Origin of the sequence: Halorubrum depositum (assembly GCF_007671725.1) — an archaeon.
Classification (GTDB): Archaea; Halobacteriota; Halobacteria; order Halobacteriales; family Haloferacaceae; genus Halorubrum; species Halorubrum depositum.
Genome location: NZ_VCNM01000002.1, coordinates 1,220,295 through 1,277,965, shown reverse-complemented (window position 1 = coordinate 1,277,965; position 57,671 = coordinate 1,220,295). Strand labels below are relative to the sequence as shown.

Below are 57,671 nucleotides of genomic sequence, written 5' to 3'. Positions count from 1 at the left end.
GTCCGCGCCCGGCAGCGAGAGGCTGTCCTCCGCGGGGAGCCCGGGGTCGTCGTGCGGGACGACGCCGACGATCGGGACGCCCGTGCGCTCCTCGATCTCGGCGATGCCGGGCTCCAGCAGGGTCGGGTCCCCGCGGAACTTCGTGATGACCGCGCCGGCGACGCGGTCGCGGACGTCCTCGGGGAGTAGTTCGAGGGTGCCGTAGAGGCTCGCGAAGGCGCCGCCGCGCTCGATGTCGACCGCGATCAGGATCCGAGCGTCGGCGAACCGCGCGCTCTCGATATTGGCGAGGTCGCGGTCGTGGAGGTTGATCTCGGCGATGCTGCCCGCCCCCTCCGCGACGATCACGTCGTGATCGACCGCGAGGCGGCGGTGCGCCGCGACCGCGGCCTCGCGGGCGGCCTCCCAGTGCGATTCGTAGTAGTCGCCGGCCGCGAAGTGCCCGACCGCCTCCCCGTCGACGATCAGCTGGCTCTCGCCGTCGCCGCGGGGCTTGAGCAGCACGGGGTTCACGTCGGTCGTCGCCGGGACGCCGGCGGCCCGGGCCTGCACGTACTGGGAGACGCCGATCTCGCCCCACTCGCCGTCCGGCGCGAGCGCGACCCGGGCGTTGTTGCTCATGTTCTGGGCCTTGAACGGGGCGACCGCGACCCCGTTCCGGGCGAGGTGCCGGCAGAGCCCGGCCGCCAGCGTGCTCTTGCCGGCGTGGCTCGCCGTGCCGGCGATCAGGACGGTGTCCGCCATCTCGCTCACGGCCTCAGTACTCCGTCCCCCGCCGCGCCCGGTGGCCCGCGTCGAAGGGGTGCGCCACCTTCCGGACGTTCGTGATCAGGTCGGCGACCCCCTCCAGATACTCGGGCTCCGCGTGGCTCCCGGTGAGGACGAGTTCGAGGCCGTCCGGCTTCGACTCCGCGAGCGCGACGACCTCGTCGGGGTCGACGAGCCCGCGGTCGGCCGCGTACAGAAGCTCGTCTAAGATCAGCATGTGGACCCCGTTGTCAGGGTCGCCGTCGAGCGGGAGCGGTTCGGTCAGGTCCGTTTCGGCGGCGCCCGCGACGAGCGCCTCGGCGCGCTCGAAGGCGGCCGCGGCCTTCGCGTCGTGCTCGTCGTCCGCCGAGCCGTCGAGGAGGCCGTGCCAGCCGTAGTGGCCGGCGTTCTCGTAGCTGAAGCCCGGCATCGCGGCGATGGCGTTGTACTCGCCGCGGACGCCCTCGACGCTGTCGGCGCCCCCCTTCATGAACTGGAGCATGTGGACGCGGTAGCCGTGCCCCGCGGCCCGGAATCCCATCCCCATCGCCGCCGTCGTCTTCCCCTTCCCGTCGCCCCACCAGGCTTGGACGAGCCCGAACTCCTCGGGCGCGGCCGGCTCGATGGGCTCCGGCTCGGGGGCCGCGCCGCCGCCGGGAGTCCGGACGGCCGGGTCGTCGTCCCCCGGTTCGCCGTCGTCGCTCGGGTCGGTCTCGGTCGATGCGTCGCCGTCGGTGTCGTCGGTGTCGTGTGTCATGGATCGAAGACCTCCGCCCGCTCGTCGGCGACGACGCCGTGCTCGGCGTCGGCGGCCGGACCGGGCAGGTCGCCGTCCGGATACCGCGACCGCAGGCTGGCGCGCACCGCGTCCCGGACGCAGACGCGGGCCGCCGCGCCGACCGGCGTGGCGCTCCCCGAGAACGCCGCCGGCTCCCCGTCGGGGTCGTCGGCGATCACGACCGCGTCGCTCGTGGTCCCCGGCACGCCCGCGGTCGCGAGCAGCGTCGCCGCCTTCGCCTCCGCCGCGACGGCGACGAGGTTCGCCGCGGCGCCGTCGGCGAGCCGCCGGGTCGTGCCGAGGATCAGGTTGACCGTGCCGGGTCGCCGGGGCGGTCCCTCCGTCGTCGCCTCGGACTCGCCCTCCGGATCGCGGGCGTCGCCAGCCGCCCTCTCCGGATCCATCGGGAGCATCGCCGGGTTCGAGAGCCCGGCGGTCGCGTACGCGACGACGGGCCCGCGGCGCGCGCCCCGCGCGTGCTCCATCGCGACGCCGGTGAACAGGGTCGGCGGGTCGCTCTCGTTTTTAAATCTCGCCCGCGTCAGCCGCTCGTCGCGGTACGCGCCGAGGTCGGTGCGGTCGAATCCCTCGGGGACGGTGACGTTGTACGCGGCGGCCGCCCGCGAGCGCCCGCCGTTCCACCCGGTCGAGAGCCAACGTGTTTCCGGGTGTCGGAGGCGGAGGACGCCGTCGCGCACGGTCGCCTCAAACATCGTCGCCCTCCGGGTCGGTTGTCGTCCCGTCGGCCGTCTCCGTATCGGTTGTCGCCCCGGCCGACCCCGTGCCGGCCGCGGTCTCGTCCCCCACACCGAGCGCCGCCAGCAGCCGGTCGTTCTCGGCGGGCCGGCGCACCGCGACCCTGACGTGCGAGTCGAGCCCGCGGAAGGTGGTCGCGTCCCGGATCGCCACGCCGCGTTCGCGGGCCGCCGCGACGACGCTCTCGACCGACCGTCCCGCCTCCCCGACGTCGAGCAGGAGGAACGGCGCGTCGGAGGTGGCGACCGCGTAGCGCTCGGCGAGGGCCTCCCGCATCCGGGCGCGCTCCGAGCGGACGCGCTCGCGGGTCTCCCTGATAAACCCGTCCCGCCGCATACAGTACGCGCCGGTCGCGAGCGCCGAGACGCTCAGGTTCCACGGGCGCCGGGCGCTCGACAGCGCCGCGCCGAACGCGCCCGTCGCGACCGCGAACCCCGTCCGGATCCCGGGCAGGCCGAACAGCTTCGTGAGCGACCGGGCGACCACGACCCCCTCGGTCCCCGCGAGCGACGGGCGGTCGGTGAACCCGAGGAACGCCTCGTCGACGAGGAGGCGCGTGTCGGCCTCGCGGCACCGCGCCGCGAACCGCTCCAGCGCCGCGCGGTCGTACCCCGTCCCGGTCGGATTGTTCGGGTCGCAGACGACCGCGAGCGCGTGGCCGCGCGGGTCGGCGTCGAGGACGGCCTCCGCCGAGACGAACGCGGGCTCGCCGCCCTGCAGCCGGACCTCGCGGGCGTACTCGCCGAAGCTCGGCGCCGGGACGAGCGCGGTGTCGCCCGGGTCGACCGCGAGCGCGACCGCGGCCCGGATGGCTGCGAGCCCGCCGGGCGTCGGGACGACGGACTCGGGGTCGCAGCCGACGTACTCGCCCGCGGCCTCGCGGAACGCCGCCGGCGGCTCCGCGGGATACGACCGGGCGTCGGCGAACGCCTCGCGGTAGACCGCCTCGACGCCCTCGGGCACCTCGGGATTTGTGTTCGCCGAGAAGTCCAGCAGATCGGGGTCGTCGCTGCTCCCGTGAGGCGCACGGTCGAGGTCGGTCGCGGTGTCGAATTTCATGGGTGTGGTCTCAGTCGTCGGTCTCTCCTTCATTGAGGAGTCGCTCTGCGATCCGCACGTCCGACGGGTAGTTGACGTTGACGGCGAGCCGCGCGTCCTCGGTGACGTGGACGGCGGCGTCGCCGTCGTCGTCGGTCCCGTGGTCGCTGTCGCCGTCGTCGTCGCTTCCGACTTCTCCTCCCCCCACGACGTTGATCCCGGCGGGGACGACCTCGCGGCCGTTCACCTCGGTCGCCGCGTCGGCGCTGACGCCGAGCTCCCGCTTGCGCGCCGCGGGGACGCAGACGGTGAGCGACCTCGGCGCGTCGCCGTCGCCGGCGGCCCGGGCCGCGTCGATCACGGCGTCGACGGCCGCGGGGTCGAGGAGGGGGAGATCGGCGGCGACGGTGAGGAGGGGCGGTGGGGTCGAGTCGCCCGCGTCGACCGCCTCGTCCACGTCGGCCTCTCCGACCGCCTCCATCGCGTACCGCAGGTCGGCGACGTAGCCGTCGCCCGGCGCGTCGATCACGGGGAGGTTCGGGCGCTCCTCGACGAGGTGCGCGCGCGTCGCCGACGCGTGCGGCGAGACGACCGCGTACGCCGTCTCGACGCGGCTCCCGGCGAGCGCGTCGCACACGCGGTCGACCATCGGCCGCTCCGCGACCCGGGTCAGCGGCTTCTCCGTCTCGCCGCCGAGGCGGGTGCCGCGGCCGCCGCACATCAGAAGCGCGTCCACGCGATCACCCCCGCGTGCAGCGCGGCGACCCGCGCGAGCTCGTTCGTCGCGCCAAGCACGTCGCCGGAGACGCCGCCGAGCCGTCGACGGGCCCATCCTCGGAGGGCTCCCGCCGTCGCCAGCGCAGCGAGGAGCGCGGCGACCCCCGGCAGGACCCGCGGCCACGCGAGGAGCGCGGCGGGCGCCGTGAGCGCGAGGACCGGGAGTGCCGACCCGGCGTCGATTTCTTCGGTCAGCGCGGATCCGAGCCCCTCGTGGGCGGTGTCCCCGACGCAGACGAGCGTCGCCGTCGCGGCCTTCGCGCCGACCTCGCTCGCGACGACGATGCCGACCGCGACGGCGACGCCGCCGGTGACCCCCGCGCCGGCTGCGCCCGTCGTCCCCGCGGCCTCGGCCAGTCCGAGCGCGGCGGTCGCCAGCCCGAGGACCACGGCGACGAGCGCGACCGTCCCGCCGACGCCGAGCGCCGAGTCCGTCATGACCTCGCGGCGCGCCTCCGGGCCGCCGTGGACGACCGCCGCGTCGCCGAGGTCCGCCACGCCGTCGAGGTGGGTGATCCCGGTCACGGCGTAGACGGCGAGCGGGAACGCCAGCGCGACCGTCGGCGCGGGGGCGGGCGCGAGCAGGGGGAGCGCGACGAGCGCGCCGACGAGGTAGCCGACGAGCGGGAAGGTCCACGGCGCCCCCGCGAACGCCTTCCACGCGGCCTCGCTCCGCCCCGCGGGGATCCGCGTGAGGAAGCCGAGCGCGCCCCGGAGGGCGGCGATCCCGTCCGTCAGGACCACGCGATCACCCCCGCGACCGCTGCCAGCCACCCCGCCGTCCCCGCGACGGCGACAGCGCCGGCGACGCCGACGAGCCGGACCGCCCGCTCCGCGTCGGCGACGCTCGGGGACCGGGCGGTCGGGTTGAGCGCGTAGTGACCCGGCTTCGCCAGCCGCACGTCGAGCGCGGCCGCCGCGGTCGCCATCGGCCACCCGGAGTTCGGCGACCCCGGCTCCCGCGCCCACGAGCGGGCCCGCGAGAGCGTCCCGACCGACCCGGCCGCGACCGCGAGACAGGCGGCGGTCGCGCGGGCGGGGAGGAACATGACGGCGTCGTCGAGCCGGGCACTCGCCCAGCCGACGGGCTTCGACCGGTAGCCGAGCATCGAGTCGAGCGTGTTCACGGCCTTCACCCAGGCCGCGCCCGCGACGCCGAGGGAGAGCGGGAGAGCGGACGCCGGATCGACCGCCAGCCCGACCGTCACGCCGGCCGCGAACCCCGCGAGGGGCGCGACGAACCCGTCGGCGAGGTTCTCGGCCGCGCTCTCGACCGCCGCGCTCCGGAGCGCCGCCGGCGAGAGGTCTCCGGCATCCCGCCCGACAAGCGCCCGGATCGACTCGCGGGCCGCGTCCGGGTCGGTCTCGGTGAGCGCGACGACCTCGCCGGTGACCTCGCGTAACATTCGGAGGCTGACGAGCGAGAAGAGGAGTGCGCCCGCGACGGAGACGGCGAGGGCAGGGTGCGTGAGGGCGGCGCCCCACGCGATCCCGCCGGCGAGCGCCGCGGCGGCGAGCGGGAACCCGACCGCGGCCGCGACGCCGACGAGCCGCGGGCGCGACCACGACCGGTCGACCGGGTCGACGAGCGACCCGAACAGCGCGACCGGGTGGACCCGCCTCGGCGGCTCCGCGACCGCGATGTCGAGCGCGACCGCGATCGCCAGCGCGGCGAGGGGGGCGACGACGGAGAGGGCGAGGGGAGCGGGGGGCGCCATCGCGGTCACAGCCCGTCGAGGAACGCGTCGAACGCCCCGCTCTCGGGGTGGACGTGACAGTACGTTCCGAGCGTTCGGTGTTCGGTCAGCCCGTCGCGGTCGCCGTCGATCCCGGTCCCGCGTTCCACGTCGAAGGCGAATCTGGCGTCGCCCGCGACGTCGGCGTCGGAGTAGTGGAACTCGTGGCCCCGGAGGGTCTCGCCGGTCGACGCGGTCGGCGCGTCCCGCTTCGCCCGCAGTTCGACGTGGTCGAGCGCTTGGTACCGGTCGCGCATCTCCACGTCGGCCGGGAGGACGCCGGCCATCGCGTGCGTCTCGCCGTCGACCGTCGTCAGCGACTCCGCGAGCGCCATCAGCCCGCCGCACTCGCCGAGCACCGGGACCCCTTCGGCGGCCGCGGTCGCGACGTCGGCGATCGCGGGGCTCTCCGCGAGTTCCGCGGCGTGTAACTCGGGGTAGCCGCCGGGGAGGTACACTCCGTCGCAGGGCGGGAGAGGGTCGCCCGCGGTCGGCGCGAACGGCTCGACGGTCGCCCGCTCGCGCAGGCGCTCGACCGTCGCCGGGTAGACGAACCGGAAGGCGTCGTCGCGGGCGACCGCGACGCGCGGGCGGTCGCCGGTCGGTGCTGCCCTCTTGTCCGTTTCGACGACTCCGGCCGGCTCCCGCGCGACGTCGAGCAGGCGCTCGGTCCGGAGCCCCTCGGCGGCCGCGTCGAGCGCGTCGTCGTCGATCGGGGACTCCTCGCCCATGTGGAGTCCGAGGTGACGCTCGGGGACCTCCAGGTCGTCGTTCGGCGGGATCCGGCCGAGGTACGCCAGCTCGTCCGGGAGCGCCTCGCGGATCCCCTCCGCGTGGCGCCCGCCGTGCGCGCGCTGGGCGATCACCCCGGCGACGTCGATATCGCGGCCCGCGCGCTCGGTGTACGCCCGGAATCCGAGCGCGGTCGCGGCGACGCTCTCCATCCCCGCGCTCGCGTCGACGACGAGGGCGACCGGGAGGTCGAGCGCCTCGGCGACCGCGGCCGTGCTCGACTTGTCCCCGTCGTACAACCCCATCACGCCCTCGACGACGCAGACGTCGCCCTCGCCGCGGGCGTAGTTCCGCCGGAGCCCGTCTTCGCCCTGCAGCCACAGGTCCAGCGTCCGCGAGGGGCGCCCCGCGACGCGCTCGTGGTGGCTCGGGTCGATGAAGTCGGGTCCCGCCTTCGCCGGCTGGACCGTCCGGCCCGCACGCTCGAGCGCGCGGACCGACGCGAGCGTCGCGACGGTCTTGCCGACGCCGGAGGCGACTCCGCCGAGGACGACTCCCTTCACGGCGCACCACCCGGGGGCGACTCGCCCTCGCGCTCGGCGAGCAGTCGGTCGGTGACGGCGGCGACGCGCTCGCGCAGGTCGGCGTCGGCGACGCCCGCGCGCTCGGCGAGCGCCAGCGCGCCCCCCATCCCGACGCCCTCCTTCGCCTCGCCGCGGACGTACGCCCGCATCGCCGGGTGCTCGCCCGCGTCGAAGCCGGGGTCGGTCGCGGTCAGCGCCAGGTCGAGGTCGTCCGCGAGCCCGGCCACGTCCGCGGTCGGGTCGTCGGCGACGAACGCGGTCGTCGCCAGCGGGAGCCGCCGCTCGACCCCCGCGTGCCGCGCCAGCGCGGCGACCGTCGCCAGCTGGGTGCCGCCGGCGAGGGTCACGTCGATCCCGCGGTCGACCGCGCCGACGACGAGGCCGGCGGCCGCCGCGAGCACGGGGTCGCCCATCAGCCGGACCGCGGCGAGGGGGTCGCCCGCGAGGTCACCGGGGTCGAGGCCGCTCGCGGCCAGCCCCTCCTCGACGACCGCGCGCTTGGTCGACAGCGGGTTCGCCGCCAGCGACGAGGAGACGACCGGGCGCTCGCCGAGCGCGGTCAGGACGCCGAGCGCGGTCGTCGTCCCGCCGGGGATCGTCTCGGCGACGAGGAGCTCGTTCGCGTCGCCGGGATCGCCGTCACCGCCGTCGCCACTACTACCGACGTCAGCCCCCGCGACCGTCCCCGCCAGCCCGCGCGCCCGCTCGAAAACCCCCGCCGCGTCCGGCACGGGCTCGGAGTCCCGGACGTCGCCGCCGGGGGTTGTCCCCGCTTCGTGAACGGTCGCCGCCGACGGCGACGTCGACACGGCGAGGCCGGCGTCGACGCCGACGAACCCGACGCCGACCAGCTCCCGGACCGCCCGCGTGACGACCGCGGGCGTCGGGCAGCCGGACGGGCTGACGGGCACCGGCGAGTTGGACGGAGGTCGACCTTCCGCGACGATCTCCAGGTCGGCGCTCGGCGTGTGCCGCCGGAGCGTCGGGTCGGCGCCGGCGGCGCTGATCCCGTCGATCGCGGCCGTCTCGGTCGCGCCCGCGACGACGACGAGGGTCGCGTCGCTCACGCCACACCCCCGGCTCGCCGCGCCGATCGAACCAGCCCGTCGACCGTCCCGTCGCTGATAACCACTAGCGGTTGGTTAGCACAAGTCGACTTTAATCGATCGGGTCGAGAGCGGTCGGGTCGCGGTCACTTCGGCGGGAAGGTCACGGGTCGGTCCACTCAAAAATCGTCCCCGCTATATACCGCTCAATACCGGTCGCGACCGATCCCCTTCGATGCCGGCCCCACGGTACTCGAACGTATCTGTATAGTAACCTATTATAAACCCGTTTAATAGAGTCTTCCCTGCAATCACCTGATGTCACGTGATTCGGGGCGTCAGGCGGACGCGGTATCACGCAGAAAGTATCTTCTCACGTCGGCCGCGGTCGGGGCGGCCGGCCTCGCTGGATGCAGCGGAAGTAGCGACGGCAGCAGCGATGGTGGCGACGGCGGGAGCGGGAGCGAGGACGGCAGCAACTCGATGGAGTCCGGCTCGTCGGCCCCGGCGACGGTGACGGCCGAGGGGTCGTCGACGGTGTACCCCATCTCGAACAAGGGGAGCTCCTACTGGAACTCCAACTCGCCCGCGAGCGACGGCGAGTACTGGGGCTCGAACGACGAATCGTCGGTCGCCGGGTGGGACCAGATCGAGACCGACATGAACATCGCCGACTACTTCGCGAGTCTGTACGGCTTCGAGCCGTCCGGCGAGCGCTCGAACCCGCCGTTCGCCACCCGCGTGGCGCTGAGCCACTCGGGGACCGGCTGCGAGGCGGTCCGAGACGGGCTCGTCGACATCGGCAACTCCTCCGGGCCGATCACGGCCGAGCTGGACATCAGCGAGGAGCAGCGCGACGAGAACTACGTCGACCACGTCGTCGGCCGCGACGGCCAGCCGGTGTTCGTGAGTCAGGCCATCTACGACGCCGGCGTCGAGCAGCTCACCGGCGAGCAGATCCGCGGCATCTACCAAGGCGACATCACCAACTGGAGCGAGGTCGGCGGCCCGGATCAAGAGATATACGTCGTCGGTCGTGCCGAAGGCTCCGGGACCGACACCTCGTTCCGGCTGAACATGCTCGGCGACGCCGACGCGCCGATGGACGTCGACACGCGATTCGGGCAGAACCAGCAGGTCCAACAGGTCCTCCAAGACAACGACAACGCCATCGGCTACATGGCGCTGGCGTTCTCCGGGTCGGGGATCCAAGCGATCGCAATCGACTTCGAGGGCACCGTCTACCGCCCGGACCCCGATGCCGAGAACACCATCTTCGACTCCGAGTACCCGCTGAACCGGGACCTGCACATGTACACCCGGATCAACGAGGAGACGCCTGAAGGCACGGACATGCGTGAGGCCGCCTTCCTCAACATGTTCCTGACCGAATTCGGACAGAAGACGTTCGTCGAGGACGTCAACTACATCACGCTGCCGACCTCGGACATCGAGGCCGAACGCGAGAAGCTCCCCGACCAGGCGTAACTCCTCGGCCGCGCGGACGTTCGCTTCGCGGTCCGACCCCCATTATATGTCACTTACCCCCCAAACCGATTGGCGCGCTGGCATCGAGCGACGGCTGACCAGGACGCGGGAGTTCGTCGACGACACCGACCCGGAAGCGCTGGCGGTGGTCCTCGCCTCGATGGGGTCGCTGCTGGCCGCCTTCGTCGGATTCCTGCTGGCGTCGCCGTGGACGGCCGTCCCGCTCGGGGCGTTCCTGATCGCCACCGGCTACGGCTGGGCGCGCCACCAGGCGCTCGTCGCCCGCGCGGTCACGTTCGCGATGACGACGGTGACGCTCGTGACGCTCGGGCTCATCGTCGCCTTCATCTTCGCCGAATCGATTCCGGCGTTTCGGTACGAGACCGCGAGCGCCTTCGGCGTCTCCGTTCCGGGACCCGGGATGTTCACACAGGCGCGCTGGGACGCCGTCTCGGAGCCCGTCCGCTACTCGCTGCTCCCGATGATCCACGGGACGGTGATGGTGACCACCATCGCGACGCTCGTGGCGGCCCCCCTCGGCGTCGCCGCGGCGCTGTTCATCGCCGAGATCGCGCCGCCGCGGGTCCGCGAGCTGGTCAAGCCGGGGATCGAGATACTGGCGGGGATCCCCTCGATCGTCTACGGGTTCATCGGCTTCACCGTCATCAACCCGTGGGCGAGCGGAGCGTTCGACCTCAACGGCGGGTCGACGTACCTGTTCGTCGGGATGGTCGTCGGGCTGATGGCGCTGCCGACCGTGGTTTCGGTGGCGGAGGACGCACTGACGAGCGTTCCGGACGTGATGAAGAACGGGTCGCTCGCGCTCGGGGCGACCGACTGGCAGTCGATGACCTCGATCACGCTGCCCGCGGCGTTCTCGGGTGTCTCGGCGGCCGTGCTCCTCGGCGTCGGGCGGGCCATCGGTGAGACGATGGCCGCGACGGTGATGCTGGCCGGGATTCCGCGGATCAGCGAGCCGCTCGTGAACGTCTTTTACGGCTACGAGACGCTCACGTCGCTCATCGCTCGCGGCTACGGCAGCGCGAACGGCGTTCACGAGAGCGCGCTGTTCACCGCCGGCGTCGTCCTGTTCGTGACCGTGTTGTGTCTGAGCATCGGCTCGCAGTACATCGAGGCGCGTATGCGTCGCCGTCTCGGGGGTGTCGAATGAGTCGCGCGACCCAGAGTGTGCTCGTCCGGGACGACCGCACGTTGTACGAAGCCGTCGCCGGAGCTGCGGTCGGGATCTCCGGAGTTGCGTTTGTGGTCGGCTTGGCGGCGCTTTTGGGCCTCGTCGCGATCGACGACCCCGTCACCGGCGTCGGGCTGTCGGTCGTGTTCGGCGCGGTGCTACTCGCGCTCGGAGCGGCAGTCGTTGGCTTCGGGGTCGCCTCACGATTCGGGTACGTTGACGCGGCACCCCAACCCGGCGCGGGGATCGTCGCCGCGACCGCGTTCACGGGGATCTGGTTCGCCGTGGGCGCGATCGTGTCGGGAGCGGTTGGGCTCGGAACGGGCGGCCGGCTCGTGGTCGGCGTAGCACTCGCCGGGATCGCGTTCGCGGCGACCGCGTTGCCACGCGAGGACGTCGGATCGACGGCGCCGGCGGGCGCCTTCGCCTGTCTCTGCGGGCTGTCGCTCATCAGCGGCGCCATCGGTCCCGGATGGGAGCAGGCGCTGGTCGGGTACAACGCGACGCTGTTCGGCGACACCGTCGTTCCCGCGGTCGTGTTGTTCGCCTCGCTCGTGACCGGCTGGAGCGCCGCGAAAGCGTACGGCGGGTTCGGCGCTCGCGGACGCAACGTCGGCGCGTACGTGCTCATCTACCTCGTCGTCTGCTCGATACTGGCGGTGCTCGTCGGGCTCGTCGCCTTCGTCACGGTGAGGGGACTCCCCGGCCTGTTCAACGGGTTCGGCGTCGGTGGAGCCGGACTCGTCAGCTGGCCGTTCCTGAGTAACGGCGCCGGCCTGACGGCCGAGATCGCAGGCGTGTTTCCCGCCCTCCTCGGGACGGTCTGGCTGGTCATCGGCGCCGTCCTCTTCGCCGTGCCGACCGGCGTCGGCGCCGCCGTGTTCCTCAGCGAGTACGCCGAACAGGGTCGGTTCACGGGGACGGTCGAGGTGGCGACCAACGGTCTCTGGAGCACGCCGAGCATCGTGTTCGGGCTGTTCGGTGCCGCCTTCCTGATCCCCCGCTTCGGCAACCAGAAATCGCTGATAGCCGGGATGTTGACGCTCGGATTCATGCTGTTGCCGCTGGTGTTGATCACGAGCCGGGAGGCGATACTGGCGGTGCCCGACGAGTACCGCGACGCCAGCGCGGCGCTCGGCGTCTCCAAGTGGCAGACGATCCGCAGCGTCGTCCTCCCCGCAGCGATTCCGGGGGTGACCACCGGCGTCATCCTCGGCGTCGGTCGTATCGCCGGCGAGACCGCCCCCATTCTGCTGACGATGGGCGGTGGCGTCCTCCCGGCGAAATCCGCTGCCCCAAACGTGTTGGGCGGGTTCCAGCTGAGCGGGTCGCCGCCGTTCGTCAGCAATCCCGCGTTGTTGGAGGCGACGAGTGCGCTGCCGTATCAGTTGTACGCGCTCATCACGGCTGGCCTGAGCGGGAACATCCAGAACCCACAGGAGTACGCGTGGGGACTGGCACTGACGCTGCTACTCGTCGTGTTGGTCTTCTACGCGATCGGTATCGCGACGCGCTACTACTTCAGACGGAAACTTCACCAATGAGTCAGACCGACACCGCAGAGAGTACGGCGAACCGCACGGACAGCCAGGGGATCTCCACGACCGCCGGCGAGACCGTCGAGGAGACGCGTCCGGAGTGGACGAACTACGAGGCCGGCGGCCGGACGAAACTCGCCGTCGAGGATCTCGATGTCTACTACGGAGACGACCACGCGCTGAATGGCGTCTCGATGGACATCCCCGAGCAGAGCGTGACGGCGCTCATCGGCCCGTCCGGCTGCGGGAAGTCGACGTTCCTCCGGTGTCTCAATCGGATGAACGACCGCATCCGCGCCGCCGACGTCGACGGGACGGTCGAGCTCGACGGCGAGGACGTCTATCAGGACGGCGTCGATCTCGTCGAGCTGCGCAAGCGGGTCGGGATGGTGTTCCAGAGTCCCAACCCCTTCCCCAAGTCGATCCGCGAGAACGTCTCGTACGGCCCGCGGAAACACGGTGACATCGAGACGGGACTGCTCGCTCGGCTGACCGGCCGCGCGGAGCCCGACCGCGAGGAGGCGCTCGTCGAGCGGTCCCTCGAACGGGCCGCGCTGTGGGATGAGGTGAGCGACCGGCTCGACGACAACGCGCTCGGGCTGTCCGGCGGTCAGCAACAGCGCCTCTGTATCGCCCGGTGTCTGGCCGTCGACCCGGAGGTCATCCTCATGGACGAGCCGGCTTCAGCCCTTGATCCGATCGCCACCTCGAAGATCGAGGACCTCATCGAGGACCTCGCGCAGGACTACACGGTCGTCGTCGTCACTCACAGCATGCAACAGGCCGCCCGGGTCTCCGACCAGACCGCCGTCTTCCTGACCGGGGGCGAGCTCGTCGAGTACGACGACACGGAGAAGGTCTTCGAGAATCCCGAGAGCCAGCGCGTCGAGGATTACATCAGCGGGAAGTTCGGGTGATCGCCGTGCCCCGAGAAGAGTACCGCGAGTCGCTGGACCAGCTCCGGGCCGACGTCGAGGCGATGGCGAAGAGCGTACTCGGACAGCTCCTGCGGGCGCTCGACGCGCTCGAAGACGACAATCTCGCGGCGGCTAGGGAGGTGATCGAGGGCGACGACCCCATCAACCAGCGGTACCTCGAGCTCGAAGCCGACTGCATCGACCTGATCGCGCTCCAACAGCCCGTCGCCTCGGACCTCCGCTTCGTCGCCGCGTCGTTCAAGATCCTCACCGATCTGGAGCGGATCGGTGACCTCGCGACGAACCTCGCCCGGTACGCCCTCGCCGGCAGCTCGGAGATCACCGCTGAAGGCCGGATTCGAGAGATCGGCGAGATCGCTTACAGTCAGGTCCGACGGGCCGTCGACGCTTACGTCGACGCCGACACCGAGGCGTGTCGAGCGATCGCCGACCGCGACGACGAGCTCGACGCGGCCTGTCAGAACGCCAGCGAGGCCGTCGTGCGCGAGCTGATCGCCGGCGAGCCCGACCGCTGGGAGATCGAACAACTCCTTGACGACGTGTCGCGGCTGCTGCTCACGGTCCGCGACCTGGAACGGGTCGGCGATCACGCCGTCAACGTCGCCGGGCGCACGCTGTACATGGCCGACGGCGACCCCGAGCTGATCTACTGACCATGGAGACCAGAAAGTTGCAGGAGGTCGGCGGCGGCACGTTCACCGTCTCGATCCCGAAGGGATGGGCGACGAGTCACGGTTTCGAGGTCGGCATGGAGCTGCGGCTGTACACCCACCGCGACGGGTCGATCCTCGTCCGGTCCTCGGACGCCGACGTCGACCGTCTGGATGACGCAACGATCGATATCGACACCGACGGTCCGGAGGCCGTCGAGCGCGCGGTTCGGACGGCTCACGCGGTCGGCTTCGAGACGATACGGCTGCGTCGGTCGGTCGCCTTCTCCGACGCGGAGCGCGAGGCCGTCCGGTCCGCGGTTCGGGGGTTGGTCGGGACGAGCGTCCTCAGTGAGTCGGGCGGGGAAATCACCGTCAGACACCTCCTGGACCCCTCGTCCGCCTCCGTCCGCCAGTCGGTCGCACAGCTCCAGTACGTGGTCGTCTCGCTCCTCCGCGACGCGACCGAGGCGTTCGTCGACGCCGCGGACACACACGCGAGGATCCGTGACCGGGCCGACGAGGCGCGTCGATCCGCGGGGATGGTCACGCGGCACTTCTCGCGGTCGCTGGTGTCGCACGCCGAGCTCGACGCGCTGGACGTCTCTCGGCCCGAACTGTTCGCCTACCACGCGATCGCCCGCCGTCTCCAAACCGCCGCCGATCAGGCCGTTCGGATCGCGGATATCGGCGAGAAACTGTCCGAGCCGCTCGCGGAAGATGCGGCCGCGGACGTGCGTGCCGCGGCCGACGGCGTCGCGTGCGCCGTCGACGACGCGGCGACCGCCGTCGTCGACGGCGACGTGACGATGGCGCGGCGGGCCAGAGTGCGGTGCGACGACGCCCTCGAGAGCATCGAGGCGATCGAACGACGCCTGTACGACGGCTCGGTTTCGGAGTCGGTGCCCACGGCGGTCGCGCTGTCCACCGCGCTCGCTCACCTGCAGCGGTCGGCCGACTGCGGCCGCTCCATGGCCGACACCGCGGCAACGACCGCGATCCGGGCCCAGTGTCTCGATATCTGACGGTCCGGACCGCGCGAACGGCCGATGTCGCGCCGGAGATGTCGTTTGCTACTCGACCGCGGGGCCGCGTTCCTCGACGACGGCTTCCACATCACCCCACGCGACCGGCGGCTCCATCGCGCCGAGCGCCTCCTCGACCGCGGCCAACCGATCTCCGAACCGCGCGGTCCACTCCGGTTCGGCACGTTCGGTGAGCTGTTCTCCGACTGCCTCGTGTCTGGCCTGAACCTCGTCGAGCCGGGCCCCGACGTGCGACGGCGGCGTCCCGCATTCGCGCTCGGCCCAGGTCTGAAGCGCCGCCAGTTCCGATCGGAGGTCCGCGATCATCAACGACGCGACCCGGTGGCGAACCCCCGCCGCGGCCCAAGTCCGTGCCGCCTCGCCCCCCGGATCGGCGTCGTCGCTGGCGGGTGTTTCGGCGGCGTTCTCGCCGGCGAGCGCCTCGGAGATCCCGTCGAGCTCGTCCACCGACTCCGCGAGCATGTCGACGTCGGCGGCGAGTTCCTCGACGCGTCGATCGGCGTCGGCGAGCCACTCCTCGAACGAGTCGAGCTCGAACTGGAGGTCGTCAGCGGCGCGTTGGACTTCGGACGCGGCGTTCGTGACCCGCCTGACCCGTCGCGCGATCTCGTAGAGATCGCCGTCCTCCTTCATAGCGAGCACCTCCTGAACGGCGCGACCGAGGTCGGCCGCTCGGTCCTCGACGGCGTCGAGACGCGCGTCGAAGTCGTCGACGCGCGCCGCCACGAGCTCCAGATCCGAAACCGGAGCGGCGGCCTCCCGCGCTCCCTCCAGCTTTCCGGCCGCGAGCTCCGCCCGCGTCTCGGCCGTCGTCACCACCAGCGACGCGTCCGCGACCGCGTCGTCGACGGCCGCCCGCCGGACGACCCCGTCGCAAGCGACGATCGCGAGCGTCTCTCGGAGCTCGCCGGGTTCTCCCTCCTCGTCGCCGACGATGTCTGCCGCCCGTTCGACCGACACTCCGTCGAGATCCGTCGAATCGTCGCCGGCCGACTCCTCTCGCATCGGTCTCACCCCGCGGACGCGGTCTCCGACAGGAGCTCGTCGAACAGCGCGACGACCCGCCTCTCGATCTCGTCGCGGATCTCGCGGACCTCCTCGATCGGACGCTCGTGAGGGTCGTCGAGCCCCCAGTCGCGGTTCTCGCCGTTCCACGTCGCCGGGCAGACGTCCGACGCCGAACAGCCCATCGTGACGACCAGGTCCACTGCCCCCAGCTCTTCCGGGGTCACCTCCCGCGGCGTTCGGTCACCGAGGTCCATATCTCGCTCGCCCATCGCCTCGACGACGACGTCGTGGACGCGGTCGGCGGGCCGCGTCCCGCCGGTGACGATCCCGATCCGATCGCCCGCCTCGCGGCGGTCGCGCTCGCGCTCCGCGAACGCCGCCGCCATCTGGCTCCGTCCCGCGTTCTGGACGCAGACGAACGCGACTCGGCGGTCCGGCTGCCCGTTGTGTTGGGACACGACTCCTTGTGCGGAGGGGATCGGTTTAGTCGTTGCTTCGGACCGGTACGGAGCCCTATAGAGCGATACCGAGCGGCCGGACGCGCCCGGTGACGCACGCCCGGCTCGGCTCCGTCTCCCGAGCCGACCGCCCTCGCCGCCCGCCACCCCGCCTACAGCAGTCCGCCGACCGTGAACACGCCGTAACAGATCGCGACGAGGAGACCGGAGTGGAGCAGCGCCTCGTAGCGCCCGCGGGAGGCGGTGCCGGCGAACCATCCCGACGCGAGCATCGTCGCCTGCGTGACGACGTACAGCCGGAAACGCTCCAAGTCGGGGTGGACCGTCTCCGGTTCCGTCACCAGGTCGGTGGCGGCCGCGAGGTCGGCGAGCCGAGCCGCGTCGATCACCTGCGTGTTGACGACGGCGACGACGCCAGCGACCAGCGCGGCCGCCGCCCAGCCGACCGCGACGTACGGGTGCATCGACGAGCGGAGCGCCCGCTGCTCGCTGTACAGCTGCCCCACCTCGATCCGGAGCGTTTCGAAGACGGCGTCGGCGTCGCTGCCGGCGTTCAGGGCGCCGGTGACGAGCCCGAGCGTCCCCTCCGCCAAGGGAGTTCCCACGCGGTCGACGAACCGGCCGATGGCGGCCGCGCGCACGTCGGCGGCCCCGCGGTCCTCGCCGGCTCTCCCGTTGGCGCCGGCCTCCGCCGCCGACCCGCCGGTCGCCGTCGTCGACCCCAGCGCGAACGCGAGGTCGGCCACGTCGTCGTCGAGCACCCCGAGGTCGACGTCCCGGGCCACGGCCGCGACCGCGTCCGGGAGCGGGCGCCCGTGCGCGACGTGGCCGGAGACGGCGTGGACGAAGTCCGCCAGCTCGCGGTCCTTCGCGTCGTCGATCCGGGTTCGCCTGACCGCGACGCTCCCAACGGGCACCGCGAACGACGCGTACGAGAGCAGCACCACGTTGACAAGGGTGTACCCCGCGACCGCGAGGCCGACCGCGAGCAGGGCGGCCGGCGGCGCGCAGACCAGCGCTGCGCTCGCCGGGTTGCGCCCGACGGAGGCGGCGATCGCGCGGGGAGATCCCGGCAGGTCGTAGCTCGCGCGCTGGTTCGGCGGCCGGAGCGTCCCGACGGCGACCGCGCCGGCGAGACCGATGGCGACGAGGAAGACGACGGCGCCGTAGAGCACGACCGCCCGCGTCGGCACCACCCCGACCGGCGTGTCGACCGGCGGGAGCAGCTCGGGGACGACGACGGTGAGCGCGGTCGCCGCGATGACGAGCAGCGCCGGCAACACCAGCACGGCGACGAACAGCTCCGTGAGCAGCTCCAGGAAGCGCCGGGCGCGCTTGCGGGCGCGGTCCTGTCGATGCGCGAGCATCCGGCTCTCCGTCCGGAGGTACTCCGCAAGCGCGGCGTCGCCGGTCGCCGCGTGCTTGCGGAATTTCAGGAGGAACGGCGCGAGCAGCTCCCGCGAGGGCGTGTCGCGGGCGACCCGCCGGAGCCCCTCGTCGAGGCTCCCGGCGAGCCGCGCCGCGTTGAGCGCCTTCCGCAGCGAGGTCGCCGTCCCGCCGTACGCGTCGCTCGCGGCGGTCTTCGCGACCATCTCGCGGGGGCCGTCGCTCCCGGACGCGAGCAGCTCGAGGTACCGGACCGCCGCCGGGAGCGTCCGCTCGATGTCCGTCCGGCGCGTCGCCGTGAGCCACCGGAGGTGGAGCCCGCCGAGCCGCACCGTCGCCCGCTTCGCGAGGACCCCGGCCAGCGCGGCGAGCGCGACGGCGGCCGCTTCGGGCGACGGCGACGCGACAGACGCCGCGCCCCCGACCCGCGCCTCGACGGCCGCGAGCAGCTCCGGCGCCGCCCCCGTCGCCACGAGGAGGGTCGGTCCGGCGACGGCCAGCGCCGCGACCCACGAGAGCGCGTACACCCTCGCCAGATACGTCTCGAACCCCGTGTCGAGCGCCGTCCCGCGGTACCGCTTCCGGTCGGCGTCGTGCCGACGGTCGCTCGCGTGTCGGGCGAACAGCGCGTAGAGGGCCCGGTCGATCACCGCCGTTCGACCGCTCCGGAGGAACCCGTCGGTCTCGGCGGCGTCGACGGCTCGCCCGAGCCCGCCGTGCCCGCCGTCGCCGTCGGTCGTCGGCTCCCGGCTCACGGTCGCCCTCGCCCGTCCGTTCTATCGGTCTCGTCGGCAGACCGGTCCATCGTCCGCGCCGCGCGCTCGACGGTCGCGGCCTCGTCGGTCCGGAGGTCCGCGAGGAACTCGAACAACGCGTCGACGTCGTCGACCCCCTCCCGGACGAGGTACTCGACGTACCGGTGCTTGGCGAGGAACTCCGACCGCACGGCGTCGACCTCGCGGTCGGTCCGGTCCGCGATCAGGTCGAACGCCCGGAGGCGCGGCCCGTCGCCCGGCGCGGCCGCCGCGTCGGCCTCGGGCGCGCCCGGGAACCGGAACTCGCCGTCGGCGTCGCGCCACGCGAGCGTGTTGTAGTGCACCGCCTCCCCGCCCTTGTCGACGATGCCGGCGCCGCCGCCTTTCGGGTTCCCGGTCGGGCTCCGCTTCGCCTCCGAGTCGAGCGCCTCGTACTCCTCGGCGGAGAGGGGTTCGACCGCCCGCGAGACGTACCGCTCGCCGCCGACCTGCCGCGGGAAGACGACGAGGTCGATCTCGCGGAGCAGGTACGGCGGGAGCCCCCGCTCGACCACGCGGTTCACCAGCGCCTCGACGTCCTCGGCGTGGGTGGTTCCGATCACGCCGTGGCCGGTGTTGAGCGTCTCCGCGAACGTCTCGAAGCTCGCGGGCGTGTTGATCTCGGCGATCACCTCGACGTCGGGGTTGAGGTAATTCGCTTCGGTCATCAGCTCCGACATGCTCACCGCCTTGTACGGCTCCTCGTGCTCGCGGGTCGTGAGCGACACCCCGGTCTCGTGCGGAAGCCGGACCTCGCGTGACCCCTCGTCGATCGATACCGGGCGGTCGTCGAAGGGGATGAAGGGAGTGTGCGCGTTGAGGAGCGTCGTCTTCCCCACGCCGGTCGGCCCCGCGAAGAGGACGACGCCGCGGTGCTCGTACAGCAGCCACAGCAGCGTGACGAGCTCGGTCGAGAGGGTTCCCCGATCGACCAGATCGACGGGAGTTAGGGCGTCCGCGCTCTGTTTCCGGATCGAGACGTGGGGCCCGTCGGCGGAGATGACGGGCAGCGCCACCGCGCACCGGACCGTCTCGTCGACCCCGTCGACGTCGAGGTTCACCTTCGCCGACGGGGTGGACGCGTTGAGCTCGGTGCCGTCCCGCGCCGCCAGTCCCGTGACGACGTTGACGAACGTCGTCTCGTCCTCGAACGCGAGGTTGGTTGGGACCCGCGCACCGGCGTCGGGGGTCGGGCCGTCGCGATCGGGTTCGCTCCCCACGGGACCGTCGTCCTTGCCGTCCGGCCCCCGGAGGACCGAGGCGCGCGGGACGACCTTCACGCGCTCGCCGACGCGGTTGGCCTCGACGTCCTCCAGGTTCGGGTCCCGGATCGGCACCGTGAGGATCCCCTCGCCGACGAAGTCGCGGAGCACGTAGTACGCCAGGTCGTCGAGGCGGTCGCGGGCGTACCGGGAGTCGACCGGCGGCACGGCGAGCCCGCGCTCGGCCAGCGCCGATCGGGCGCGGTGGGCGGCCGCGTCGAGCCACGCTCGGGTGTTGCGCGCGGTGAGCCGCCGCGAGAGGAACCGCCGGGCGTGCTCGGCGACGAACGCCTCGCGGTCGTCGACGGCGCCGTCGACGGCCGTCTCCCAGATGCGCTCTTTGCACTCCTCGATCAGCGCCTCGTCGCCGGGGAGGAGGTCCGGTTCGAGGACGGCGTACTTCGTCTCGAACGCGTCGGAGCCGAGCAGCCGCTCGCGGTAGACGACAACGTCGACCGAGAGGCCGGCGAAGCCGACCGCGTACCTCGCGAGCCGCTCGGCGGCGACCCGTTCGACGTAGTCGGCGCCGGCGTCGATTCCGGTTTCTAAGGGCGCGAACGTCTCGGTGTGGACGACGAGTTCCCGCTCGTCGCCCACGTCGGCAACCTCGATCCGGTCGTCTAAGGCCAGCGGCGTCACGTCGCCGAGCAGGCGGAGGTCCCGCAGCGCGTGGTAGTCGATCCGGCGGCGCGCGGCGGCGCTCGCGTCGAGCAGGCGGTCAAGCGCGCGGTCGTACTTCGGCTCGAACCCCGTCTCGGCCCGCTCGACGACCCCGACCCGGGTGAGCGGGCGGCGGTGCCGGACCGCGGAGAAGTGGTCGCGGACGCGCGCTAACGCCGCCTCGTCGGCGGGCGAAAGCGGCGGCTCGCGCACGTCGTACCCGAACCGGCCGCCGTCGCGCTCGCGGACCGTGGCGACGACGCCCGGCGCGGCCTCGTACTGCGCGCGGACGTCGGACGCGTACCACGCCTCGGGATCGTCCGGCGGGACCGGGGCGGGCACCGCACCGCCGGGGTCGTCGTCCGGCTCGTCGACGATGCGGAGCGTCGGGCCGTCGCTCACGGTTCGGCGCTCCGTTTCGTCGGTCGATCCGCCGCGGCGTCGATTTCGCTTCCCTGCGTCATCCTTCGGTTCGTTCCCGCCTGACCGTCGCCCCGTGTTAAGGGTTCGTTTTCTGTCGGAGTTCTGGTATTTCAGCGGACGGAAACGTTCGCGAGCCGGCTCTGAGGGCGTGCCGTCGCCGCCCTTTAGTCGTCGCCCGCCGGACCCGTACTCATGCGCGCCGCCATTTTCAACGGCCCCGGCGAGATCGACGTCGAGGAGCGAGCCCGGCCCGAGATCGAGGCCCCAACCGACGCTATCGTCCGCGTGACCCACACCGCGGTCTGCGGCTCCGACCTCTGGTTCTACCGCGGCGACAGCGACCGCGACCCCGGTTCGCCGGTCGGTCACGAGCCGATGGGGATCGTCGAGGAGACGGGCGAGGCGGTCACCTCGGTCGCGCCGGGCGACCGCGTGCTCGCGCCGTTCGCGATCTCCTGCGGCGAGTGCGAATTCTGCCGGAAGGGGCTCCACACCTCCTGTGCGAACGGCGACTCGTGGGGCGGCGACAACGGCGGCGGACAGGGCGAGTACGTCCGGTCGACCCACGCCGACGGGACGCTCGTGCGCGTCCCGGACCGGTACGCCGACGACGAGGACACGCTCCGGTCGCTGCTTCCCCTGACCGACGTGATGGGCACGGGCCACCACGCGGCCGTCAGCGCGGGCGTCGAGGCCGGATCGACGGTAGCTGTCATCGGCGACGGCGCTGTCGGTCTCTGCGGCGTGCTCGCGGCGCGTCGGCTCGGTGCCGAGCGGATCATCGCGGTGGGCCACCACGAGGATCGGCTGGAGCTCGCCGCGGAGTTCGGCGCCACGGAGACGGTGTCAGCGCGCGGTGAGGCCGCCGTCGAGCGGATCCGCGAGCTCACGCACGGCGGGCCGAACCACGTGATGGAGTGCGTCGGCGCCGCGAGCGCGATGAACACCGCGATCGACGCGGTCCGGCCCGGCGGCACGGTCGGCTACGTCGGCGTCCCCTACGGCGTCGACGACGAGGGACTCGACGTGTTCGGCATGTTCGGCGACAACGTCACCCTCGCCGGCGGCGTCGCCCCCGTCCGCGCGTACGCCGAGGAGCTGATGGCCGACGTGCTGCAGGGCACCCTCGACCTCGCGCCGGTGTTCACCGAGACGATCGGTCTCGACGAGGTCGCCGAAGGGTACCGGATGATGGACGAGCGCGAGGCGATCAAAGTGCTCGTAAAGCCGTAGCAACACCGGTTTCAGGCGTCTTCGTTGCGGTATCGGCGTAATTCTTATCGGCAAACACACCGCAGTGCCTGTTGACATATGCCATCACAACGTCGAGGCGCGCTCGATCGAGGAGATCCGAGCGCGCCACCGATCCGAGGAGGCGGACGAACGGCTCGACGAGGCTTCTGACGCCGACGCTGTGGAGGAACCAGTGGACGACGCTGAGCCGCCGGCCGAATCGCGCACCCCGGCCGACGACTGACGCGGCCGGGGCCGGCTCCGTCCTAAACCCCGACGGTTTTTCCTGATAGATGCCGCGTAGAGTCCTGATACCATATTCCGCAGTACAGCGTCTCAAACCCCATTTCAGGCACTCCCTGAAGACATTTCAGCGTCCGGAAACGACGGTTCTGGCGGCGAAATACTACCCCTATGCCGGCCCTCCGTCGGGACATCTCCACGGTGGAGTACTGCGATTATGCACATGCTTACCGACGACTCACGCTGGACGACGCAACGAACGGTGGTCAATAGATGACGCGCGCTCAGTTCCGCGCGGTCTTCCTCGCCGCGATCATGGTGCTGTCCGTGGTCGCGATGGGGGCCGGGTTTGCGGGCAGTGCGGCGGCACAGAGTGGCGAGGAAATTATCGTTGACCAAGCGAACGGAGACGGGACTGACTACGTTACTATCCAAGAGGCAATCTACAATGCGGAGACCGGCGATACGATCCTCGTTCGTGACGGTACGTACGAGAGATTCGACCGGGTCGAAATTGATAATCTGACTATCACCGCGGCTGAGGGTGCCTCACCGACGATCTCGGCTTCAGCCGAAGAGCTCCCGAGCTCAGGCCGTATCGTCGATATTGGTGGTGAGGGCGTCGAATTCTCCGACATCAACGTTGTCGGCCCTGAAACGGGCATTGGGGTCGGTGTTCGCTTGGGTGCTACCAACGCCAACACTGACAGCAGTGAAATTTCTGGAGTGACTGTCAGTAACGTCCTCACTGGTATCCAGACCGGTGATGTGGCTACCAACGCTCGAATTGAGGACAATGTAGTTTCGAGCGCTGTGGTCGGAATCAGCCTGCAGGCGGATTCGGCCACAGTATCCGAAAACGAACTTACCGATATCCAAGCCACTGACGACTTCCCGGGCGAGGCGATCGGCGTAATCGGTACTGACCACACGATCGGAGAGAACGCGATCTCCACCGATGACGGCGTTGTCGATGTCCGATTTTACAACAGCGACCCTCCGACGGTAAACGGCGACGAGTCCGGTGACGAACTTTCGGTCGCGAATACCGTCCTCGGTGTTCCGGGAATCAACTCGGTCGAGTTCTTCGATTCCGGAGCTCTCTACGACGGATCAGTTACGATCGACGACACGTCCTACGCGACGGTCGAGGACGCTGCAGAGGCAGCCGAGAACGGTGACACGATCGAACTCGCTTCCGGCACTTACAACGAAAGCACGATCACGCTGGACGCACCCGGTGTCACCCTGAAAGGACCCAATGCCGGTATCCCCGGTGACGGAGACAGAGAGCCGGAGGCGACGATCAACCCGGACAATACCGGAGATAGGGGACAGATCGAGATCCTCGCGGACGACGTGACCGTCGACGGCATCAAAATCGGTGATGGCGGGCAGTTCGGTATGACTCCGCACGAGGACAATTTCACGGCCCGAAATAACGTTGTCAACGCTGACGGTACGGGAATTTGGGCGCTTAATTGGAAATCCGAAGACGGTACGCCGCCACAGGACATGGCCGTTGTTTCCAACGCGTTCAATGGTCAGTCTACTGCTGGCGTCGGTGGCATCGAAGGCGACGGGGAGTCGGTCACCAACGTCTACTTCGAGAACAACGAATTCAACGGGACTTCCGCGGCGATCGGTGTCGGGACCGGAGAAGTCAGCTTCGCAGGCCTGACTGACTTAGCTAAAGTCAGTCAGAGTTCCAGCGAGTACTCGTTCACGACGTACTTCGAAGAAATCAGTCAGGCTAATGATGTCGTACTGGCGAACGGGACGATCGAGGTCGCTCCGGGAACGTATGACGAGAACGTCTCGATCGACAGCGAGAACGTCAGCGTCGTCGGCGCTGGCGACGACACCGTGATCGAGGGGCTCGTCTCCATCGGCGGCGAAGGCTCCGCACTCGTGAACCTCGCCGTCGAACCCGACGAGTTCGTCCGCCCGAACGACGGACGAATCCCGTCGAGCGAACGCCAGGCGATCCTGATTACCGCATCGGACGCGGGCGTGTACAACAGCTCGGTCACCGTCTCGCTCGACGCTAACGGCGGCTTCGAGGAAATCAACGCCATCCAGGTGTTCGGCGGCGAGCCGATAACCGACGTTCAGATCGTCGACAACGATATCACCGGCACCGCCAGCAACGACGAGGTTGCGGGCGTCGTCGGCGTGAGCGACCAAGCGGAGACCGAAGGGACGCTCGTCTTCGACAACTCGATCAGCGTCGACAGCGAGGGGTACTCCTTCGCCGTCGTAACTCGCGCAAGCGGCGGATCGAACGTCGAGGAAACGCCCGAAACGGTCGTCGTGTACAACGACATCGACGCGACGGCTGACGCCTACCCCGGCGTCGGTTACGGGATCGAAAGCACCGACGAAGCGCAGGTCGACGCCGACGCGCAAGTGGTCAAGGATAACACGTTCGGCGACGTCGACTCGATCCAGCACAAGGCCGACGGCGGGACCCTCGACGTCACGATGAACGAGTGGGAGGATCTCGGGAACGTCTCGTTCATCACCGACGGTTACTCCGACGTCTACCAGAACGGCGGCGAAATCGTCTACGACCCGTTCCTGACGTCCGCGCCGCCGACCCCCGACGACTTCACCCCGCCGGGTGAACGCACCGACTTCGGCCACGATCTCGTCGTGCCCGCGGACGGCGAACCCCACTCGGTCGCCTTCCCGGCGGCCGTCGAAGGGAACGTCAGCGAGGTATTCGGCGAGTTCGACGGCACCGTCTACGCGTACGATGGCGACGAGTGGGAAAGCGGCGAGGAGATCGCCGACGAGGACGTCGACGCGCTCGACGCGTTCGCGGTCTCCGTCGACGACGGCGAGGAGGACCTCCGGATCGGCTTCGAGTACGCGGAGACCGACTCGCCGGTCCCGTCGATGACGACCGCCGAACTCGAGGCCGGCTGGAACTTCGTCGGCGCGCCGTCCGGCAACGCCGGCTCGGACGACGCGTTCGCGGGGTCCACCGCGGACATCACGACCGTGATCGACGCCATCGCCGGCCCCGAGTCCCGGACGACGCCGTACGGGCTCGACGCCTCCGGCGAAGTGACGAACCCCGACAGCGTCAGCCCGTTCAAGGGGTACTGGGTGTTCGTCACCGACGACGGCGAGCTCGGCGCGACCGTGCCGGTCGACCCGACCCAGGAGACCGAGGAGGGCGCCCTGACGGGGAACTGAACCGATGAACGTCAAACACGCGCTCGGTCTGGCCGCGGTGGCGATCGCCGTCGTGGCGCTCGTCGCCAGCGGCGCGGCCGTGGGCGGGGTCGCCGGGCAGGACGGCCCGCCGGCAACGCCAGCGGCGTACTACGGACAGGTGACGCTGACCGACGGCGGTGACCCGATCGACGGCGTCACCGTCGAGGCGGTCGTCGACGGCGAGGTCCGCGACAGCATCGAGACCGACGCCGACGGCTCGTTCGGCGGCTCGGGCGCGTTCGACGAGAAGCTCACCGTCGAGGGGCCGGTCGACGGCGACGTGACGTTCCGGGTCGCCGACGCCGACGCCGGCACCGCCGCGTGGGAGTCCGGCGCGAACGAGGAGGTCGCCCTCGAACTGGACGAGGCGCCGGCGCCGGACGACGGAAGCGATTCGAGCGACGACGACCCGGGCGACGGTTCCGGATCCACCGGTGACGGTGCTCCCGGTGGTGGCGGTAGCGGTGGCGCCCCCGGCGGCGACGGCGGGGTCGACACGCCAGACGCGCCGGGCGACACCGACGCACCCGACGACGAACCGACCGACGAGCCGTCGGTCGAGGTGCCGGAAGGCGCCACCGCGGTCGCGGGCGAAACCGCGACCGTCGAGGCGGGCCCCGACGGAACGTCGAGCGTCGCATTCGCCGGCGAGACCGGGGTCGAGGGCATCGAGTTCGACGGCGCCGTCGAGGGCGACGTGAGCGTCACCGAACTCGACGCGGCCCCCGAATCGACCGGGCAACCGCCCGGCGCCGGGGTCTCGACGGTCGAGATCTCGGTCCCAGAAGCGGCTCGGAACTCGCCGGCCACGATCCGGACGCGGATCGGTGCCGACCGGCTCGAAGCGGCCGGCGCCGACGCGGAGGACCTCCGGCTCTCGCGCCACTCGGAGGGCGAGTGGCAGGCGCTGGAGACGTCGGTCGTCGAGCGCGACGGCGACGACGTGGTGTTGGCGGCCGAGACGCCCGGATTCTCCGTCTTCGCGGTGTCGGCCGTGAGTCAGCCGGAGGCGGCGATCACGGTCGACGCCGGCGAGTCCGGCGAGGCCGCGCCCGGTGAGACAGTCACGCTCTCGGGCGTGGGCTCCTCCGACGAGTACGGCGAGATCGTCGCCTACGACTGGGACGTCGACGGCGAGACGGCCGCCGGGAGCGTCACGGAGACGACGTTCTCGGAGTCCGGCGAGTACGACGTCGAACTCATGGTCACCAACGACGCCGGCGAGACCGACTCGACGACGGCGACCGTAACGGTCGAGTCGGCCGGAGCGTCCGGGCCGGCCGGAGCGTCCCCGGTCGAGGAGCTCGGCCTCTTCTCGCCGCGGACGCTCGGCGCGGTGGTCGGGGCGCTCGTGCTCGCGCTGCTCGTCGTCGCCACGGTCCGGCGCGCGGACCGCTGAGGCGGCGAGAGCACTGTGTTCGGACGTAATCGCTTGTAAGCGTCCGCGCGGGCAACCCGCCCGCGACCGGCCCCTTCCGCTCCCCTCTCTGCTCCCGATGTTCACTCGCTTCCGACTCAGAGAAAATACCCCCGGGTGAGGTACCTTTATTTCCGTGGGCGAGCGTGATTGAGCCGCTATATGACGGACGTCACTCTTCGCCGGACGCAGCTTGCAACGCCCGCGAGCGACGAGAAAATGATGCACTCAGCGGCCGACAGCGACGCCGACGAGGTGTTCCTCGACTTGGAGGACTCCGTGGCGCCGAACGCCAAGCCGGACGCGCGCGCGCCGCTCATCAAGGCGGCCAAAGAGGAGGACTGGAGCGACAAGGTCCTCAGCTTCCGCATGAACGGCATCGACACCAAGTGGTGGTACGACGACCTGATCACGGTCGTCGGCGAGGCGGGCGAGCACATCGACGACATCATCGTTCCGAAGGTCAAGTCCCCCAGCGACATCCACACCGTCGAGAACCTGCTCGCGCAGGTCGAGGAGAACAACGGGCTGGAGGTCGGCGGCATCGGCCTCGAACCGCAGATCGAGGACGGCGAGGGGATGCACAACGTCCACGAGATCGCGCACGCCTCCGACCGGCTCTCGTCGATCATCTTCGGGCCGGGCGACTACTCCGCGGCGATGGGAACACCCGGGCTCGACATCGGTCAGTTCCCGGAGTACCCGGGCCACTACTGGCACCACGCGCTCTCCGAGTGTAACGCCGCGGCGAAGTCGGCCGGCCTGCCGTGTCTCGACGGCCCGTACGCCGACATCGAGGACGCCGACGGGTTCCGCGAGTCCGCCGAGAACGCCAACATGATCGGCTGCGACGGCAAGTGGGCGATCCACCCCTCGCAGATCGAGATCGGCAACGAAGTGTTCGCGCCGGACCCGGAGACCGCCGAGCGCGCCAAGCGCATCGTCGACGCCTACGCCGAGGCGATGGAGGAGGGCAAAGGCGCCGTGAGCGTCGACGGCCAGATGGTCGACGAGGCGACCAACAAGATGGCCCAGGACATCGTCGAGACCGCCGAGGCCGCCGGCATCCTGTAATCGGCTCACCGCGTACCGGCCCCGTTCGATTCACTGTTTTTTTACGTCGCTCGCGTCTTAGAGCGATACTGCTCTGCTCGATAGACGGAGTGAGTGCTGCAGATCGGTGGGCGCGATAGAGTGGTTAAATGGCCGTGAGCGAGGACGACGATCGCCGATACACAAACGATGCGGTGGCGCGCGCCTCCGAGTGGCCGCCCGTGGCGGCCACGAGGTGCGCGCGTGAGGGAGTCGGTCGCCTTCGGCGACCGACGAGGCTGGGGAGGTGTGAGGCGCGGTGCCGTGCGGTGCGGGGAGGACTCAAAGGGGCAGTCGCGAGGTCGGCGCAGGCAACGGTAAGCACCACAGGGAGCGAACGAAGTGAGCGACCGAGGAGCGCAACGAGCGTGCGCCGACCTCGCGACTGGGGCTTTGGCGGCGTTTACCACAGAGTGGCCGATCGCGTGGATCCAGCCGACGGCAACACTCCGGGTATATTTATAAAATTATTCTCCGATCACTGGCGTCGTTTATAACGGCTCGATCAGCTCGACCGCGTGTCCGTCGGGGTCTTTCACGAACGCGGTGCGCGCGCCGGCCTCGGGCTGGTCGCCCGGCTCCTTCACGACGCCGTGGTGGTCGATCGCCTCGAACGTCGCGTCGACGTCGTCGACGCCGACGGCGACGTGGTCGTACCGGTCGCCGTCGTCGCTCGGCTCCTCGCCGTCTGTGTCGGACAGCTGGAACTCGACGCCGGCGTCGTCCGAGACGTACACGTTGCGCGTGTCGCCGTCGGCGGTCGTGAACTCCCAGGAGCGCTCGAACCCGAGCTGTTCGACGTACCAGTCGGCGGTGCGGTCGGCGTCGGCCACGTTCAGACACGTGTGGAGTATCTCCATGTGTCGGCCTCGCTCGGCGGGGCAATAAATCCCGGCGGGACGCCGCCGAGACGGGCGTCCTCTTCTGAAAATTCTACCTTACTGTGTGCGTGAAAAAAGCGGAACAGCGCGGCTATCGGCCGCCGCCGTCGACTCCCGATCATATTTATCTTTAACAAAGGATTTATTCTCCTTTCGACTCGGAGTAGTACTATGGCAAGTGAGCCCGCGTGGGGAGCTGACACACCCGACCTGGACACGTCGTCGGCCGCGCTCGGCCACGACCGTCCGGACGTACCCGCCTATCGGGCGCTCGCGGAGGACCTCCGCGAGCGCGTCGCCGGCGAGGTCCAGTTCGACGAGTACGCGCAGGTGCTGTACGCGACCGACGGCAGCATCTACCAGGCGCGCCCGGCCGGCGTCGTGACGCCGCGCTCGATCGACGACGTGCAGGCGACGATGCGGGTCGCGGCCGACCACGAGGTCCCCGTCATCCCGCGGGGCGCCGGTTCCTCGCTCGGCGGTCAGACCGTCGGCCCAGGCTGCGTCGTGCTCGACTTCTCGAAGTATATGGACGAGATCGTGGACGTCCGGCCCGACGACCGCCGGGCGGTGGTCCAGCCCGGCGTCGTCCAGGACCACCTCGACGACCGGCTGGCCGAGGACGGGCTGAAGTTCGCCCCCGACCCGGCCTCCTCGGCGCGCGCGACGGTCGTCGGCGGCATCGGCAACAACTCCACGGGCGCGCACTCGGTGCGCTACGGGATCACCGACGCGTACACGGAGCGGCTGAAAGTCGTGCTCGCGGACGGGTCGCTCATCGAGACCCGCGAGGTCGTCCTCGACTCCCCGGAGTACGAGGAGATCGTCGGAAAAGACGATCAGGAGGCCGCGCTGTACGAGACGACCCGCGAACTCGTCGCGGAGAACGAGGCCGAGATCGACGAGAAGTACCCGAACCTCAAGCGCTCCGTCTCCGGGTACAACCTGCATAAGGTGATCTACGAGAACGACGACGGCGAGGAGGTTATCAACCTCTCGAAGCTGTTCGTCGGCGCCGAGGGGACGCTCGGCACGATCGTCGAGGCCGAGGTGTCGCTCGTCACCCGCCCCGAGGAGACGGCGCTCGCGCTGTACATGTTCGACTCGCTGAACGACGCGATGAAGGCGGTGCCCGAGGCGCTGGAGTTCCCGGTGAGCGCGGTCGAGCTGATGGACGACGAGGTGTTCTCGCTCGCCGCCGGCTCACAGGAGTTCGCGCAGTACGCCGAGCCGATCCCGGACCGCGCGGCCGCGGCGCTCATGTTAGAGTGGGACTCCGAGCTCGTCGGCGACTTCGAGGACGCCATCGCCGACACGAACGCGTACTTCGTCGACGAGGGCGACGCCTTCGACGTGTTAGAGGCGTACACGCCCGAGGACCAGGCCGACATCTGGAAGCTCCGAAAGGCGGCCATCCCGCTTCTGATGGGCATGAAGGGCGACCCGAAGCCGTATCCGTTCATCGAGGACGCGACGGTGCCGCCCGAGGAGCTCGCGGAGTACGTCGGACAGTTCGAGGACGTCCTCACGGACCACGACACCTCGGCGGCGTACTTCGCGCACGCCGGGTCCGGCACCCTCCACATCCGGCCCATCCTCTCGCTGAAGGAGGAGGAGGGCGTCGAGAAGATGCACTCCATCTCCGAGGACGTCACCGATCTCGTCTTAGAGCACCACGGCGCCTTCTCGGGCGAGCACGGCGACGGGCTCGCGCGCACCGAGTTCAACCCGAAGATGTACGGCGAAGACCTCTGGAGCGCGTTCCAGGAGCTCAAGTCGACGTTCGACCCCGAGTGGCGGATGAACCCCGGGAAGGTCGTCTACGTCGACGGCGACACCGCCGCCGAGCGCGGCTACCCCGACACCGCCGCCGACACGGACATGCGGGAGAACCTCCGGTACGGGCCGGAGTACCAGTCGATCGAGCCGCAGACCGAGCTGGACTTCACGGACGAGGGCGGCTTCTCGCACCTCGTCGAGCTGTGTAACGGCTGCGGCACCTGCCGCGAGACCGACTCCGGCGTGATGTGTCCGACCTACCGCGCCTCCGAGGAGGAGATCCAGGCGACTCGCGGCCGCGCGAACATGCTCCGGGCGGCCATCAGCGGGGAGCTCGACGAGGACGAGATCCACTCCGACAGATTCCAGGAGGAGGTGCTCGGGCTCTGCGTCGGCTGTAAGGGCTGTAAGAGCGACTGTCCCACGGGGGTCGACCTCGCGAAGCTCAAGGCCGAGGTGAAACACGAGCACCACGAGAAGGAGGGGGCTGGCCTCCGCGAGCGGATCTTCCGCGACATCGACCGCTTCTCGGCGCTCGGGAGCACGCTCGCGCCGGTGTCGAACGCGGCGTCGAAGATCCCCGGCGCCCGGAAGGTGATGGACGCGGTCGCGGGGATCGCCCCGGACCGGGAGCTGCCGACGTTCCGCTCCGAGAGCTTCGAGGAGTGGTTCGACTCGCGCGGCGGGTCGACGGTCGCCCCCGAGGAGGCGGCCGACACGGTCGTGCTGTTCCCCGACACGTACACCAACTACAGCTACCCGGCCGCCGGGAAGGCCGCCGTCGAGGTGCTGGAGGCGGCCGGCGTCCGCGTCGAGGTGCCGGACGACCTCGCCCCCTCGGGTCGGGCGGCGTTCTCCACCGGGTTCCTCGACGACGCCCGCGAGCGCGCCGAGACCAACGTCGAGCGGCTCGCGCCCCGCGTCCGCGACGGGCAGTCGGTCGTCTTCGTCGAGCCGTCGGACGCGGTGATGTTCCAGGACGAGTACCTCGACCTGCTCGACGGCGACGACGTCGAGGCCGTCTCCGCGGCCGCCTACGGCGTCCTGGAGTACCTCGACGCCGGCCGCGTCGACGAGCAGTTGGCGTTCGACGCGCCCGCCGAGTCGCTCACCTACCACGGCCACTGCAACCAGAAGGCGACGAACAAGGACCACCACGCGGTCGGCGTGCTCCGCCGGGCCGGCTACGACGTGGACCCGCTCGACTCCTCCTGTTGCGGGATGGCGGGCTCGTTCGGCTACGAGTCGGAGCACTACGACATCTCGAAGGCGATCGGGCGGATCCTCTTCGACCAGGTCGACGAGAGCGACGGCGAGACGGTGACCGCGCCGGGCGCCTCCTGCCGCTCGCAGCTGGGCGACCGCGACGCGGACGCGGAGAACCCGCCGCACCCGATCGAGAAGGTCGCTGACGCCGTGACCGGGCCCGCGCCCGACGCCGTCGCCGACGCGGGCGCCGCCGACGCGACGAGCCCGTCGCCCGCCGACGACTGAACCGGCGTCGCAGGCGACGGGTCCCGTGACGCCGTTCTCGGGTGCAGATTTTTTCGGCCCCCGTCTTTCACATCTCGCGCATCGTCAATACGGTATTTAAAAAGAGTGAGCGACCGCGAGGGTCAGTTATAAAAAACGACGCGGTCGGCGCGTGCCGCCGAGCGCCCGCAGGGCGCGAGGTGCGCGCGCGAGGGAGGAGCGAGCGTAGCGAGCGACGAGGCTGGGGAGGCGTGAGGTGCGGTTGCGGTGCGGGGCGGGACTCAAGGGGGCATCCGCGAGGCGGGCGCAGGCGTTCACGAGAGTGGAGCTCTCGTGAGCCAATCAGAACGCCGAGCGTTCTGATGACGACGTAAGCACCGCAGGGAACGAACGAAGTGAGTGACCGAGGAGCGTGGTTGGAGAGAGCTTTGCTCTCTCGTCGTCACGAGACGCCTCCGGCGTCTCGAACGACAGCGAGCGTGCGCCCGCCTCGCGGCTGGGGCTTCGGGAGCGTTCTACACAAACCGTCGATCGATCGTAAAAAGAAATCCGCACCGCAGTACCGTTCCCGCGTTCAGAACACGCCGGGGAACAGCACGTAGCTGAACAGCAGACACAGCAGACCGACGCCGGTCGCGTAGTACAGCAGCGGGATCATGTTCAGCCGCATCACCCGCCCCTCCTGTCCGAGGAGGCCGACAGTCGCCAGCGCGGCGACGAGGTTGTGAATCGCGACGAGGTTCCCGATTGCGCCGCCGACGGCCTGCGCGCCGACGATGATCGTCCGCGGGAGCCCGAGCTGCGTCGCCGCCTCGAACTGGAACGCGCCGAACGTGATGTTCGAGACGGTGTTCGACCCGGCCATCGCCGCGCCCAGCGCGCCGATGAGCGACGCGAAGGCGGGGTAGGCGGGGCCGAGGATATCCGCGGTCGTCTGCGCGAGCAGGACGATCATGCTGCCGACCTCGGGCGCGCCGGGATGCGCGCCGGACTGGAGCATCACCTGCACCATCGCGATGACGAACACCAGCGCGATGAACGGCGAGACGATCTTCCGGGCGGCCTCCTTCCAGGCGTCACCGACCTCCTCGCCGGACATGCTGAAGATCGGGATCGCGAGCACGGCGCTCACGAGCAGCCAGAAGCCCGGTACGTTCATCCACGCGACGGCTCCGCTGAGGTCGGTGCCGAGGATCCCGCCCCAACTGAGGACGAAGATGTCCTGGTTGATGAAGTTCGAGATCGGGTCGATCGCCCGCGTCACGACCAGCAGGATCACGAGCAGGACGTACGGCGACCACGCCTTGAACAGCGACATGTCCTCGCCGCCGCTCAGGTCGGCCGCCTCGGCCTCGGGCGAGCCGCCGTTCGCGCCGTTGGACTGGCCCGGCTCGATCGAGCCGACCCAGTGATCGGCCCACCGCTCACGCTCGGGGAACTCCCACTCGTCGTCCGGCAGGAGGTACCCCGCACGCAGGATGCTCAGGATGACGGTTCCACCGACCATCGAGCCGATGAGCGACGGGAACTCGGCCGTGAGGAACCACGCCGAGAGCCAGTACGGGACCGCGAAGGCGATCCCCGACGCGATACAGAGCGGCGCGACCTCCCAGGCCGGCTTCAGCGACCGGTCCTCCGGGTCACCGAAGAAGTAGACGACCATTCCGACCGCGAACAGCGGCATCACGAACCCGACCAAGGCGTGATACGTCGCCGCCCACGCCGCCACGTTGACGGAGAACTCCTGGACGGTCATCCCGCCGTCCTGGATCGCGGTGCGGGTGAACTCGACGCTCTCCATCGGACTCTGGATCCCGACCACGATCGGCGTCCCCACCGCGCCGTACGTGACGGCGATGATGTGGCCGATGATGCCCGCGACGACGGCCGCGAGCGCCGGGAAACCAAGTCCGAGGAGCAGCGGTGCGACGACCGCGGCCGGCGTCCCGAAGCCGGCGGCGCCCTCGATGAACGTCGCCATGAAGAAGGCGATCAGGACGATCTGGACGCGGCGGTCGTCGCTGACCGTCGCGAACCCTCGATTGATCCGGTCGAAGGCGCCCGCTTCCATCAGCGTGTACAGCAGGACGAGCGCGCCGAAGACGATCCAGAGGATCTCGAAGGCGGTCATAAAGCCTGCCGCCGACGCCGCCGCCAACCAGTTCACCGGCATGTTCCACGCGAAGTACCCGACCGCGAGCGCGGCGACCCACGCGATCGGCATCGCGCGCGTCGCCGGCCAGAGCAGTCCGATCAGCAGGGTACCCGCGAGAAGCAGCGGTATCGCGGCGATCGCGACGTCGATTCCCGTCGTCATGGGTCTACCCCACCGTTGCTCTCGTGTACTCGATTCCGTCGGCGACTCATGTCACAGGTTATCATCCACATACGACGCGAGGGACATCACGTTCATTAGTTATAAAATGTAAGTCTTTGAGCCGACGTCTCCCCCCGGTTCACCCCCCTTCGGTGTGGCAAAAACCCCCAGCGATCGGTTTCTTTATTACTGGTCTTTTTCATCACTGATTCTTCCCGCGGCCGGTATCTTCCCCGGCGGCGAGGTCGCCGCCCGAGGCGACTCGGACGGTTCAGCGATCCTCGTCTGGCTCGGCGGCGAGCGCGGCGTCGCGGAGCTCCCGGCAGCGGTCGCCGGCGACTCCGAGCGCCGGTACCGGCGTCGGCGTCCCGTCCGCGTCGACGGCGACGAACACGAAGTACGACTCCGTCGTCACCTCGCGCTCGCCGGTCCGCGGCGACTCGCGGAACGCGCGGAGGCGGACGCGCACGCTCGTCCGACCGGCCGCGTACGCGTACGACTCGATGAGGCAGGTGTCGCCCTGCGGGATCGGTCGCTTGAAGTCGAGCCCGTTGATCTTGGCGGTGACGCAGGTCTCACCGGCGTGGCGCATCGCGGACATCGCTCCCACCTCGTCCATCCACTTGACGACGTTGCCCCCGTGGGCGGACTCGTAGTTGTTCGTGTGCGTCGGCTGGACCCGCTGGCGGTTCTCGATGTAGGTGTCGCTGACGGTCGGCATGGCGGACCCACACGCCCGTCCGTGAAAGGGGCGTCGTCGGGTCGGAAACCGCGGGGCGCGGCGGAGCGTCGTCGGGCGAGGCGAACGGACTTATGTCGCCCCCGCCCGGATCGGTGCGCATGACAGAGCACGGGGACGCGCTCGACGCCGACCTCCGGGTACCGTCGTGCGAGCGCTGTCCGGCGCTGGTCGAGTCGCGGAGCCGGATCGTCGACGGGGTCGGGCCGACGGACGCAGACCTGCTGTTCGTCGGCGAGGGACCGGGCGCGAACGAGGATGCGGAGGGCGAGCCGTTCGTCGGGCGGTCCGGCGACGTGCTCGACGACGCGCTGCGGGACGCCGGCCTCGCGCGGGCGGACGTGCGCATCACCAACTGCGTGCGGTGTCGCCCCCCCGACAACCGCGACCCGACGAGCGACGAGCTGGCGAACTGCCGCGGCCACCTCGACGAGGAGATCGACCGGCTCGATCCGGCGCTGATCGTGACGCTGGGCAAGGTGCCGAGCGAGCACCTGCTCGACCGGTCGGTGGCGATCACGTCGGAGTCCGGCGACGTCGTCGACGCCCGGCTCGCGGGTGCGTCGCGTCGCGTGTTGCTGTCGGTCCACCCGGCGGCGACGCTGTACGACCGGAGCCAGCGCGACGGCTTCTTCGAGACGATCGCGCGGGCGGCCGAGCTGAGCGGCGGCGCGGCGGGCGGGAGCGGTCAGTCGCGGCTCGGGGAGTACTGACGCCGCTGCCGCGCCCGTGACCGCGTCTCCACGGGCGTTTCAACCGGGAACGTGCGCCGGTGGTCCGTTCGGACGATACTCGTCCGAGAACCGGACGTACCGTCGCGATATATATAGAAAACATAGAAAACGATTAGTCACGCCAGTCAGACAACCGGCTGTATGTCCGACAACAGATGGTCGTCGAACCGACGAACGTTCGTCAAGACAGCGGGTGCGGGCGGCGTGGTCGCGCTCGCCGGCTGTTCCGGCGGCGGGGACGGTTCCGACGGCTCCGACGGAAGCGACGGCTCTGACGGGTCCGACGGCTCTGACGGCGGCACGGCGGGCGAGACGGACGACGTGCCCTCCGCGCAGTTCATCCTGAACCCGGCCGAGGCCGACGTGGAGATCGAACAGCAGTACCAGCCGATGTTCGAGTACCTCGAGTCCGAGGTCGAGGTCGAGATCGAGTCCGACCGCGCGGCGAGCTACACCGCGACCCTCCAGGCGATGCGGAACGAGCAGGGGGAGATCGCGGACATCTCGCCGTCGGCGGTCATCGCGGGCGAGGACATCCTCGACGTCGTCGGCGTGCGGATCGCCTACGGCGCGGCGCAGTACTTCTCGACGATCACGACGACCCCCGACAGCGGGATCGAGGCGCTCACCGACCTCGAGGGCGAGCTGATCTACATGGGCGACATCCTCTCCGTCTCCGGGACGCTCGTCCCCCTCACGGTCCTCCAGGACGCCGGGCTCGACATCGGGAACGCGCCCGACGGCGACGCGAACGACTTCGACGCGGAGTACTCCGACCACACCACGGCGCGCGAGCAGATGGTCCAGCGCGACGACGTGATGGCCGCGACGACCGGGGCGTTCTCGTCGGCGCCGTACGTCCCGCAGCAGCAGTTCGAGGAGATGTCCGAGGACTTCGTCGACATCTCGGCGGAGTACGAGGGCGCCGGCGACGAGATCGAGTCGTCGGGGACCGAGCTCCAGCTGCTCGCGGTGTCCGACCCGATCCCGCGCGCGCCGCTGGCGACGCGCTCCAGCTGGGACGCCCCGGTCAAGGCCGACATCGAGGAGGCCATCCTGAACGTGTCCGAGGAGGACCTCAGCCACGGCGACGACTACGACGGCGAACCGCTCTGGTTCACCGGCGTCGAGGAGGGGAGCATCGACGACTACGAGCCGATCCGACAGGTCCTCGACCAGCTCGGTCTCGAGTTCGAAGACCTTTCGTAACCACCTCTCAACCCCTCTTTACACCTAATGAGTCGCATCACAGTCGACGGGCTCACGAAGCGGTTCGGCGACACCGTGGCGCTCGACGACGTCTCGTTCGAGGTTCCGCAGGGCGAGTTCGTCATCGTGCTCGGCGTCTCCGGCTCCGGGAAGTCGACCCTGCTTCGGTGCATGAACGCGCTCGAGACCCCCACCGAGGGGGAGATCCGCGTCGGCGACGAACCCGTCACCAGTCCCCGCAACGACATCGCGATGATCTTCCAGCAACACAACATCATCGACCAGATGACCGCGTACTCCAACGCGCTCACCGGGTCGCTCAACCGGAACACGTTCCTCGACTCGCTGCTCCAACGGCAGGGCGAGGCGGACAAGCTCCAGGCGTTGGAGGCGCTCGACACCGTGGGACTGCTCGACGAGGCCCAGCAGAGCGCCAAGCGCATGTCCGGCGGCCAACAGCAGCGGGTCGGGATCGCCCGGGCGCTGGTACAGGACCCCACGATCCTGCTGGCAGACGAGCCCGTCGCGAGCCTCGATCCGGGCTCCTCCCAGCAGGTGATGGGGTACCTCCGGACCGCAGCGCGCAAGCGCGACCTGACGGCCGTCATCAGCCTCCACCAGGTGAACCTCGCCCGGAAGTTCGGCGAGCGGTTCATCGGCCTCCGCGACGGGCGGAAGGTGTTCGACGGCTACCGCGACGAGTTCGACATGGACGTGATAGACGAGATCTACGGCGACATCGACACGGAGGGCATGTTCGCCTCTGACGCCGATCGGGGCGCCGACGGCGGGTCGCTCGACGACGCGTCGTCGAAGCGGGTCTCCGGCGGGGGGATGGGCCAATGAGCTACGACGAGTCCGTTCGCGAGCGCTACGAGGCGATCGTCCTCGCTCGCCGCGTCAAGGCGCTCGTGATGGGCGTCGGACTGCTCGCGCTCGGCGGCGTGTTCTACTACGCGCTCGTCTCCGTCGGCTTCTTCGCGGCGAACATCCCCACGTACTTCCCGAACTTCCTCAACGCGCTCCGCGACTTCTTCCCGTTCCTCGCGCCGTCGTTCCCCTTCATCGACCCGAGCGGATTCCTCGACTACTGGGCGTTCATCTCGGAACGGAACCTCATCTGGGGCGGCGTCGGTGGCGACACGCCGCTGCTCGGCGAGGCCGGGATCACCCTCGCGATGGGGTTCGCCGGCACCGTCATGGGGTTCCCGCTCGCGCTGCTGTTCGGCATCCTCGGTTCGGGCCGCGTGACGCCGTTCCCGTTCAACTTCATCTTCCGCGGGCTCATGTCCTCGATCCGCGCGATCCCGGCGCTTGTGTGGGGGCTCATCTACATTCCGCTCGGCGGGATCGGCCCCGTCACCGCGACGCTCGCGATAGCGACCGACACGATCGGCAACCTCGGTCGCCTCTTCACCGACGAGTTAGAGGAGATCGAGGACGGACCGATCGAGGCGATGGAGACGACCGGCGCGAACAAGCCGCAGACGATCACCTTCGGGATGCTCTCGCAGGTGACGACGCCGTTCATCGCGTGGACGCTGTACATCTTCGAGATCAACGTCCGGATCGCCGTCTCGCTCGGGATCATCGGCGGCGGCGGACTCGGGAACGTGCTCTCCGTCCAGCAGGGGCTGTTCGCGTTCACCAACATGATGGCGACGATCCTCGTCATTCTCGTGTTGATCATCTCCGTGGAGATCTTCTCCCAGCGGATCCGCTCCGCGCTCCGCGAGGGCGACGAGGCGCAGGGCATCGTGGCGCTGCTCATGGGCTTCCCGCAGCGGATGGCCGAGGCGGCGCTGAAGTGAGCGCCGCCGGAGCGACCACGGGTCGGCCGCGTTCGACGCCTCCCTGCGCCGCGCGCGTCCGCGTCGTCGCGGCACCGCCGCCGCGCGTCCCCGTCGTCTGACGCCGCCCGACGCCGGGCCGCCCCGCCGCGCCCGACTGTCACAAGGGAAACCGACTTTTCCGTCCCCCTCGGAGGGGACGTATGAGCACCTTCGAGCCGCCCGCGGAGACGCTGGCGGACGTCGTCTTAGTCGACTACGGGCTCGGGAACCTCCGGTCGGCGACCCGCGGATTGGAGCGTGCGGGGGCGTCGGTCGAGATCACCGACGACCCCGAGGCGTTCGCGGCCGCCGACGGCGTCGTCCTCCCCGGCGTCGGCGCGTTCCGCGAGGGGATGGAGAACGCCGGGCCGCTGCGCGAGGCGCTGACGGACCACGCCGACGCCGGCCGCCCGCTATTCGGCATCTGTCTGGGGATGCAGATGCTTCTCACCTCCAGCGAGGAGGCCGACCACGAGGGCGAGGGCGAGGTGACCGGCCTCGACCTCGTTCCCGGCACCAACGTCCGGTTCGACGTCGACCGCAAGGTCCCGCACATGGGGTGGAACGAGCTCGACGTCGAGCGCGAGCACCCGATCGTCGACGGGGTCGACGGGGAATACGCCTACTTCGTCCACTCGTACTACGCCGAGCCCGACGACCCGGAGGCGGTCGTCGCCACCGCCGACTACGGGGTCGACTTCCCCGCGGTCGTCGCCAACGACGCCGGCAACGTGTTCGGCACGCAGTTCCACCCCGAGAAGAGCGGGGAGACGGGGCTCCGGATCCTCCGGAACTTCGTCGAGTACTGCGCGGAGCGGTAACTCCCGGCATGGCCGACGACAGCCGGCCCGTCCGGATCGGCGTCGACGTCGGCGGCACGTTCACCGACGCCGCGCTCCTCGTCGGCGACGACCTCACCACCGCGAAGGTGCCGACGACGACGCCCCAGAACGCCGGCGTCCTCGACGGGATCCGCGAGGCCTGCGCCGCGGCCGGGATCGACCCGACGGACGTCGACGCCTTCGCGCACGCGACGACGGCCTCCGTCAACGCCCTCTTGGAGCGCGACGGCGCGCGCACCGCGCTCGTGACGACCACGGGCTTCCGCGACGTCTTAGAGATCGGCCGCCAGACGCGCCCCTCCCTCTACGACCTGCGCGCCGAGAAGGCGCCCCCGCTCGTCCCCCGCCGGCGGCGGTTCGAGGTCGACGAGCGGGCGACGACCGGCGGGACCGAGCGGGCGGTCGACGCGGAGGCGGTCCGCGACCTCGCCGACGAGATCGCCGCGAGCGACGCCGAGAGCGTCGCCGTCTCGCTGCTGCACGCGTACGCGCACCCGGAGAACGAGGCCGCGGTCGCCGACGTCCTCCGCGAGGAGCTCTCGGTCCCCGTCTCCGCCTCTCACGACGTGCTCCCCGAGTTCCGCGAGTTCGAGCGCACGGCGACGACCGTCGCGGACGCCTACCTGACGCCGGAGCTCGACGCCTACCTCGGCCGCGTCGTCGCCGGCGCGCGCGACCTCGGACTCCCGGCGCCGCGGGTGATGCGCTCGAACGGCGGCGTCGCCGACGCGGCGACGGTCCGCGACAGCGCGGTCACCACGGTCCTCTCCGGGCCGGCGGCGGGCGTCGTCGGCGCGGCCGCGGTCGCGGGCGGCGAGACGCTCGGCGGGACGGAGGCGGGGTCCGGCTCCGCCGGCGGGTCCGCCGTCACCTTCGACATGGGCGGGACGTCGAGCGACGTGAGTCTCGTGCGCGACGGGCGCGTCGAGCGCACCGCGGAGACGACGATCGCCGACGTCCCGATCCGCACGCCGACGGTCGACGTCGAGACGGTCGGCGCGGGCGGGGGGTCGATCGCGTGGACCGACGCCGGCGGCGCGTTCCGCGTCGGTCCGGAGTCCGCCGGCGCCGACCCCGGCCCGGCCTGCTACGGGAAGGGCGGCACGGAGCCGACCGTCACCGACGCCGACGTCCTCCTCGGCTACATCGGCCCGGACGCGGCGCTCGGCGGCGACCTCTCGCTCGACGTCGACGCCGCCCGCGAGGCGCTCGCCCGGCTCGCCGAGGCGGCCGACATCGACGGGGCGGCCGATCTCGGCGGGAACGTCGGGTCCGGGAACGACGGCGAGACGGCGGACCCCCTCGACGCCCCCACCGCCGCCGCCCGCGGCGTCTACCGCGTCGCCAACGCGACGATGGCGCGGGCGATCCGGTCGGTGACGGTCGAGCGCGGTCGCGACCCCCGCGACTTCGACCTCGTCGCCTTCGGCGGCGCGGGGCCGATGCACGCCGCGGCGCTCGCGGACCGCCTCGAGATGGACCGCGTGCTCGTCCCCGGTCCGGCCGGCGTGCTGTCGGCGTACGGGCTGCTCGCGGCCGACGAGACCCACGACGCGGCCCGCACGGTCCGGCTCCCGCTTTCCGACGCGACCGCCGCCGACCTCGGTGACGCCTTCGCGGCCCTGACGGACCGGGTCCTCGACGACGTCTCCGACCCCGCGGCCGCCCGCGTCGAGCGCGCGGCCGACTGCCGGTACGCCGGGCAGAGCTTCGAGCTGACCGTCGACGCGGGGAGAGGCGAGGGGGACGGAGACGACGCGGACGGCGCCGCCGATCCCGCCGTCGACCCCGACGCCCTCGCCGAGCGCTTCGCCGCGGCCCACGAGCGCGCCTACGGCTACCGGCTCGACGCCGGCGTCGAGGCCGTCACGCTCCGGGTCACGGCCACGGTCGACGTCGAGGCGCCGACCGTCGACAGAGCGGGCGAGGCCGACGCCGAACGCGGGTCCCGCGAGGTCGTCTTCCCCGACGCGGGATGCGTCTCGGCGACCGTGTACGACCGCGACGCGCTGGGTCCGGGTGAGGCCCTCGACGGTCCGGCCGTGCTCGCGGGGACCGAAAGCACGACCGTGGTCCCGCCGGCGTGGGGCGGGCGCGTCCGCCGGGACGGGACGGTGGTGCTGGAGCGGGACGCGGTTGAGGCCGGAGGTGAGCGGCGATGACCGGGCGAGACGACGCCGGTGACCGCGACCGCGCGAGCGACGGCGCCCCCGCCCTCGACCCGGTCACCCTGGAGGTCCTCCGTAACCAGCTGGAGGGCGTCGCCGAGGAGATGGGACAGGTGCTGATCCGCGGCGCCTACTCGCCGAACATCACGGAGCGGCGGGACTGCTCGACCGCCCTGTTCGACGCCGACGGCCGGATGGTCGCGCAGGCGGAGCACATCCCGGTCCACCTCGGCGCGATGCCCGAGGCGGTCGCGGCCGTGCGGGAGCGCGATCCCGCGCCCGGCGACGTGTTCGTCCTCAACGACCCGTTCACGGGCGGGACGCACCTCCCGGACGTGACGCTCGTCTCGTCGCTGTCGCTCGACGGCGGCGTGGTCGGCTTCGCGGTCTCCCGCGCGCACCACGCCGACGTCGGCGGGATGGCGCCCGGGAGCATGCCGGCCGGTGCCCGCGAGATCCAGCAGGAGGGGCTCCGCATCCCGCCGCTCCGGCTCGTCGACGGCGGCGAGCGCGTCGACGACGTCCTCGACCTGATCCTCGCGAACGTCCGGACCCCGGCCGAGCGCCGCGCCGACCTCGAGGCGCAGCTCGCGGCCAACGAGCGGGCCGACGACCGGCTCCGCGAACTGGCCGACGAGCACGGCCGCGCCCGCCTCGAACGCGCCTTCGACGCCGTGATCGACTACTCCCGCGAGCGGATGACCGCCGCCATCGAGGACCTCCCGGACGGGACCTACGAGGCCGAGGACGCGATGGAGGGCGACGGCGTCACCGACGCCGACCTCCCGATCCGGGCCGCGGTGACCGTCGACGGCGACCGCCTCGCGGTCGACTTCGCGGGGAGCGCCCCGCAGGTCGACGGGAACTGCAACGCGCCGCTGGCGGTCGCGAAGAGCGCGGTGTACTTCGTCGTGCGCTGCGTCACCGACCCGTCGATTCCGCCGAACCACGGCTGCTACGAGCCGGTGTCGGTGTCGGCGCCCGAGGGGTCGATCCTCAATCCGAACCCGCCGGCGGCGGTCGTCGGCGGGAACGTCGAGACGAGCCAACGCGTCACCGACGTCGTGCTCGCGGCGCTCGGCGAGGCGGTCCCGGAGCGGGTGACCGCGGGGAGCCAGGGGACGATGAACAACCTCACGATCGGGAGCCGCGGCGGTCGTGGCGGGGACGGCGGGGGCGGCAGTCGCGACGGCCGCGGAGACCGCGAGGCCGCCCCCGACGAGTCGTTCACCTACTACGAGACGATCGGCGGCGGCTTCGGCGCGCGCCCGGACGCCGACGGGATGGACGGCGTGCAGGTCGGGATGACGAACACCCTCAACACGCCGGTCGAGGCGCTGGAGGCGGCGTACCCGCTCCGCGTGGAGCGGTACGCCTTCCGCCCGGACAGCGGCGGCGACGGGCGCCACCGCGGCGGGCTCGGGCTCGAACGGCGCGTTCGCGTCGAGACCGCCGCGACCGTCTCATTGCTGACGGAGCGACGGCGCCGCGCTCCAGCCGGCATCGAGGGCGGAGAGTCGGGCGCCACCGGCGAGAACCTGATCGACGGGGACCCGGTGCCGGCGAAGGCGACCGTCGACGTGGAGCCGGGGACGACGGTCACGGTCCGGACCCCGGGCGGGGGCGGGTACGGCGACCCGAGCGAGCGCGACCCGGCGGCGCGGGAGCGCGACCGCGCGGACGGGAAGGCGACGGGGGGCGGGGAGGCGGAACGGTCGGAGACCGAGCGATCCGACGGACCCGACTGACGGGGCGCCCTACAGCTCGTCGTACGGCCCGGCCTTCGCGGCGGTGAGGCGGTCGACCTGCTCGTCCGAGAGGTCGATCGACGCGGCCGCGAGGTTCTCCGCGAGCTGGTCGACGGTGCGGGCGCCGACGATCGGTGCGGTGACGTCGTCGCGGTGGGCGAGCCACGCGAGCGCGACCTGGGCGGGCGAGGCGTCGACCTCGTCGGCGACGGCGTCGAGCTCGTCGTGGACGTCGAAGTTCTCCTCGGTGAGGTACGCCTCCCGGAAGCGGCTCGACTCGGCGGCCTTCGACTCGTCGGGGAGGTCCTCGTCGCGGTCGTACTTCCCGGTCAAAAAGCCCTGTCCGAGCGGGCTCCACGGGGAGACGGCGAGGTTCTGCTGCCGGGCGAACTCCAGGTAGTCGCCCTCGACCTCGCGGTCGACGAGGTTGTAGCGCGGCTGGAGCACGGTGAACGGCTCCCACCCCTCGCTCCGGGCGATCGCGTTGGCGCGGGCGACCTTCCAGGCGTTCGGGCGGAGCGTCGACGCGCCGAGGTAGTGGACCTTGCCGGACTCGACGAGCCCGTTCAGGGTCTTCATCAGCTCGCGGGCCGGCGTCTCGTCGTCCCAGCGGTGGATGTACAGGACGTCGATATAATCGGTGTCGAGCCGGTCGAGGAGAGCGTCGACGCGGTGGCGGACGTTCTTGCGGTTCGTCCCGCGGCTGTTCGGGTCGCCGTCGCGGATCTGCCAGTACACCTTCGAGGCGACCGTGTAGCGCTCGCGGTCGCGCTCGGCGAGCCAGTCGCCGATCCAGCGCTCGCAGTCGCCGCCGCCGTACACGTCGGCGGTGTCAACGTATCTGCCGCCGGCGGCCTCGTAGGCGTCGAGCAGCTCGTGGGCGCGCGCCTCGTCGATCTCCACGTTCCCCGCCTCGGTCACGCGGCCGAAGCGCCACGTGCCGAGCTGGAGCTCGCTCGTTCGGAGCCCGGTCCGACCGAGCGGGACGGTGCCGAGGTCGATCTCGTCGAGTTCGGGCGTCATCTCTCCGAGCCTAAGCGCGGTCGCCGCAAAAACCCACAGCAACCGAACGTGACGCGTGAACGCTCCGCACGCCGGGACTAGACCGCGCCGGGACCGACGCTTTCGGTCACTCCCCGTCGGCCGCCTCGATCACGATCGCGCGCAGGTCGTTGACATTTGTCCCGGTCGGCCCGGTGCGGAGCAGCGCGCCGGCCTCGTCGAGCAGGGGGTAGGCGTCGTGGCGGTCGAGGGCGTCGCGGGCGACGTCCGGGTCCAGCGTCGTCGCGTCAGCGATCCCGCCCGCGGCGTCGGTGGGGCCGTCGATCCCGTCGGTGTCGGCGCTCGCGACGACGATGCGGGACGAACCCCCGTTCCCGCCGAGCGGCCCCTCGGCCAGCGCGAGGCCGGCGCTCGCCGCGAACTCCGCGTTCGGCCCGCCCGTCCCGTCGGCGTCGCCGAGCGTCACGGTCGTCTCTCCGCCCGAGAGCAGCACGGCCGGCGGCTCGGCGGGCGACCCCCGCACCGCGCACTCCTCCGCGATGGCGACGTGCGTGACGCCGGCGTCCCGGGCCTCCCCCCTGACTCCGGCGGCGAGCACCAGCGGCTCGTACCCGCGGTCTGCGGCGGCGTCCGCGGCGGCGTCGAGCGCGGTCCGGCCGTTGCCGACGACGAACGCCCGCGCGCGGTCGAACGCCGAGTCGCCCGCGGCCGGCGTCTCCGCGATCTCGCCCGCCGCGCCCGCGTCGAGCCGCTCGCGCACGGACTCCGGCGCGTCGAGGTCGTAGCGGTCCAACACCGCCAGCGCGTCCGCGTAGGTGGAGGGGTCGGGGACGGTCGGACCGCTCGCGATGATGTCGAGCGGGTCGCCAATCACGTCGCTGATCGCGAGCGTGGCGACGGTCGCGGGGCCCGCCGCCCGCGCGAGCTGCCCGCCCTTCACCGCCGAGCAGTGCTTGCGGACCGCGTTGATCTCGTCGATCGACGCGCCGCAGGCGAGCAGCGCCTCGGTCAGCTCGCGCAGGTCGTCCGGAGAGATCGGGTCGGCGGGCGCCGCGAGCAGCGCGCTCCCGCCCCCGGTGATCGCGGCGAGCACGAGGTCGTCCGGGCCGGCGCGCTCGGCGACGTCCAGCACGCGCCGCGCGCTCTCCACGCCCTCGTCGCTCGGGACCGGGTGGTCACCGGGCAGGATCTCTACGCCCGGCGTCGACGGTCGCTCCGACGGGTCCTCGGTGACGACGACGCCCTCGGCGATCTCGCGGCCGGTGCCTTCGAGCACTCGGGCGAGCGCGGCCGCGACCTCCGCGGACGCCTTGCCCGCCCCGATCAGGACCACGCGGTCGTAGTCGTCGAGGTCGTACTCGCCGACGCGGTCGGCGTCCGCACCGGTCTCCGACCCCTCGATCCGGAGGACGCCGTCGCGAACCGAGACGGCGCTCGGGATCAGCCGGTCCGGGCGCGCGGCCGCGATCCCGGCGGCGAGGCAGTCGAGTGCGACGCCGTGGGCCGGCGTCCGGACGAGTCGGTCGCGGTCGCGGAAGGTCACGTCGGGGGCGGAGTCGTCCGAGGCGCCGCCGTCCGGCGGAGAGTCGTCGCTCATGCGGAGGCGGTCGGCCGCGGGCGATATATATCCACGGGGGTCCGCTCGCCGTCCCGCTCCCCCTCCGCGGTCGCGCTGACGGGGGTCGCTGCGTCGCCGCCGTCCCGCTATCCCCCCGCGGTCGCCTCGCGGTGCGCGCTGGCCGCGATGGCGGCGAGCCGGAGCGGTTCGGGCCGGCGGAACCCGTCTCGGAGTAGGTCGCGGACGGCCGCGGCCGCGCGGCCGTCGTCGATCCCGACCGCGCGGACGAAGAGGGGGGCGGGGCGGTCGTTCGGCGAGTCGCGCTCCCCCTCTCCGTCGCGCTCGACCGGTACGCGGGGCGGGAGCGAGCGGTAGACGTCGAGCCGGCGGTCGAGGGCATCGCCGTCGAACGCGTCGCAGAGCGCGGGTTCGAGCCCGGGGCTCGCCTCGTAGCTCACCGCGTAGACGGGCCGGTCGAGGGCCTCGTGCAGGCGGCGGAGGTCGAGGAGATTGAACCAGGCGGGGGCGACCCCGGCGCAGGCGACGTGGCGGACGTCCTCGCGGTCGAGGGCGTCGAAGAGGGCGACCGCGGCGTCGGTCGCGTCGGTGCCGCCGACGGTGCAGCGCCCGAAGGCGAGGCCGTCGAGGGTCCCGTCGCGTCTGACGACGGCGCCGGCGAGGCGGCTGGTTCGGTCGCCGTCGGAGAAGGCGATCCCGAGCGTCCGGCTCGGCGCGGTCACCCGATCAGTTCTCCTCGGATTTGATCTCCTGGAGCCGGTCGAGGAGCTCGTCGTTGGAGGCGCCGGGCTCGTAGTCGACGGAGCCCTCGTGTACCTCTTCCGCCGCTCGGACTCCGTCCTCGTCGTCGAAATCCGCGTCCAGGTCCTGGTTCTCCTGTTCGGATTCGTCGTAGCTTCCGAAGCCCATATGTGTGTAACAGTAGCAGGGCACGAGTGATAAATCCCCTGCCGGGATCGGATCCGGGGACTCCGGCGCGGCACCGACACCGCGTCGCCGCGGCGTACACGTTTTTACGCCGCGAACGCCCTCGTGTGGGTATGGAGCCGATCACCGTCACTGCCGACGCGGAGGAGTTCACCTGCAACGCGTACCTCGTGCCCGGCGAGGCGCCGACGCTGGTCGACGCCGGAACGATGCCCGGCGTGGGCGACGTCATCGCCGACGCGCTCGACGACGCCGGCGTCGACGGGTTAGACCGGGTCGTGTTGACCCACCAGCACCACGATCACGTCGGCGAGCTCGACGCGGTGCTCGACCGCTTCGACGCCACCCTCTACGCGAAGGCCGCGCACCCGCGGCGCGACGTGGGCATCGTCGACGGCGACGAGATCCTGATCGGCGACGAGCCCTGCGAGGTCGTCGAGAGTCCGGGTCACGCCGACGACCACGTCGCGTTCGTGGGCGAGGAGCGGCTCTACTCCGGCGACGTGGTCGTCTACAACGACGGCGCGTTCGACGACGGCTCGTTCGGTCGCACCGACATGGCTGGCCAGTCGCGCGAGGAGCTGATCGAGAGCCTCCACACGATTCTCAACGTGCTCCCGGACACCGTCGAGGCGATGTATCCCGGCCACGGTGACGTCTACCGCGCGAGCGACGGTCCCGACACGGTCCGCGAGGTCATCGAGCGCGCGACCGAGCGCGCCGAGCGACGCGAGCCGAAGTACCCGGACGAGTAGAGGGCGGGTTGCGGAATCGACGGCGACTATTTATAAATAAAATTACGCCGGCGCGCGCCTCCGAGTGGCCGGTAGGCCACGAGGAGCGCCGCGCGAGGGAGTCGCTGGCGCCGATGGCGCCAGCGACGAGGCTGGGGAGGCGTGAGGCTGCGGTTGCTGTGCGGGGTGGGGCTCAAAGGGGCAGTCGCGAGGACGAAGCACACCGACGCAAGGACCGCAGGGAGCGAGCAGCGCGAGCGACTGAGGACCGCAGCGAGGTGCGCGAGTCGTCGCGACTGGGGCTTTGGAGGTGTTCGCCGTACGGCCGATTAATTATAAGTGCCCGATCACACTACGCGTTCTTTTATGACCGAATGTGATTCTTGAGCCCCGATCTAGTCCCAGAACGACTGCGTCCGCGCGTACTCGCGCTCCTGTCTGAGCACGTCGCGGTAGAACTCGTCGTCGTCCTCGCGCAGCTTGTTGATGATCCGCGCGGCGTTGTGCGGCCCCACGCCGCGCGCCGCCAGCGCGATCACGGCGCGCTTCCCGTGCGTCTGGACGAGGCTAGCCGCCCGATGCGCCCGCTTCGTCCGCCGCTCCTGCTCCTCGTCCTTCTCGGTCGCTCTGACCGCCGCGACCGTCTCGTCGTCCCACGGGTTCAGCGCCGCGACGCGGGTCGAGCCGCACTCCGGGCACTCCGGCCGATCGGGGATGCGCCGCACCTTCGTCGTGCGCTTCCAGTCGGCACAGTGGAGACAGAACAGGATGACGCGGTCGTTCCGGATGCGCTCGCGGACCGTCTCGATCACGTCGGCGTCGGCGTTCTCGGGGACGAGGAACTCGGTCCCCGCAGAGCGTCCGGCCGTGCCGAGAGGGGTGCGTTCGCGGGCGATTTCGAGGTCGAGGGAGCCGTCCCGGACCTCCCTGAGGACCTCCGCCGTCTCCGCGACCGCGAGGTCGGCGTGGAACACCTCGCGGAGCGCCTCGTCGTAGACCGGCGTCCCCTCCAGCGCCGCGAGGAGGCGGTCGCCGCCGAACCGCCCCCTCCCCTCGCGGTAGCGCTTGACGGCGCCGAACTTCGCGGCGACCTGCGCCAGCGTGAACTTCAGCGCGTCGGACTTTTTCAGGGCGAGTTCGAGGTACGCCTCCAGCCGGTCGGGGTCGGTCGTCTCCAACACCTCCCGGAAGGTCGCGGGATCGACGCCGTGAGGCACCTCGAACTCGATCCGGTACGGGTCGACGTCCATCCCGACCGACGAGCCGGCGCGCTGGCCCACGAGCGCCGCGAGCAGCCGCGCGAGCGTCTCGTTGACCTCGTGGCCGAAGGCGGCGTTGACCGCGACCGTGCGGGCGCTCCCCTCGATCACGACCCGGCGGTCCGCGGGCACCGGGTGGCCGGCGTCGACGTGGTCGACCACCGGTTTCAGCGCGGCCGCGATCGTCCCCTCGTCTGCGGGGTAGCGCTCGGCGAGGTCGGCCGCGACCGCCTCGGGCGTCGAGCCCGCCTCTAGCGCCTCGGCGGCCTCGCCCCGAATTCGCCCGACCTCCTCGGCGACGGGCTTGGGGACGGGAATCTCCCGACCGATCCACGAGGGCACCTCGCCCGCGGGGTCGGCGATGGGCGTGACGTTCACGCGCTCCTCCTCCTCGTCGACCTCGGTGATGCGCCACATCTCGCCGCGCTGGATGAACGTCTCGCCCGGCCCGGCGAAGTTGACGACGAACCGCTCGTCGAGGGTGCCGATGCCGCGTCTTGAGGACATGTCGTACACCTCGTAGGTGGACTCGTCGGGGATCATCGAGAGGTTCGCGTAGAAGTACTGCCACGTGCCCCCCGACTTCTCCAAGGTGTCCGACTCCTCGTCGAGCCACAGCAGCCGGTTCCCGTCCAGCTCCCGGACGATCTCCTGGAACTGCGGCTCCGAGAGGTCGCGGAACGGGTAGGCGCTCGTGACCGTGTCGTACGCCTCCCGAGCGTGGACGTCGCCCTCGTCCATCACGACCCCGACGATCTGGTTCGCGACGGTGTCGAGGCTCCCGTGGTGGATCGCGGCCGGTTCGACGAGCTCGGCGTCGGCGCGCCGGGCGATCGCCAGCGCTTCGAGGGTGTCGTCGCCGCCCTGCGTCACGACGGTCCCCTCCGAGACGAGGTCGCGGCGGTGGCCCGCGCGCCCGACGCGCTGGAGCAGCCGGGCGACCTCGCGCGGGCTCCCGTACTGGACCACGTGGTCGACGCGCCCCACGTCGATGCCGAGCTCCATCGACGAGGTGCAGACGAGCCCGTCGATCTCGCCCGCCTTGAACCGATCCTCCACGTCGATCCGGACGTCCTTCGAGAGCGAGCCGTGGTGGACCTCTATCTCGGTGGGGTCGTCGACCGCCCCGTCCTTCTCCTCCCGCTCCGCGAGCGTCTTGAACCGCGAGCCGAGCGCCTCCGCGGTCTGGCGCGTGTTGACGAAGATCAGGGTCGACTCGCGGTCCGCGACGATCTCCCGGATCGTCCGGACGTGGCTCGCGGTCGTCTCGTCGACCGCCAGCTCGCCCGCGAGGGTCGTGTCTCGGCCCGTGATCTCCGGATCGAGCACCCGGACGTCGGTCCGCGTCCCGGCCGCGACCTCGACGATCTCGAACTCGCGGTCGCCGGGGCGGTCGGGGTCGCGCTTTCCGGACCCGACGAGGAACCGCCCGACCTCCTCGGGCGTGCCCACGGTCGCCGAGAGCCCGACCCGCTGGAACGGACCCGCCACGCGCCGGAGGCGTTCGAGCCCGACCGTGAGCTGCGCGCCGCGCTTCGCCGAGGCCAGCTCGTGGACCTCGTCGATCACGACGTGGGCCACGTCCTCAAGCGCGACCCGCATCTTCGAGCCCGTCAGGATCGCCTGGAGGCTCTCCGGCGTCGTGATGAGCACGTCCGGCGGGTCGTCGGCCTGTTTGCTCCGCTCGTACCGCGTGGTGTCACCGTGGCGCACCGCGACCTCGACGCCGAGCCGGTCGCCCCACCACTCCAGCCGGTCCATCATGTCGCGGTTGAGCGCGCGGAGCGGCGTGATGTACAGCGCGGAGATCCCCTCGCGGGGCTGGTCCCCGGGCGAGTCGCGGGCGTCGACGACCGCGTCGAAGACGGGGAGCATCGCGGTCTCCGTCTTCCCGGTGCCCGTCGGGGCGAGGACGAGGGCGTTCTTCCCCTCGGCGAGCGGCGGGATCGCCTCGCGCTGGGGTTCGGTGGGGGTGGAGAAACCCTGATCGGAGAGCGCCTCCCGGACCTCGCTCCCGAGGTGCGCGAACGCGTCCATGCCCGACGGTTCCGCCATTAGCTGATCGTCGGACGTTGGGCGCTCGGGCGATTAAGCCCGTCGCTATACGTGGTTTGGGTATGAGTGATCGGTGGCGGGATCGGTTGTCGGTTCCCGATCGCTGCCGACCGATCAGGGGTGGATATCTCCAAAGCCCCAGCTGCTCGACTGTAGGCGGTCGACGCTGGATCACCGATGAACACCTCCAAAGCCCCAGCCGCGAGGCGCTTCGCGCCTCTGGAAGCCGGCGGCGAAGCCGCCGGCGACTGCCCCTTCGAGTCCCGCCCCGGACAGCACAGCGACCACGCCTCACGCCTCCCCAGCCTCGTCGGTGGTCCTCCGCTTTGCTACGGACCACCGACTCCCTCGCGCACGCTCCTCGCGGCCGCCGAGGGCGGCCGCTCGGAGGCGCGCGCCACCGCGGTCTGATTTATAAATTAGTGCTCCGTGTCCCTACGTCACCCCGCCCTCTCCCGTCGCGTACTTCTCGTGCACGCCGCTGTCGAGAATCGCCTCGATCTCGTCGACCACCTCCAGCACGTCCGCGAACGAGGTGTACGGCGCGGCCGGACAGACGCGCACCACGTTCGGCGGGCGGAAGTCGACGACCACGCCTCGGTCTTTGAGAGCCGCGCTCAGCCGCTCCGCGTCGGGGTGTTCGAGGGCGACGTGGCCGCCGCGGACCGCGTGTTCGCGGGGCGTGCCGACCGAGACCTCGGGAAGCCGGTCGTCGGCGAGGGCGATCAGGAAGTCGGTGAGCGCGAGCGACTTCGCCCGGAGCCGGTCGATCCCGGCCTCCCGGAGGAGTTCCACGGAGCCTTCCAGGGGCGCGGCCGCGAGCAGCGGCGGGGTGCCGATCTGCCACGCGCCCGCCGAGTCGGCCGGGGTGTACTCCATGTTCATCTCGAACTGCGTCGCCTTCTCGTGGCCCCACCACCCCGTCAGCGCAGGCGTGAGCCCGTGATGGCGCTCCGCGACGAACAGCGCGCCGACGGAGCCGGGGCCGGCGTTGAGGTACTTGTAGGTACACCACACCGCGAAGTCGACGCCGCTCTCCCCGAACCGGTGCGGGACCGCGCCCGCGGAGTGGGCCGCGTCGAAGCCGGCGTACGCGCCGGCCTCGTGGGCGGCCTCGGTGATCCGCGGAACGTCGAACAGCTGCCCGGAGCGGTACAGCGCGGTCGGCATGAAGACGATCCCCACGTCGTCGTGCGCCGCCAGCGCGGCCTCGACGTCGCGGGGGTCGATCGTCCGCCCGTCCCGGCTCTCGACGACGCGGAGCTTCTCGTCGGGGTCGATCCCGCGCTGCCGGAGCTGCGCCCGGATCGCGTAGTGGTCGGAGGGGAAGTCGAGCCCGTTGGCGAGGACGGCGGGGTCGACGCTCGGGTCCCAGCTCCCGTCTGCGGCCTCGACCTCGGCCCGTTCCGGGCCGTTCCCCGCCAGCAGCTCGTCGAGGAAGGTGCCGATCAGGGTGTGGATGTTGACGGTGATCGAGTTGCCGACGACGACCTCCGCGGGGTCCGCACCCACCAGCGGCGCGAGCGCGTCGCCGAGCCGCTCGCCCACCGAGAACCACGGCGGGTCGGCGTCGGTCCACCCCGAGATCAGCCGCTCGCGCCACTCGTCGACGACGCGGTCGAGGCTCGCGAGGGCGGCGTCGCTCGCGGGGCCGAGCGAGTTGCCGTCCATGTACAAGCGGTCGCCCGGCACGTGATACCGGTCCGCGAACGCGGAGAGTGGGTCGGCGTCGTCGAGGCGGGCGGCGAGGACGGCGGGGTCGGCGTCGTCGAACTCGCGCGCGTCACCGTCGGCCGCGCCGCCACCGAGCCCGTCGCCGACGAGGGCGTCGCGGGCGGGGGCGTAGGGGTCGTCCATACGGGTTCGGGTGTCGCCGTCGACTAATCGCTTCCGCCGCGCCGGAGTCGTTTAAAAATGCCGCAGGTCGCTACTCGGCGATGTCGATCGCGGGGCGACCCGGCTCCGCCTTGCGGACCACCGCGTCGTCGGCGTCCGCGGCGCGCTCGACGCGGACCGGGGCGTCGAACTCGCGCTCGATCAGCCACGCGGCCGCCCGGAGCGCGTCGTACTCGTCGTCGGCCGACAGGGTCGCCTGCAGCGCCTCGCGGTTCGCCTGCAGGTCCTGCCCGTAGGAGGCGGCGTCGTCGCCCCGCTCGCGGATGTGGCTCTCCCCCATCAGCTCGGAGATGAGGTTGTCCGCGTCGCTGTCGATCGCGATCTCCAGCGCGTCGTACTTCCAGTCGGGGGCGACGACGACGTCGATCCGCTCGGGGTCCTCGATGCCGGCGACCTCGACGATGTCGCGCACGTCCTCGCGGGTGTTCGCCACCAGCCGGCGACGCTTCTCGACCGTCTCGCGGTCGACCGTCGCGGTCGGCCAGTCGGCCTCGACGACGAACCCGTCCCGTCCCAGCGCCTCCCACAGCTCCTCGGCGAGGTGCGGGACGACCGGCGCGAGCAGCCGGACGGCGACGTCCAGCCCGCGCTCGAAGGTCTCGGGGTCCGGGTCGGCGTGCCCGCGGTAGCTCCGGAGCGTCCCCACGAGGTCCTGCGCCTCGCGGAGCGCGACGTTGAACGTCAGGCCGTCGTACTCCGCGCCCGCGATGGCGACGGCGGCGTCGACCTCGTCGGCGACGTACTCGTCGATCGTGTCGCGGTCGGTGGTCGCCGCGTCGCCGTCGTCCGCGTCGTCCCCCGTCGCGTCGCCGTCGTCATCCGCCGCGTCGCCCGCGACGCGCTCCTCGACGAGGTCGCTCAGGCGGGAGAGGAACCGGTGGGTCGACCGCACGCCCTCCTCGGACCAGTCGAAGTCGCGCTCGGGCTGGGCCGCCTGCATCATGAACAGCCGGGCCGTGTCGGCGCCGTACTCGTCGACGATGCGCTGCGGGGAGACGACGTTCCCCTTCGACTTGGACATCTTCTCGCCCTCAAGCTGGACCATCCCCTGCGCCAGCAGGTTCGTGAACGGCTCACGGTGCTGTAACCCCTCCTCGTCGGCGAGCACCTTGGTGAAGAAGCGGGAGTACAGCAGGTGCATCACGGCGTGCTCGATGCCGCCGACGTACTGGTCGACCGGCATCCAGTCGTTCGCGCGCTCTGGGTCGAACGGCGCGTCGTCGAGGCCCGGCGAGACGTAGCGCAGGAAGTACCACGAGGAGTCGACGAACGTGTCCATCGTGTCGGTCTCGCGGGTGGCCGGCTCGCCGCAGTCGGGACACGCGGTCCGCTTCCACTCCTCGGCGGCGTCCAGCGGGTTCCCGGTGGTGTTGATGAAATCCGGCAGCTCGACCGGCAGGTCCTCGTCCGGGACCAGTACCGGGCCGCAGTCGTCGCAGTGGACGACCGGGATCGGGGTGCCCCAGTAGCGCTGGCGGGAGATCCCCCAGTCGCGCAGCTGGTACTGGGTGCTCTCCGCGGCGCTCTCGATGTCCGCGGTGAGCCGCTCGCGGGCCGTCTCGCTGTCGAGGCCGCTGTACTCGCCGGAGTCGATCAGCACGCCGTCGTCGGTGAACGCTTCCTTGCTCACGTCGGGCGCGTCCGGGACCGCCTCGCCGTCCCAGTCGTCCGGCTCCGGTGCGACGACCGGGCGGATGTCGACGCCCATCTTCGTCGCGAACGCGTGGTCGCGCTCGTCGTGGCCGGGCACCGCCATCAGCGCGCCCGTCCCAACGTCCGAGAGGACGAAGTCGGCGACGAAGACGGGGATCTCCTCGCCCGTGGCCGGGTTCGTGGCGGTGAGGCCCGTCTCGACGCCGTTCGGCTCGTCGCCCTCGGGGTCGGCCTCGTGGCGGACGAACTGGTGGACCGCGTCGTCCTCGGCGGCCAGCTCCTCGCTGATCGGGTGATCCGGCGCGAGCGCGAAGAACGTCGCGCCGTGGACCGTGTCGACGCGGGTGGTGAACGCCTCGACGGGGCCGTGGCCGTCGATATGGAAGTCCAGCGTCGTCCCGTACTGCCGGCCGATCCAGTTGCGCTGCATCTGTCGCACCGAGTTGGGCCACCCCTCCAGGTCGTCGATGGCCTCTAACAGCTCGTCGGCGTACTCGGTTATTTTCAGGAACCACTGATCGAGGTCGCGGGTCTCGACGGGCGTGTCGCACCGCCAGCACAGCTCGGCGTCGCCCTCGACCTGCTCGTCGGCGAGGACGGTCTCGCAGGAGGGACACCAGTTCACCTCGGCGTCGCGCCGCTCCACGAGATCGGCGTCGGCGAAGCGCGTGAACAGCCACTGGTTCCACTCGTAGTACTCCGGCGTGCAGGTGGTGATCTCGCGGTCCCAGTCGTAGCCGAACCCCATCGACTTCATCTGCCCGCGCATCGTGTCGATGCAGTCGAACGTCCAGTCGCGGGGGTTGGTGTCGCGCTCCTTGGCGGCGTTCTCGGCGGGGAGGCCGAACGCGTCCCACCCCATCGGGTGGAGCACCTCGTCGCCGCGCATCCGGCGGTACCGGGCGTACGCGTCCGTGATGGTGTAGTTGCGGACGTGACCCATGTGGAGCTTCCCGGACGGGTACGGGTACATCCCCAGCACGTAGGTGGGGTCGTCGGCCTCGTCCGGCGTGTGATACACGGAAGCGTCTTCCCACGCCTCCTGCCACCGATTTTCGACCGCGGTGTGGTCGTAACCCTCCTGAGACATCTGCTTATATACTCGTGGTCGGGTCGGCGTCGTATAGCTTTCCATCCACTGGTGCGGCGTGGCACACCGCCTCGTGGGCGAGAGTCCAACGGCGGCGCGCCGGCGACGCGGAGGAAGCGGCCGGCCGCCTACAGCTTCCCGGCGTTCTGAGCCTGCTCGACGCGCCGCGTCGCCTGCTCGACGCGCTTCCCGGTCGCGTTCGCGAGCCCCGGCGGGAGCCCCTCGCGAGCCGCCGCGAGCCGCTCCTCGATCCGCGCGATCCGGTCGAGCACGTTCGCCAGCTGGCGCTCCGTCCCCTCGCCGTCTCCTTCGCGGGCGCGCTCCTCGGCCCGCTCGGCGGCGTCGACGGCGGCCGCGAGGGCGCGTTCGAGCCCGTTCACCGCGTTCGACGGGCCGCCGCCGGAGCTACCACCGCCACCGCCGGAGCCGCCGCCCGAGTCGTCGCTTCCGTCGTCGTCATCGTCGCCGCCGTCGCTCTCCGCCGCCGCGGCCGCGACCGCGGCGCGCGTCTCCTCGGCCACGTCGGCGACGTAGCCGGCGAGCGGGGCCGCCCCGGTCTCCGGGCGCTCGATCCGGATCGGCTCCTCCGTCTCGGCCGCCTCGGTCGCCGGGTTCACGCGGTAGGCGCCGACCTCGTCGTCGGCGTCGCGGACCTCGGTCGTGTACGCGCCGCCGGCGTGGACGTAGGCCGCGTCGCTCCCGTCGATCGCGGAGTCGTAGATCCGGCCGGCGAAGTCGTCCTCGATCGCCGTCCGCGTCAGGTCGACGTCGCTCTCCGCGTCCGACAGCTCCACCTTCCGCGCGTCCTCGCTGGCGACGAGCGGGATCTCGCCGTCGACGCCGGCGGCCGTCACGGGCTCGTCGGCCGAGACCGTCAGCTCCTCGCTGTGCGGTGCCCGCCCGGCGCCGTTCACCGTCAGGCGGTGGTCGCCCTCGGGGACCCCGTTCGCGACCGCGATCCCGCCGGCGAACGTCGGGACGGCCTCGGGGTCGCTCTCGATCAGGACGAACGACTCGACGCCCGCGTCGGTCGTCGTCAGCCCCTCGCCGTCGGGGGCCTCGTCGGTCTCGGTCGCACGCGTGACACGGGCGACGACCGCGTCGAGCGCGCCGGCCGCCTCGGCGCCGAACGACTCGTCGTCGGCGATCGCGTCGTACCGGGCGGCGAGCTCGGCGCGGTGGTTCCCGGCGGTGACGTCGAGCGCGGGGCTCTCGTAGCGGGGCTGCTCCCACGGGACGCCCGTGGTCGTGATGTGGCTCGCGACGGCGTCCTCGACGGCCTCGGGGACCGCGAACTCGAAGCTGAGCTGCGGCCCGGTGAACGCCGCGATGTCTTCCAGCTCGGCGCTCTCGACGAGCTCGTAGCCGACCACCTCGTCGACGGTCTCGTCAGCGAGCGCGTCCTCCCGGTCGGCGTGGCGGAAGGCGATCCCCGTCTCCCGGAGCGGGAGGTCGGTCGGGGGCGACCGCAGCGCGTCGAGCGACCGGACCGTCAGCGCGCCGTCCACCA

45 protein-coding genes and 1 pseudogene (2 of these 46 cut by a window edge) are annotated in these 57,671 nt (G+C 71.1%); 21 read left to right on the top strand and 25 right to left on the bottom strand.

The annotated features are described in order from the left end of the window. The 9 genes in view from FGM06_RS13850 to FGM06_RS13810 are tightly spaced (at most 13 nt apart) and all read right to left on the bottom strand, a layout consistent with a single transcriptional unit that may run on beyond the window. A protein-coding gene (locus tag FGM06_RS13850; RefSeq protein ID WP_144799970.1) for a cobyric acid synthase crosses the window boundary here: on the bottom strand, positions 1 to 744 show its 5' portion. It extends 843 nt beyond the left edge of the window; only the first 744 of its 1,587 coding nucleotides appear in the window; its start codon is at positions 742 to 744; its stop codon lies off the left edge, out of view. A 13-nt stretch (positions 745 to 757) separates the two neighbouring features. Beyond that, positions 758 to 1,504, bottom strand: coding sequence for a cob(I)yrinic acid a,c-diamide adenosyltransferase (locus FGM06_RS13845; RefSeq protein WP_144799815.1), 747 nt, complete (start codon positions 1,502 to 1,504; stop codon positions 758 to 760). Then, the gene (locus FGM06_RS13840; RefSeq protein ID WP_144799814.1) at positions 1,501 to 2,238 is read right to left on the bottom strand and encodes an adenosylcobinamide amidohydrolase; all 738 of its coding nucleotides are present in this window, start codon (positions 2,236 to 2,238) and stop codon (positions 1,501 to 1,503) included. The genes FGM06_RS13845 and FGM06_RS13840 overlap by 4 nt, the downstream gene beginning before the upstream one ends. Further along, positions 2,231 to 3,340: an aminotransferase class I/II-fold pyridoxal phosphate-dependent enzyme gene (locus FGM06_RS13835; RefSeq protein ID WP_144799813.1), complete on the bottom strand. Its 1,110-nt coding sequence runs from the start codon at positions 3,338 to 3,340 to the stop codon at positions 2,231 to 2,233. The genes FGM06_RS13840 and FGM06_RS13835 overlap by 8 nt, the downstream gene beginning before the upstream one ends. 10 nt (positions 3,341 to 3,350) lie before the next feature. Further along, entirely contained in the window at positions 3,351 to 4,040 is a 690-nt protein-coding gene (locus FGM06_RS13830) for an NTP transferase domain-containing protein (RefSeq protein WP_144799969.1), read from the bottom strand. Further along, complete coding sequence (gene cobS / locus FGM06_RS13825; protein ID WP_144799812.1) at positions 4,040 to 4,840, bottom strand: adenosylcobinamide-GDP ribazoletransferase; 801 nt, start codon at positions 4,838 to 4,840, stop codon at positions 4,040 to 4,042. Before cobS ends, FGM06_RS13830 begins: the two co-directional genes overlap by 1 nt. Next, positions 4,831 to 5,814, bottom strand: a complete 984-nt coding sequence (locus tag FGM06_RS13820) for a CobD/CbiB family cobalamin biosynthesis protein (RefSeq protein ID WP_144799811.1) — start codon at positions 5,812 to 5,814, stop codon at positions 4,831 to 4,833. Before FGM06_RS13820 ends, cobS begins: the two co-directional genes overlap by 10 nt. 5 nt (positions 5,815 to 5,819) lie before the next feature. Next, on the bottom strand, positions 5,820 to 7,127 hold the full coding sequence (locus FGM06_RS13815) for a cobyrinic acid a,c-diamide synthase (protein WP_144799810.1): 1,308 nt from the start codon (positions 7,125 to 7,127) through the stop codon (positions 5,820 to 5,822). Beyond that, positions 7,124 to 8,215, bottom strand: a complete 1,092-nt coding sequence (locus FGM06_RS13810; RefSeq protein WP_144799809.1) for a nicotinate-nucleotide--dimethylbenzimidazole phosphoribosyltransferase — start codon at positions 8,213 to 8,215, stop codon at positions 7,124 to 7,126. The genes FGM06_RS13815 and FGM06_RS13810 overlap by 4 nt, the downstream gene beginning before the upstream one ends. 297 nt (positions 8,216 to 8,512) lie before the next feature. Here FGM06_RS13810 and FGM06_RS13805 point away from each other — a divergent pair, with 297 nt between their 5' ends. The 6 genes from FGM06_RS13805 to FGM06_RS13780 are packed head-to-tail and all read left to right on the top strand — an operon-like array spanning position 8,513 to position 15,025. Further along, positions 8,513 to 9,682, top strand: coding sequence for a substrate-binding domain-containing protein (locus FGM06_RS13805; RefSeq protein ID WP_186311024.1), 1,170 nt, complete (start codon positions 8,513 to 8,515; stop codon positions 9,680 to 9,682). 46 nt (positions 9,683 to 9,728) lie between these two features. After that, positions 9,729 to 10,853, top strand: a complete 1,125-nt coding sequence (gene pstC, locus FGM06_RS13800; RefSeq protein WP_144799808.1) for a phosphate ABC transporter permease subunit PstC — start codon at positions 9,729 to 9,731, stop codon at positions 10,851 to 10,853. Next, positions 10,850 to 12,418: a phosphate ABC transporter permease PstA gene (pstA, locus tag FGM06_RS13795; protein ID WP_144799807.1), complete on the top strand. Its 1,569-nt coding sequence runs from the start codon at positions 10,850 to 10,852 to the stop codon at positions 12,416 to 12,418. Before pstC ends, pstA begins: the two co-directional genes overlap by 4 nt. Beyond that, entirely contained in the window at positions 12,415 to 13,329 is a 915-nt protein-coding gene (pstB, locus tag FGM06_RS13790) for a phosphate ABC transporter ATP-binding protein PstB (protein ID WP_144799806.1), read from the top strand. Before pstA ends, pstB begins: the two co-directional genes overlap by 4 nt. Continuing rightward, the gene (gene phoU, locus FGM06_RS13785) at positions 13,326 to 14,003 is read left to right on the top strand and encodes a phosphate signaling complex protein PhoU (RefSeq protein WP_186311023.1); all 678 of its coding nucleotides are present in this window, start codon (positions 13,326 to 13,328) and stop codon (positions 14,001 to 14,003) included. Before pstB ends, phoU begins: the two co-directional genes overlap by 4 nt. Before the next feature lie 2 nt (positions 14,004 to 14,005). After that, complete coding sequence (locus FGM06_RS13780; RefSeq protein ID WP_144799804.1) at positions 14,006 to 15,025, top strand: AbrB/MazE/SpoVT family DNA-binding domain-containing protein; 1,020 nt, start codon at positions 14,006 to 14,008, stop codon at positions 15,023 to 15,025. Between the two features lie 48 nt (positions 15,026 to 15,073). Here the strand turns inward: FGM06_RS13780 and FGM06_RS13775 are convergent, their stop codons facing one another. The 4 genes from FGM06_RS13775 to FGM06_RS13760 all read right to left on the bottom strand — a co-directional run bounded on the left by FGM06_RS13775 (position 15,074) and on the right by FGM06_RS13760 (position 21,016). Beyond that, a complete protein-coding gene (locus tag FGM06_RS13775; RefSeq protein ID WP_144799803.1) occupies positions 15,074 to 16,051 on the bottom strand; it encodes a halo transducer protein in 978 nt (325 codons plus the stop codon). A gap of 5 nt (positions 16,052 to 16,056) precedes the next feature. Beyond that, positions 16,057 to 16,512, bottom strand: a complete 456-nt coding sequence (locus FGM06_RS13770) for an arsenate-mycothiol transferase ArsC (RefSeq protein ID WP_144799802.1) — start codon at positions 16,510 to 16,512, stop codon at positions 16,057 to 16,059. A 152-nt stretch (positions 16,513 to 16,664) separates the two neighbouring features. Next, entirely contained in the window at positions 16,665 to 18,653 is a 1,989-nt protein-coding gene (locus FGM06_RS13765; RefSeq protein WP_144799801.1) for a type II secretion system F family protein, read from the bottom strand. Continuing rightward, positions 18,650 to 21,016: a type II/IV secretion system ATPase subunit gene (locus FGM06_RS13760; RefSeq protein WP_144799800.1), complete on the bottom strand. Its 2,367-nt coding sequence runs from the start codon at positions 21,014 to 21,016 to the stop codon at positions 18,650 to 18,652. The genes FGM06_RS13765 and FGM06_RS13760 overlap by 4 nt, the downstream gene beginning before the upstream one ends. Before the next feature lie 213 nt (positions 21,017 to 21,229). Here FGM06_RS13760 and FGM06_RS13755 point away from each other — a divergent pair, with 213 nt between their 5' ends. The 3 genes and pseudogenes from FGM06_RS13755 to FGM06_RS16430 all read left to right on the top strand — a co-directional run. Further along, a complete protein-coding gene (locus tag FGM06_RS13755; RefSeq protein ID WP_144799799.1) occupies positions 21,230 to 22,270 on the top strand; it encodes a zinc-dependent alcohol dehydrogenase family protein in 1,041 nt (346 codons plus the stop codon). Positions 22,271 to 22,334: 64 nt separating this feature from the next. Next, on the top strand, positions 22,335 to 22,514 hold the full coding sequence (locus FGM06_RS13750; protein ID WP_144799798.1) for a hypothetical protein: 180 nt from the start codon (positions 22,335 to 22,337) through the stop codon (positions 22,512 to 22,514). Positions 22,515 to 22,786: 272 nt separating this feature from the next. Beyond that, positions 22,787 to 22,873, top strand: a pseudogene (locus tag FGM06_RS16430) (surface glycoprotein); the annotation flags it as partial. A 228-nt stretch (positions 22,874 to 23,101) separates the two neighbouring features. Here the strand turns inward: FGM06_RS16430 and FGM06_RS16285 are convergent. Then, entirely contained in the window at positions 23,102 to 23,443 is a 342-nt protein-coding gene (locus FGM06_RS16285) for a hypothetical protein (protein ID WP_241662578.1), read from the bottom strand. Between the two features lie 585 nt (positions 23,444 to 24,028). On the opposite strand from FGM06_RS16285, the gene FGM06_RS16280 reads away from it, so the two are divergent. From FGM06_RS16280 to FGM06_RS13735, 3 genes are all read left to right on the top strand, one after another. Beyond that, positions 24,029 to 25,717: a hypothetical protein gene (locus FGM06_RS16280; protein ID WP_241662577.1), complete on the top strand. Its 1,689-nt coding sequence runs from the start codon at positions 24,029 to 24,031 to the stop codon at positions 25,715 to 25,717. Between the two features lie 4 nt (positions 25,718 to 25,721). Further along, a complete protein-coding gene (locus FGM06_RS13740) occupies positions 25,722 to 27,137 on the top strand; it encodes a PKD domain-containing protein (protein WP_144799796.1) in 1,416 nt (471 codons plus the stop codon). A 180-nt stretch (positions 27,138 to 27,317) separates the two neighbouring features. After that, complete coding sequence (locus FGM06_RS13735; RefSeq protein WP_144799795.1) at positions 27,318 to 28,229, top strand: HpcH/HpaI aldolase/citrate lyase family protein; 912 nt, start codon at positions 27,318 to 27,320, stop codon at positions 28,227 to 28,229. A gap of 509 nt (positions 28,230 to 28,738) precedes the next feature. Here the strand turns inward: FGM06_RS13735 and FGM06_RS13730 are convergent. After that, complete coding sequence (locus tag FGM06_RS13730) at positions 28,739 to 29,107, bottom strand: VOC family protein (protein WP_144799794.1); 369 nt, start codon at positions 29,105 to 29,107, stop codon at positions 28,739 to 28,741. A gap of 192 nt (positions 29,108 to 29,299) precedes the next feature. On the opposite strand from FGM06_RS13730, the gene FGM06_RS13725 reads away from it, so the two are divergent. Beyond that, on the top strand, positions 29,300 to 32,401 hold the full coding sequence (locus tag FGM06_RS13725) for an FAD-binding and (Fe-S)-binding domain-containing protein (RefSeq protein WP_144799793.1): 3,102 nt from the start codon (positions 29,300 to 29,302) through the stop codon (positions 32,399 to 32,401). 553 nt (positions 32,402 to 32,954) lie between these two features. On the opposite strand, the gene FGM06_RS13720 is transcribed toward FGM06_RS13725, so the two are convergent. Both FGM06_RS13720 and FGM06_RS13715 read right to left on the bottom strand, forming a co-directional pair. Then, positions 32,955 to 34,697, bottom strand: a complete 1,743-nt coding sequence (locus FGM06_RS13720) for an L-lactate permease (RefSeq protein WP_144799792.1) — start codon at positions 34,695 to 34,697, stop codon at positions 32,955 to 32,957. Positions 34,698 to 34,968: 271 nt separating this feature from the next. Further along, positions 34,969 to 35,418: an acyl-CoA thioesterase gene (locus FGM06_RS13715; protein ID WP_144799791.1), complete on the bottom strand. Its 450-nt coding sequence runs from the start codon at positions 35,416 to 35,418 to the stop codon at positions 34,969 to 34,971. 119 nt (positions 35,419 to 35,537) lie between these two features. Between FGM06_RS13715 and FGM06_RS13710 the strand changes: the two genes are divergently transcribed. The 7 genes from FGM06_RS13710 to FGM06_RS13680 all read left to right on the top strand — a co-directional run bounded on the left by FGM06_RS13710 (position 35,538) and on the right by FGM06_RS13680 (position 43,969). Continuing rightward, a complete protein-coding gene (locus tag FGM06_RS13710; RefSeq protein WP_144799790.1) occupies positions 35,538 to 36,149 on the top strand; it encodes a uracil-DNA glycosylase in 612 nt (203 codons plus the stop codon). Between the two features lie 162 nt (positions 36,150 to 36,311). Next, positions 36,312 to 37,379: a PhnD/SsuA/transferrin family substrate-binding protein gene (locus FGM06_RS13705; protein ID WP_144799789.1), complete on the top strand. Its 1,068-nt coding sequence runs from the start codon at positions 36,312 to 36,314 to the stop codon at positions 37,377 to 37,379. Between the two features lie 27 nt (positions 37,380 to 37,406). Next, positions 37,407 to 38,225 carry a phosphonate ABC transporter ATP-binding protein gene (gene phnC / locus FGM06_RS13700; RefSeq protein WP_144799788.1) on the top strand — a complete coding sequence of 273 codons (819 nt, stop codon included), beginning with the start codon at positions 37,407 to 37,409 and terminating at the stop codon, positions 38,223 to 38,225. Further along, positions 38,222 to 39,190, top strand: coding sequence for a phosphonate ABC transporter, permease protein PhnE (gene phnE, locus FGM06_RS13695; protein WP_144799787.1), 969 nt, complete (start codon positions 38,222 to 38,224; stop codon positions 39,188 to 39,190). Before phnC ends, phnE begins: the two co-directional genes overlap by 4 nt. Before the next feature lie 182 nt (positions 39,191 to 39,372). Further along, positions 39,373 to 40,032 carry an imidazole glycerol phosphate synthase subunit HisH gene (gene hisH / locus FGM06_RS13690; protein WP_144799786.1) on the top strand — a complete coding sequence of 220 codons (660 nt, stop codon included), beginning with the start codon at positions 39,373 to 39,375 and terminating at the stop codon, positions 40,030 to 40,032. Between the two features lie 8 nt (positions 40,033 to 40,040). After that, a complete protein-coding gene (locus FGM06_RS13685; RefSeq protein WP_144799785.1) occupies positions 40,041 to 42,215 on the top strand; it encodes a hydantoinase/oxoprolinase family protein in 2,175 nt (724 codons plus the stop codon). Further along, on the top strand, positions 42,212 to 43,969 hold the full coding sequence (locus FGM06_RS13680; RefSeq protein ID WP_144799784.1) for a hydantoinase B/oxoprolinase family protein: 1,758 nt from the start codon (positions 42,212 to 42,214) through the stop codon (positions 43,967 to 43,969). Before FGM06_RS13685 ends, FGM06_RS13680 begins: the two co-directional genes overlap by 4 nt. A 9-nt stretch (positions 43,970 to 43,978) precedes the next feature. Here FGM06_RS13680 and FGM06_RS13675 read toward each other — a convergent pair whose 3' ends face one another. The 4 genes from FGM06_RS13675 to FGM06_RS13660 all read right to left on the bottom strand — a co-directional run bounded on the left by FGM06_RS13675 (position 43,979) and on the right by FGM06_RS13660 (position 47,456). Then, positions 43,979 to 44,992, bottom strand: a complete 1,014-nt coding sequence (locus FGM06_RS13675) for an aldo/keto reductase (protein ID WP_144799783.1) — start codon at positions 44,990 to 44,992, stop codon at positions 43,979 to 43,981. Positions 44,993 to 45,098: 106 nt separating this feature from the next. Next, entirely contained in the window at positions 45,099 to 46,568 is a 1,470-nt protein-coding gene (locus FGM06_RS13670; protein WP_144799782.1) for a glycerate kinase type-2 family protein, read from the bottom strand. A gap of 107 nt (positions 46,569 to 46,675) precedes the next feature. Beyond that, on the bottom strand, positions 46,676 to 47,269 hold the full coding sequence (locus tag FGM06_RS13665) for an endonuclease dU (protein ID WP_144799781.1): 594 nt from the start codon (positions 47,267 to 47,269) through the stop codon (positions 46,676 to 46,678). A 4-nt stretch (positions 47,270 to 47,273) separates the two neighbouring features. Beyond that, entirely contained in the window at positions 47,274 to 47,456 is a 183-nt protein-coding gene (locus FGM06_RS13660; RefSeq protein WP_094522147.1) for a DUF5786 family protein, read from the bottom strand. Between the two features lie 131 nt (positions 47,457 to 47,587). Here FGM06_RS13660 and FGM06_RS13655 point away from each other — a divergent pair, with 131 nt between their 5' ends. Beyond that, a complete protein-coding gene (locus FGM06_RS13655; protein ID WP_144799780.1) occupies positions 47,588 to 48,229 on the top strand; it encodes an MBL fold metallo-hydrolase in 642 nt (213 codons plus the stop codon). A gap of 374 nt (positions 48,230 to 48,603) precedes the next feature. Here FGM06_RS13655 and FGM06_RS13650 read toward each other — a convergent pair whose 3' ends face one another. From FGM06_RS13650 to FGM06_RS13635, 4 genes are all read right to left on the bottom strand, one after another. Beyond that, positions 48,604 to 51,522, bottom strand: a complete 2,919-nt coding sequence (locus FGM06_RS13650; protein WP_186311022.1) for a DEAD/DEAH box helicase — start codon at positions 51,520 to 51,522, stop codon at positions 48,604 to 48,606. Positions 51,523 to 51,957: 435 nt separating this feature from the next. Then, the gene (kynU, locus tag FGM06_RS13645) at positions 51,958 to 53,379 is read right to left on the bottom strand and encodes a kynureninase (RefSeq protein ID WP_144799779.1); all 1,422 of its coding nucleotides are present in this window, start codon (positions 53,377 to 53,379) and stop codon (positions 51,958 to 51,960) included. Between the two features lie 70 nt (positions 53,380 to 53,449). Beyond that, positions 53,450 to 56,161, bottom strand: coding sequence for a leucine--tRNA ligase (leuS, locus tag FGM06_RS13640; protein ID WP_144799778.1), 2,712 nt, complete (start codon positions 56,159 to 56,161; stop codon positions 53,450 to 53,452). Between the two features lie 128 nt (positions 56,162 to 56,289). After that, positions 56,290 to 57,671, bottom strand: partial view of a hypothetical protein gene (locus FGM06_RS13635; RefSeq protein WP_144799777.1) — the 3' portion only. It continues 814 nt past the right edge of the window; the window shows 1,382 of its 2,196 coding nt (coding positions 815–2,196); the start codon falls outside the window, past its right edge — the gene reads right to left on this strand; it ends in the stop codon at positions 56,290 to 56,292.

Excerpts from the sequence above, each read along its gene's own strand:
- FGM06_RS13845 (WP_144799815.1), bottom strand. The coding sequence starts at position 1,504 with ATGACACACGACACCGACGACACCGACGGCGACGCATCGACCGAGACC.
- FGM06_RS13840 (WP_144799814.1), bottom strand. The coding sequence starts at position 2,238 with ATGTTTGAGGCGACCGTGCGCGACGGCGTCCTCCGCCTCCGACACCCG.
- FGM06_RS13835 (WP_144799813.1), bottom strand. The coding sequence starts at position 3,340 with ATGAAATTCGACACCGCGACCGACCTCGACCGTGCGCCTCACGGGAGC.
- FGM06_RS13830 (WP_144799969.1), bottom strand. The coding sequence starts at position 4,040 with ATGTGCGGCGGCCGCGGCACCCGCCTCGGCGGCGAGACGGAGAAGCCG.
- FGM06_RS13820 (WP_144799811.1), bottom strand. The coding sequence starts at position 5,814 with ATGGCGCCCCCCGCTCCCCTCGCCCTCTCCGTCGTCGCCCCCCTCGCC.
- FGM06_RS13805 (WP_186311024.1), top strand. The coding sequence starts at position 8,513 with ATGTCACGTGATTCGGGGCGTCAGGCGGACGCGGTATCACGCAGAAAG.
- pstC (WP_144799808.1), top strand. The coding sequence starts at position 9,729 with ATGTCACTTACCCCCCAAACCGATTGGCGCGCTGGCATCGAGCGACGG.
- pstA (WP_144799807.1), top strand. The coding sequence starts at position 10,850 with ATGAGTCGCGCGACCCAGAGTGTGCTCGTCCGGGACGACCGCACGTTG.
- pstB (WP_144799806.1), top strand. The coding sequence starts at position 12,415 with ATGAGTCAGACCGACACCGCAGAGAGTACGGCGAACCGCACGGACAGC.
- FGM06_RS13780 (WP_144799804.1), top strand. The coding sequence starts at position 14,006 with ATGGAGACCAGAAAGTTGCAGGAGGTCGGCGGCGGCACGTTCACCGTC.
- FGM06_RS13775 (WP_144799803.1), bottom strand. The coding sequence starts at position 16,051 with ATGCGAGAGGAGTCGGCCGGCGACGATTCGACGGATCTCGACGGAGTG.
- FGM06_RS13755 (WP_144799799.1), top strand. The coding sequence starts at position 21,230 with ATGCGCGCCGCCATTTTCAACGGCCCCGGCGAGATCGACGTCGAGGAG.
- FGM06_RS16280 (WP_241662577.1), top strand. The coding sequence starts at position 24,029 with ATGGCCGTTGTTTCCAACGCGTTCAATGGTCAGTCTACTGCTGGCGTC.
- FGM06_RS13740 (WP_144799796.1), top strand. The coding sequence starts at position 25,722 with ATGAACGTCAAACACGCGCTCGGTCTGGCCGCGGTGGCGATCGCCGTC.
- FGM06_RS13735 (WP_144799795.1), top strand. The coding sequence starts at position 27,318 with ATGACGGACGTCACTCTTCGCCGGACGCAGCTTGCAACGCCCGCGAGC.
- FGM06_RS13730 (WP_144799794.1), bottom strand. The coding sequence starts at position 29,107 with ATGGAGATACTCCACACGTGTCTGAACGTGGCCGACGCCGACCGCACC.
- FGM06_RS13725 (WP_144799793.1), top strand. The coding sequence starts at position 29,300 with ATGGCAAGTGAGCCCGCGTGGGGAGCTGACACACCCGACCTGGACACG.
- FGM06_RS13720 (WP_144799792.1), bottom strand. The coding sequence starts at position 34,697 with ATGACGACGGGAATCGACGTCGCGATCGCCGCGATACCGCTGCTTCTC.
- FGM06_RS13715 (WP_144799791.1), bottom strand. The coding sequence starts at position 35,418 with ATGCCGACCGTCAGCGACACCTACATCGAGAACCGCCAGCGGGTCCAG.
- FGM06_RS13710 (WP_144799790.1), top strand. The coding sequence starts at position 35,538 with ATGACAGAGCACGGGGACGCGCTCGACGCCGACCTCCGGGTACCGTCG.
- FGM06_RS13705 (WP_144799789.1), top strand. The coding sequence starts at position 36,312 with ATGTCCGACAACAGATGGTCGTCGAACCGACGAACGTTCGTCAAGACA.
- phnC (WP_144799788.1), top strand. The coding sequence starts at position 37,407 with ATGAGTCGCATCACAGTCGACGGGCTCACGAAGCGGTTCGGCGACACC.
- phnE (WP_144799787.1), top strand. The coding sequence starts at position 38,222 with ATGAGCTACGACGAGTCCGTTCGCGAGCGCTACGAGGCGATCGTCCTC.
- hisH (WP_144799786.1), top strand. The coding sequence starts at position 39,373 with ATGAGCACCTTCGAGCCGCCCGCGGAGACGCTGGCGGACGTCGTCTTA.
- FGM06_RS13685 (WP_144799785.1), top strand. The coding sequence starts at position 40,041 with ATGGCCGACGACAGCCGGCCCGTCCGGATCGGCGTCGACGTCGGCGGC.
- FGM06_RS13680 (WP_144799784.1), top strand. The coding sequence starts at position 42,212 with ATGACCGGGCGAGACGACGCCGGTGACCGCGACCGCGCGAGCGACGGC.
- FGM06_RS13675 (WP_144799783.1), bottom strand. The coding sequence starts at position 44,992 with ATGACGCCCGAACTCGACGAGATCGACCTCGGCACCGTCCCGCTCGGT.
- FGM06_RS13670 (WP_144799782.1), bottom strand. The coding sequence starts at position 46,568 with ATGAGCGACGACTCTCCGCCGGACGGCGGCGCCTCGGACGACTCCGCC.
- FGM06_RS13660 (WP_094522147.1), bottom strand. The coding sequence starts at position 47,456 with ATGGGCTTCGGAAGCTACGACGAATCCGAACAGGAGAACCAGGACCTG.
- FGM06_RS13655 (WP_144799780.1), top strand. The coding sequence starts at position 47,588 with ATGGAGCCGATCACCGTCACTGCCGACGCGGAGGAGTTCACCTGCAAC.
- FGM06_RS13650 (WP_186311022.1), bottom strand. The coding sequence starts at position 51,522 with ATGGCGGAACCGTCGGGCATGGACGCGTTCGCGCACCTCGGGAGCGAG.
- kynU (WP_144799779.1), bottom strand. The coding sequence starts at position 53,379 with ATGGACGACCCCTACGCCCCCGCCCGCGACGCCCTCGTCGGCGACGGG.
- leuS (WP_144799778.1), bottom strand. The coding sequence starts at position 56,161 with ATGTCTCAGGAGGGTTACGACCACACCGCGGTCGAAAATCGGTGGCAG.